This window comes from Glacieibacterium frigidum (assembly GCF_007097155.1).
Classification (GTDB): Bacteria; Pseudomonadota; Alphaproteobacteria; order Sphingomonadales; family Sphingomonadaceae; genus Glacieibacterium; species Glacieibacterium frigidum.
Window position 1 is genome coordinate 1,681,503 of record NZ_VJWA01000001.1, and the last position, 56,794, is coordinate 1,738,296.

Annotated in this window: 51 protein-coding genes, 1 tRNA gene and 1 pseudogene (2 of these 53 only partly in view); 21 read left to right on the plus strand and 32 right to left on the minus strand. The window is 67.6% G+C overall.

Annotated features, from left to right (window positions below; all coding sequences use genetic code 11):
* The 3 genes in view from FMM06_RS08070 to nudC are tightly spaced (at most 45 nt apart) and all read left to right on the plus strand, a layout consistent with a single transcriptional unit that may run on beyond the window.
* Positions 1–199, plus strand: the final stretch of a protein-coding gene (locus FMM06_RS08070) for an arginyltransferase (protein WP_144236750.1). 542 nt of this gene lie to the left of the window's left edge; the window shows 199 of its 741 coding nt (coding positions 543–741); its start codon lies off the left edge, out of view; it ends in the stop codon at positions 197–199.
* Between the two features lie 45 nt (positions 200–244).
* Positions 245–862, plus strand: coding sequence for a PEPxxWA-CTERM sorting domain-containing protein (locus FMM06_RS08075; RefSeq protein WP_235889159.1), 618 nt, complete (start codon positions 245–247; stop codon positions 860–862).
* 44 nt (positions 863–906) lie between these two features.
* On the plus strand, positions 907–1,728 hold the full coding sequence (gene nudC / locus FMM06_RS08080; RefSeq protein ID WP_144236751.1) for an NAD(+) diphosphatase: 822 nt from the start codon (positions 907–909) through the stop codon (positions 1,726–1,728).
* Positions 1,729–1,824: 96 nt separating this feature from the next.
* Here the strand turns inward: nudC and FMM06_RS08085 are convergent, their stop codons facing one another.
* The 12 genes and pseudogenes from FMM06_RS08085 to rpsB all read right to left on the minus strand — a co-directional run.
* Positions 1,825–2,466, minus strand: coding sequence for a hypothetical protein (locus FMM06_RS08085; RefSeq protein ID WP_144236752.1), 642 nt, complete (start codon positions 2,464–2,466; stop codon positions 1,825–1,827).
* Between the two features lie 207 nt (positions 2,467–2,673).
* Positions 2,674–3,120: a 3-hydroxyacyl-ACP dehydratase FabZ gene (gene fabZ, locus FMM06_RS08090; protein WP_144236753.1), complete on the minus strand. Its 447-nt coding sequence runs from the start codon at positions 3,118–3,120 to the stop codon at positions 2,674–2,676.
* Positions 3,121–3,137: 17 nt separating this feature from the next.
* Positions 3,138–3,707, minus strand: a complete 570-nt coding sequence (locus tag FMM06_RS08095) for an OmpH family outer membrane protein (protein ID WP_144236754.1) — start codon at positions 3,705–3,707, stop codon at positions 3,138–3,140.
* Positions 3,707–6,235 carry an outer membrane protein assembly factor BamA gene (gene bamA, locus FMM06_RS08100; protein ID WP_235889161.1) on the minus strand — a complete coding sequence of 843 codons (2,529 nt, stop codon included), beginning with the start codon at positions 6,233–6,235 and terminating at the stop codon, positions 3,707–3,709. The genes FMM06_RS08095 and bamA overlap by 1 nt, the downstream gene beginning before the upstream one ends.
* A gap of 107 nt (positions 6,236–6,342) precedes the next feature.
* Positions 6,343–7,479, minus strand: a complete 1,137-nt coding sequence (gene rseP, locus FMM06_RS08105) for an RIP metalloprotease RseP (RefSeq protein WP_144236755.1) — start codon at positions 7,477–7,479, stop codon at positions 6,343–6,345.
* Positions 7,479–8,636: a 1-deoxy-D-xylulose-5-phosphate reductoisomerase gene (locus FMM06_RS08110; protein ID WP_144236756.1), complete on the minus strand. Its 1,158-nt coding sequence runs from the start codon at positions 8,634–8,636 to the stop codon at positions 7,479–7,481. The genes rseP and FMM06_RS08110 overlap by 1 nt, the downstream gene beginning before the upstream one ends.
* Entirely contained in the window at positions 8,633–9,439 is an 807-nt protein-coding gene (locus tag FMM06_RS08115; RefSeq protein ID WP_235889164.1) for a phosphatidate cytidylyltransferase, read from the minus strand. Before FMM06_RS08115 ends, FMM06_RS08110 begins: the two co-directional genes overlap by 4 nt.
* Positions 9,429–10,082, minus strand: coding sequence for a polyprenyl diphosphate synthase (uppS, locus tag FMM06_RS08120; protein ID WP_235889240.1), 654 nt, complete (start codon positions 10,080–10,082; stop codon positions 9,429–9,431). The genes FMM06_RS08115 and uppS overlap by 11 nt, the downstream gene beginning before the upstream one ends.
* A 65-nt stretch (positions 10,083–10,147) precedes the next feature.
* Positions 10,148–10,717, minus strand: a complete 570-nt coding sequence (gene frr, locus FMM06_RS08125; protein WP_144236758.1) for a ribosome recycling factor — start codon at positions 10,715–10,717, stop codon at positions 10,148–10,150.
* A 2-nt stretch (positions 10,718–10,719) separates the two neighbouring features.
* Positions 10,720–11,442, minus strand: coding sequence for a UMP kinase (gene pyrH, locus FMM06_RS08130; protein WP_144236759.1), 723 nt, complete (start codon positions 11,440–11,442; stop codon positions 10,720–10,722).
* A 181-nt stretch (positions 11,443–11,623) separates the two neighbouring features.
* Positions 11,624–12,550, minus strand: coding sequence for a translation elongation factor Ts (tsf, locus tag FMM06_RS08135; RefSeq protein ID WP_144236760.1), 927 nt, complete (start codon positions 12,548–12,550; stop codon positions 11,624–11,626).
* A gap of 300 nt (positions 12,551–12,850) precedes the next feature.
* Positions 12,851–13,588 (minus strand): annotated as a pseudogene (gene rpsB, locus FMM06_RS08140) (30S ribosomal protein S2); the annotation flags it as partial.
* A 163-nt stretch (positions 13,589–13,751) separates the two neighbouring features.
* On the opposite strand from rpsB, the gene FMM06_RS08145 reads away from it, so the two are divergent.
* Both FMM06_RS08145 and FMM06_RS08150 read left to right on the plus strand, forming a co-directional pair.
* Complete coding sequence (locus tag FMM06_RS08145) at positions 13,752–14,126, plus strand: VOC family protein (protein ID WP_185965093.1); 375 nt, start codon at positions 13,752–13,754, stop codon at positions 14,124–14,126.
* 61 nt (positions 14,127–14,187) lie between these two features.
* Complete coding sequence (locus tag FMM06_RS08150) at positions 14,188–14,697, plus strand: YciE/YciF ferroxidase family protein (protein ID WP_144236763.1); 510 nt, start codon at positions 14,188–14,190, stop codon at positions 14,695–14,697.
* Positions 14,698–14,740: 43 nt separating this feature from the next.
* Here FMM06_RS08150 and FMM06_RS08155 read toward each other — a convergent pair whose 3' ends face one another.
* A complete protein-coding gene (locus FMM06_RS08155; protein WP_185965094.1) occupies positions 14,741–15,775 on the minus strand; it encodes a sulfotransferase family protein in 1,035 nt (344 codons plus the stop codon).
* 173 nt (positions 15,776–15,948) lie between these two features.
* The gene (locus FMM06_RS08160) at positions 15,949–17,133 is read right to left on the minus strand and encodes a PQQ-dependent sugar dehydrogenase (RefSeq protein ID WP_144236765.1); all 1,185 of its coding nucleotides are present in this window, start codon (positions 17,131–17,133) and stop codon (positions 15,949–15,951) included.
* 162 nt (positions 17,134–17,295) lie between these two features.
* Between FMM06_RS08160 and FMM06_RS08165 the strand changes: the two genes are divergently transcribed.
* From FMM06_RS08165 to FMM06_RS08175, 3 genes are all read left to right on the plus strand, one after another.
* The gene (locus tag FMM06_RS08165; RefSeq protein WP_144236766.1) at positions 17,296–18,246 is read left to right on the plus strand and encodes a glutaminase; all 951 of its coding nucleotides are present in this window, start codon (positions 17,296–17,298) and stop codon (positions 18,244–18,246) included.
* Between the two features lie 124 nt (positions 18,247–18,370).
* A complete protein-coding gene (locus FMM06_RS08170) occupies positions 18,371–19,564 on the plus strand; it encodes a GmrSD restriction endonuclease domain-containing protein (RefSeq protein ID WP_144236767.1) in 1,194 nt (397 codons plus the stop codon).
* A 1-nt stretch (position 19,565) separates the two neighbouring features.
* Positions 19,566–20,246, plus strand: a complete 681-nt coding sequence (locus tag FMM06_RS08175) for a hypothetical protein (RefSeq protein WP_144236768.1) — start codon at positions 19,566–19,568, stop codon at positions 20,244–20,246.
* On the opposite strand, the gene dnaE is transcribed toward FMM06_RS08175, so the two are convergent.
* Entirely contained in the window at positions 20,243–23,704 is a 3,462-nt protein-coding gene (gene dnaE, locus FMM06_RS08180) for a DNA polymerase III subunit alpha (RefSeq protein ID WP_144236769.1), read from the minus strand. The two genes, FMM06_RS08175 and dnaE, sit on opposite strands and share 4 nt — an antisense overlap.
* Before the next feature lie 319 nt (positions 23,705–24,023).
* Here dnaE and FMM06_RS08185 point away from each other — a divergent pair, with 319 nt between their 5' ends.
* The gene (locus tag FMM06_RS08185) at positions 24,024–24,788 is read left to right on the plus strand and encodes an NUDIX domain-containing protein (protein ID WP_144236770.1); all 765 of its coding nucleotides are present in this window, start codon (positions 24,024–24,026) and stop codon (positions 24,786–24,788) included.
* On the opposite strand, the gene FMM06_RS08190 is transcribed toward FMM06_RS08185, so the two are convergent.
* Genes FMM06_RS08190 through FMM06_RS08205 form a run of 4 tightly spaced genes read right to left on the minus strand, consistent with a single transcriptional unit; the run spans position 24,751 to position 28,611 of the window.
* A complete protein-coding gene (locus tag FMM06_RS08190) occupies positions 24,751–26,103 on the minus strand; it encodes a peptide MFS transporter (RefSeq protein ID WP_185965095.1) in 1,353 nt (450 codons plus the stop codon). The genes FMM06_RS08185 and FMM06_RS08190 overlap by 38 nt on opposite strands.
* Positions 26,104–26,147: 44 nt before the next feature.
* Entirely contained in the window at positions 26,148–26,486 is a 339-nt protein-coding gene (locus tag FMM06_RS08195; protein WP_144236772.1) for a DUF4175 domain-containing protein, read from the minus strand.
* The gene (locus FMM06_RS08200) at positions 26,483–27,766 is read right to left on the minus strand and encodes a metal-dependent hydrolase family protein (protein WP_144236773.1); all 1,284 of its coding nucleotides are present in this window, start codon (positions 27,764–27,766) and stop codon (positions 26,483–26,485) included. Before FMM06_RS08200 ends, FMM06_RS08195 begins: the two co-directional genes overlap by 4 nt.
* Complete coding sequence (locus FMM06_RS08205; protein ID WP_144236774.1) at positions 27,763–28,611, minus strand: class I mannose-6-phosphate isomerase; 849 nt, start codon at positions 28,609–28,611, stop codon at positions 27,763–27,765. The genes FMM06_RS08200 and FMM06_RS08205 overlap by 4 nt, the downstream gene beginning before the upstream one ends.
* A gap of 118 nt (positions 28,612–28,729) precedes the next feature.
* On the opposite strand from FMM06_RS08205, the gene FMM06_RS08210 reads away from it, so the two are divergent.
* Positions 28,730–29,368 (plus strand): extensin-like domain-containing protein, encoded by a 639-nt coding sequence (locus FMM06_RS08210; protein WP_185965096.1) that lies wholly within the window; start codon positions 28,730–28,732, stop codon positions 29,366–29,368.
* Between the two features lie 2 nt (positions 29,369–29,370).
* Here the strand turns inward: FMM06_RS08210 and FMM06_RS08215 are convergent, their stop codons facing one another.
* Complete coding sequence (locus tag FMM06_RS08215; RefSeq protein ID WP_144236776.1) at positions 29,371–29,628, minus strand: hypothetical protein; 258 nt, start codon at positions 29,626–29,628, stop codon at positions 29,371–29,373.
* A 147-nt stretch (positions 29,629–29,775) separates the two neighbouring features.
* Between FMM06_RS08215 and uvrA the strand changes: the two genes are divergently transcribed.
* Positions 29,776–32,697 carry an excinuclease ABC subunit UvrA gene (uvrA, locus tag FMM06_RS08220; protein ID WP_144236777.1) on the plus strand — a complete coding sequence of 974 codons (2,922 nt, stop codon included), beginning with the start codon at positions 29,776–29,778 and terminating at the stop codon, positions 32,695–32,697.
* 522 nt (positions 32,698–33,219) lie between these two features.
* On the opposite strand, the gene FMM06_RS17400 is transcribed toward uvrA, so the two are convergent.
* Positions 33,220–34,200: a DNA cytosine methyltransferase gene (locus FMM06_RS17400; RefSeq protein ID WP_185965097.1), complete on the minus strand. Its 981-nt coding sequence runs from the start codon at positions 34,198–34,200 to the stop codon at positions 33,220–33,222.
* Between the two features lie 71 nt (positions 34,201–34,271).
* On the opposite strand from FMM06_RS17400, the gene FMM06_RS08230 reads away from it, so the two are divergent.
* From FMM06_RS08230 to FMM06_RS08250, 5 genes are read left to right on the plus strand one after another with little or no spacing between them, the layout of a single operon-like run.
* The gene (locus FMM06_RS08230; RefSeq protein ID WP_185965098.1) at positions 34,272–35,258 is read left to right on the plus strand and encodes an HNH endonuclease; all 987 of its coding nucleotides are present in this window, start codon (positions 34,272–34,274) and stop codon (positions 35,256–35,258) included.
* Positions 35,259–35,267: 9 nt separating this feature from the next.
* The gene (locus tag FMM06_RS08235) at positions 35,268–35,990 is read left to right on the plus strand and encodes an SOS response-associated peptidase family protein (RefSeq protein WP_144236780.1); all 723 of its coding nucleotides are present in this window, start codon (positions 35,268–35,270) and stop codon (positions 35,988–35,990) included.
* Positions 35,991–36,036: 46 nt separating this feature from the next.
* Positions 36,037–37,002, plus strand: coding sequence for a S1/P1 nuclease (locus tag FMM06_RS08240; RefSeq protein ID WP_144236781.1), 966 nt, complete (start codon positions 36,037–36,039; stop codon positions 37,000–37,002).
* Positions 37,003–37,031: 29 nt separating this feature from the next.
* Entirely contained in the window at positions 37,032–37,991 is a 960-nt protein-coding gene (gene ypfJ / locus FMM06_RS08245) for a KPN_02809 family neutral zinc metallopeptidase (protein WP_144236782.1), read from the plus strand.
* Positions 37,961–38,473, plus strand: coding sequence for a GNAT family N-acetyltransferase (locus FMM06_RS08250; protein ID WP_185965099.1), 513 nt, complete (start codon positions 37,961–37,963; stop codon positions 38,471–38,473). Before ypfJ ends, FMM06_RS08250 begins: the two co-directional genes overlap by 31 nt.
* Here the strand turns inward: FMM06_RS08250 and FMM06_RS08255 are convergent.
* Entirely contained in the window at positions 38,470–38,796 is a 327-nt protein-coding gene (locus FMM06_RS08255) for a ribose-phosphate pyrophosphokinase (protein ID WP_144236783.1), read from the minus strand. The two genes, FMM06_RS08250 and FMM06_RS08255, sit on opposite strands and share 4 nt — an antisense overlap.
* On the minus strand, positions 38,796–40,712 hold the full coding sequence (locus FMM06_RS08260) for a S9 family peptidase (RefSeq protein ID WP_144236784.1): 1,917 nt from the start codon (positions 40,710–40,712) through the stop codon (positions 38,796–38,798). Before FMM06_RS08260 ends, FMM06_RS08255 begins: the two co-directional genes overlap by 1 nt.
* A gap of 64 nt (positions 40,713–40,776) precedes the next feature.
* Here FMM06_RS08260 and pabB point away from each other — a divergent pair, with 64 nt between their 5' ends.
* Both pabB and FMM06_RS08270 read left to right on the plus strand, forming a co-directional pair.
* The gene (pabB, locus tag FMM06_RS08265; protein WP_144236785.1) at positions 40,777–42,567 is read left to right on the plus strand and encodes an aminodeoxychorismate synthase component I; all 1,791 of its coding nucleotides are present in this window, start codon (positions 40,777–40,779) and stop codon (positions 42,565–42,567) included.
* A 29-nt stretch (positions 42,568–42,596) separates the two neighbouring features.
* A complete protein-coding gene (locus FMM06_RS08270; protein ID WP_144237152.1) occupies positions 42,597–43,796 on the plus strand; it encodes a pyridoxal phosphate-dependent aminotransferase in 1,200 nt (399 codons plus the stop codon).
* Between the two features lie 59 nt (positions 43,797–43,855).
* On the opposite strand, the gene FMM06_RS08275 is transcribed toward FMM06_RS08270, so the two are convergent.
* From FMM06_RS08275 to FMM06_RS08290, 4 genes are read right to left on the minus strand one after another with little or no spacing between them, the layout of a single operon-like run.
* The gene (locus FMM06_RS08275; RefSeq protein ID WP_185965100.1) at positions 43,856–44,956 is read right to left on the minus strand and encodes an alpha/beta fold hydrolase; all 1,101 of its coding nucleotides are present in this window, start codon (positions 44,954–44,956) and stop codon (positions 43,856–43,858) included.
* Positions 44,957–45,002: 46 nt separating this feature from the next.
* Positions 45,003–46,418, minus strand: coding sequence for a DUF445 domain-containing protein (locus FMM06_RS08280; RefSeq protein WP_185965101.1), 1,416 nt, complete (start codon positions 46,416–46,418; stop codon positions 45,003–45,005).
* A 13-nt stretch (positions 46,419–46,431) separates the two neighbouring features.
* The gene (locus tag FMM06_RS08285) at positions 46,432–49,512 is read right to left on the minus strand and encodes an efflux RND transporter permease subunit (protein WP_144236788.1); all 3,081 of its coding nucleotides are present in this window, start codon (positions 49,510–49,512) and stop codon (positions 46,432–46,434) included.
* Between the two features lie 16 nt (positions 49,513–49,528).
* On the minus strand, positions 49,529–50,704 hold the full coding sequence (locus FMM06_RS08290; protein ID WP_144236789.1) for an efflux RND transporter periplasmic adaptor subunit: 1,176 nt from the start codon (positions 50,702–50,704) through the stop codon (positions 49,529–49,531).
* Between the two features lie 165 nt (positions 50,705–50,869).
* On the opposite strand from FMM06_RS08290, the gene FMM06_RS08295 reads away from it, so the two are divergent.
* Together FMM06_RS08295 and FMM06_RS08300 are read left to right on the plus strand one after the other, a co-directional pair.
* On the plus strand, positions 50,870–51,127 hold the full coding sequence (locus FMM06_RS08295; RefSeq protein ID WP_144236790.1) for a GlsB/YeaQ/YmgE family stress response membrane protein: 258 nt from the start codon (positions 50,870–50,872) through the stop codon (positions 51,125–51,127).
* Positions 51,128–51,239: 112 nt separating this feature from the next.
* Complete coding sequence (locus tag FMM06_RS08300) at positions 51,240–51,938, plus strand: SIMPL domain-containing protein (RefSeq protein ID WP_235889166.1); 699 nt, start codon at positions 51,240–51,242, stop codon at positions 51,936–51,938.
* Between the two features lies 1 nt (position 51,939).
* On the opposite strand, the gene FMM06_RS08305 is transcribed toward FMM06_RS08300, so the two are convergent.
* Entirely contained in the window at positions 51,940–52,713 is a 774-nt protein-coding gene (locus FMM06_RS08305) for an SDR family NAD(P)-dependent oxidoreductase (RefSeq protein ID WP_144236792.1), read from the minus strand.
* Positions 52,714–53,012: 299 nt separating this feature from the next.
* Here FMM06_RS08305 and FMM06_RS08310 point away from each other — a divergent pair, with 299 nt between their 5' ends.
* On the plus strand, positions 53,013–53,654 hold the full coding sequence (locus FMM06_RS08310; RefSeq protein ID WP_185965102.1) for an MOSC domain-containing protein: 642 nt from the start codon (positions 53,013–53,015) through the stop codon (positions 53,652–53,654).
* On the opposite strand, the gene FMM06_RS08315 is transcribed toward FMM06_RS08310, so the two are convergent.
* The 4 genes from FMM06_RS08315 to trxB all read right to left on the minus strand — a co-directional run.
* On the minus strand, positions 53,578–54,582 hold the full coding sequence (locus FMM06_RS08315) for a lysylphosphatidylglycerol synthase domain-containing protein (protein ID WP_144236794.1): 1,005 nt from the start codon (positions 54,580–54,582) through the stop codon (positions 53,578–53,580). The two genes, FMM06_RS08310 and FMM06_RS08315, sit on opposite strands and share 77 nt — an antisense overlap.
* Before the next feature lie 21 nt (positions 54,583–54,603).
* Positions 54,604–54,675, minus strand: a tRNA-Ile gene (locus tag FMM06_RS08320).
* A gap of 238 nt (positions 54,676–54,913) precedes the next feature.
* Complete coding sequence (locus FMM06_RS08325) at positions 54,914–55,834, minus strand: LysR family transcriptional regulator (protein ID WP_235889168.1); 921 nt, start codon at positions 55,832–55,834, stop codon at positions 54,914–54,916.
* Positions 55,831–56,794, minus strand: the 3' portion of a protein-coding gene (gene trxB, locus FMM06_RS08330) for a thioredoxin-disulfide reductase (RefSeq protein ID WP_144236795.1). Its footprint extends 50 nt past the window's final position; the window shows 964 of its 1,014 coding nt (coding positions 51–1,014); the start codon falls outside the window, past its right edge; its stop codon occupies positions 55,831–55,833. Before trxB ends, FMM06_RS08325 begins: the two co-directional genes overlap by 4 nt.

Sequence of the window (56,794 nt, forward strand, 5' to 3'; positions counted from 1 at the left end):
CTTCGCCCCCGACCTGCCCGACCGGCGGGGGCTTGGCACCTTCATCATCCTCGACCACGTCGTCCGCGCAGGCCGCGCCGGGCTGCCCTACGTCTATCTCGGCTACTGGATCGATGGCTGCGACCGCATGGCGTACAAGACGCGTTTCAAGCCCGTCGAGCTGCTCGGCGCGCACGGCTGGCGGCGCGTTGCCCCATAGCCGGGCGGCGTGATAGGATCGCGCCGCAGACGGGGGGAGCGGGCCATGCGGATTATCGTTGCAAGCCTGATGCTGGCGCTGGCCGCACCGGCGGCGGCGGTCGGCGTGCCCCACGTGTCCAACGGGGCGCAGTCGATCGTCGGCTTCGACAATGTCCCGCTCGGCACGACCGGCTTCCAGACCGGCGAGATCCCGACCTATGTCAGCGGCGGTGTCGTCGTGGCGGGCACCCCGGCGAACCCGGCGAAGTCGGGCATGCAGGTGTTCGGCGGCACGTCGATCCTCGTCACCGTCGGCCCGGCGCTGAATGACCTGAACGATTATTGCTGGCCCGATTTCGGCGCGTTCGTCACGGGGACCGCCGAGATCTTCCTCGAGCTCAGCGAATACGACCCCGACCTGCAGGTCGAGGTTCTGGTCCGGACGACGTCGGTGGGCGCGGGCGAGCACATGTACCTGTCGGGCGGCTCGAACGACATGGTCTACGGCCTCTACACGAGCGGGCGCTTCTTCTCGGCGGAGTCTTTCACAATGGACGCGCTGGCGCTCGGCCTGCCGAACATCGCGCCGGGCATTCCCGAGCCCGCGACCTGGGCGCTGCTCATCACCGGCTTCGGCCTGACGGGCACGGCCTTGCGGCGGCGTCGCGGGGTCGCCGCCTGAAACCCCTGGGCTTTACCGGTTCCACGCTCGACCGTGCCGACGCCATGCGGCGCGACGCCGGCGCGATGGTCGCGGCGCGCGCCGATCCAGCCGCGCGCTGGCTGGTGTTCGACGATCTGAAGCCCGTGCTGACCGCCGACGGCGACCTGCTCTGGGCCTATCGCTCGGACATTCCGCACGACGCGGTATCGGTGTTCCTCGGCCTCGACGGCGACGCGCCACGCTTTGCCGCGGCCGCCAGCGCCGACGAGCTGGACGGGGTCGCTACCGAGGCGCGTGCGGCGGGGGCACTCCTCGCCGCCAGCGCCGACCCGGGACGGGCGGGGATCGTCGCACAGGGGCGATCGCTGCTCGATTGGCACGCGCGCCACCGCTTCTGCGCCAACTGCGCTGCGCCGACGGTCTTTGCCAAGGCCGGCTATGCACGCACCTGCCCGGCGTGCGGCGCCGAGCATTTTCCACGCACCGATCCGGTGGTCATCATGCTGGCGATCAAGGGCGACCATGCGCTGGTCGGGCGGCAGCCGCGCTTTCCGAAGCGCTTCTTCTCGGCGCTCGCGGGCTTCGTCGAGCCGGGCGAAAGCATGGAGGAGGCGGTGGCGCGCGAACTCTACGAGGAGGCGGGGATCGCGGTCAGCAACGTCCGCTACATCGCCAGCCAGCCCTGGCCCTTCCCGTCGAGCCTGATGATCGGCGCCTTCGCCGATGCGGGCGGCTACGAACTCCACCTGGATGGCGAAGAACTCGAGGAGGCGCGCTGGGTGACCAAGGCCGAGGTGCGCGCGGCGCTCGCGGGCACCGGCGACTGGCTCGCTCCGCCACCCCTGGCGATCGCGCGGACGCTGCTCGAAGAGTGGGTACGCTAGACAGCGTCATCCCCGCGCAAGCGGGGATCCATCACCTGACTTCGGAAATGGACCCCGCCTGCGCGGGGATCACAATGTTAGCTGAAAGCTGAGACCTTACTGCGGCGTGGTCGTGACCGTCGTCGTGGTCTTCTCGGTCGCGGGCGTCGTGACGCGCTTGGTCGCGTACTTGACCGGAACGCGCTTCGTCGTCGTCTTCGCGGGCGTCTTCACGACCTTGGTCTCGACGGTCGTGGTCGGCGGTGCGACCGGGGCGGGCGGCGCGACGATCACCGGCGGTGCGGCGCGCGCAGCGGCGGCATCGGCAGCAGCAGCGGAAGCAGCAGCCTCGGCAGCGGCGGCACGGGCGTTGGCGTCGGCCGCGGCATCCTGGGCGTTGGCTGCAGCAGCCTCGGCGCCCTGCGTACGCGCCTGCTCGGCGCCCTGCTTGTTCTGGTTGGCGCTCACCAGCGCGGCGTCGGCGAGGTCGGCGGCGCGGCGCGCGTCGGCCTGGGCCTCCTTCTTGTCACCCTTGGCAAGGCGGGTCTCGGCGCTGCTCAGCGCGGCGCGAGCCTGGCCCTGCAGGCCGGCAGCGTCGGTGGCGGCACCGACCTTGTCGCCAGCTTCGATCTTGGCGCGGGCTTCGGCGATCGCCGCACGAGCCTTGGCCTTGTCGTCTTCGGCATGGGCCGGGGCGGTCGACAGCGCGAGCAGCGCGCCGATGCCGACGGTCTGCAGAGCCTTGGTAAAGTAACGCATAGCAACGAACTCCTTGACTGTTGTTCCGCGCGCCCAACGTTGAGAGGGTGAACTAGTTCCACTGAAGAACAGCAGAGCAATGTTAACCCCGCGTTCAGCAAAGTATTCGCGCCGCGCAGTACGCCCAGCTAGGCGCGCTGCGATGAAACGAACATGAACTACAGGGGGGCCAGCTGCAGTTAGACTGCAGCGATGGCGACGCCGGCGTCAGGCGGGGGCGTCGGCGATCATCGCGGTAAAGCGTGCCTCGGCCACGGTCTTGCCGTTGACCACGGCACGGCCCGCGAACTTACACACCGTCGAACGGCGCTGGATGAACTCTACGTGCAGGTCCATCAGGCAGCCCGGCTCGACCGGCGAGCGGAATTTCGCATCCTCGATCGCCATGAAATAGACGAGCTTGCCGGTGCCCGCGAGGTTCATGCTGCGGATCGCCAGCACGCCGGCGGTCTGCGCCAGCGCCTCGACGATCAGCACGCCGGGCATGATCGGGCGGCCGGGGAAGTGGCCTGCGAAAAACGGCTCGTTGATCGTCACCGCCTTGACGCCGCGCGCCGACCGGTCGGGGACAATATCCTCGACCCGGTCGACGAGCAGCATCGGGAAGCGATGCGGGATCAGCGACATCACCGCCGCCACGTCTGCAGAGCTCATCGTGGCGGCGGCGTCACTCACTTGGCGGCAGGCGCAGCAGCCGGCGGAGCAGCCGAGACGCGCGGCAGCGCCTTGTCGAGGCGGGCGACGACGTCCTTGGTGACATCGAGCGCTGCCGTGTGCTGCAGCGTCGCGCCCTCGGCGAGGACGATCGACGCGCCACGCTCACGCATCACGGTCGAGATGATCGGCTGCGCGCCCTCGTTGATCTGACGCAGCACGTTCTGACGCGCCGCCTCGAAATCCTGGTTGCGCTTGGCGAGGTCCTGCTCGTCCTTGGTCTTGCGCGTCTGCATCTCGCGCGCCTTGGTCTCCCAGGCGGTGGCGGCTGCACCCGGCGCGGTCGGACGCGTCTTGAGCAGGGCCTGCTCCTCGGTGCCGTACTGCGTGCGCAGCGACTGGAGGCGGGCCTGGATGCCGTCGAAACGGGTCTTCAGCTCGTTCTGCGCCTGCTTGCCGGCGACCGAGGTCGAGATGATCTCTTCCATGTCGACGATCACGATGACCGGCGCGGGGAGCGTCTGCGCCATCAGCGGGGTGGCGAGCAGGGTCGTCGCGAGTGCGAGAGATTTGAACATGTTGGTCATCAGAATTGGGTTCCTACGTTGAATGTAAACAGCTGGTCGTCGTCGCCTTCTTCCTTCAGCAACGCCTTGGCAAGATCGAACCGGAACGGCCCGAACGGCGAGTTCCACGACACGCCGGCACCGACCGAGACACGCGGCTTGGGACTGTTGCCTTGGAAAAACTCCTGGAAGCCCGACGAGCCTGCCGTGTTGGCGACGCACGGCCCATCCGACGGGTCCGACGGCTGGAGGACCGTCGTCGGGCCGTTTTGGCAGCTGAGCCGCGGACGACGCAGCCCGAAGACCGCGCCGACGTCGGTGAAGATCGACGGCCGCAGGCCGAGTTCCGCCCCCGCCGAACCCAGCGGGATCTGGATTTCGGCGCGCCCGCGGTAGAAGGCACGACCACCCAGCGCGTCGTCGGTGAAGCTGTTCTTCTCGAACGACGGGTTGCCGTTCGCATCGAGCAGGCGGCGGATGACGCGCGGACCGACGCCGCGGATCGCGAAGCCGCGGATCTGAGGCTCGCCGAGGAAGAAGCGGTCGTTGATGCGGATCTTATCCTGGCCCGGACCCGGCTCGTCGCCATAGCCGTAGATATAGCCGCCCTCGACGCCGAGGTTGAGCACGAAGCCCGTCCCGAACAGCGCCCAGTATTTGTCGAAGGTGCCGCGCGTCCGCAGATATTGGACGCCGCCGCCGACACCAGCGAAGTCCTGGCTGAAGGTGAAGCGCTGACCGGCGCTCGGGCGCAGGCGGTTGTTCAGGTCGTCGTAGATGATGCTGTAGCCGACCGACGACGTCGTCCGCTTGCCGACCGCGTCGCACAGATAGCGTCCGGCGAGCAGCGGATCGCAGACACCGTTGGTGAAGTAGATGTCGTCGAGCCCGATGTCGTCGAGGCTGATACCGTAGCGCAGCGACGCCGCCCAATATTCGGTGATCGGGAAGCCGGCGCGCACCTGCGCGCCCGTCGTGACGTTGGTATAGGTCGTGTCGCGCTCGTTGCCGTTGCCGGTGTAGCGGAACGAGCGATAGTCGCGGCGGAAGATGTCGAAGCCCAGCGCGAGGTTGCGCCCGAACAGGTACGGCTCGGTAAAGCCCGCCTCGACCGACTTCGAATAGCTCGAGACGTTCGCCGAGGCACGCAGCGTCTGGCCGAGGCCGCGGAAGTTGCGCTGTTCGATCGACAGGCTGAGGATGAACCGCTCGAGGCTCGAGAAGCCCGCCGAAACCTGCAGCGAGCCGGTCGGCTTTTCCTGGACGTTAGCTTCGAGGATGACCTTGTCGGGGGCCGAACCGGGCTTCTGTTCGATCTCGAACTTCTCCTGGAAGAAGCCCAGGCCCTGGATACGGTCGCGCGTCCGCTTGACCTTGAAGCTGTTGAAGGCATCGCCCTCCGCAACGCGGAACTCGCGGCGGATAACCGTGTCCTTGGTCAGCGTGTTGCCGTTGATGTTGATCTTTTCGATGTAGTTACGCGCCGCCTCGTTGATCGCGAAGGTGACGTTCATCTCGCGCTTTTCCTTGTCGCGATCGAACTGCGGGCGCACCTCGGCAAAGGCGTAGCCCAGCAGTCCGGCGGTCTCGGACAGCGTCTCGACACTATTCTCGATCTTCTGCGCGTTATACCACTCGCCGGGCTCGATCCGGATCAGCGGCTTGAAATCCTTCGACTTGATGTCGCGGATCTGGCTGTCGAGTTCGACGCGGCCGAACTTGTAGCGCTCGCCCTCCTCGATCACGTAGGTGACGATGAAGTCCTTGCGGTCGGGCGTCAGCTCGGCGACCGACGAGACGACGCGGAAGTCGGCATAGCCTTCGGTAAGATAGAACTGGCGCAGCTTCTGCTGGTCGTACGCCAGGCGATCGGGGTCGTAGGTGTCGTTCGAGGTGAAGAAGCGGTACGGGCGCGCCTGGCGCGTCGCCATCGCGCCGCGCAGCTCGCCGTCCTTGAACTTGGTGTTGCCCAGGATGTTGATCTGGCGGACCTTGGACTTGGCACCCTCGTTGATCTCGAACACCAGGTCGACGCGGTTCTGGTCGAGCTGGACGATCTTGGGCTCGACCGACGCGGCGAAGCGCCCCGACCGGCGATAAAGCTCGAGGATGCGGGCGACGTCGGCACGGGCCTTGGATCGCGTGAAGATCTGGCGGGGGGCGGCGCGCACCTCCTCGCGGATCTTGTCTTCCTTCACCCGCTTCGCACCCTCGACGATGATGCGATTGATGACGGGGTTTTCCTTGACCTCGACGACGAGCGTGCCGGCATCGTCGCGGATCGTCACGTCGGCGAACAGCTCGGACGCATATAAATCCTTCAATGCCTTGTCGAGGCGCTCGCGGTCATAGCTGTCGCCGGGTTCGAGCTCGACGTAGGAGCGCACCGTCTCGGGCTCCAGGCGCTCGGTGCCGCGGATGACGATGGCGCGCACCGTCCCCGTCGGGTTGGCGACCGCAGGCACCGCAGGCAATGCGGCGGGCGCCGGCGCGGGCGCCGTCTGGGCGGAAAGCGGCGCGGCGCAGAGCGCAGTGCCGAGAAGAAGCATGGGAGTCAGCCGGCTGCTCGGCCGCTTCGTCCCTGGCATAAGATTCACGCGTAACCCGCCCTTCAACCCTGTCGACCGTTCAGTCGCTCGCCCGAGGCCATGCCCCCTCAGCCGAGCAACCCAGAAAGATGCCGCCACACGCCGATCGACCCAAGGTCGTTGAAGGTCAGGAAGACCATCAGCGAGACCAGAGCCGCAAACCCCGACATGAACGCCCATTGCTGGACACGTTCGCCCAAGGGCCGACGCCGCACTGCCTGCAGCGCGTAGAGGAACAGATGCCCGCCGTCCAGCATCGGGATGGGCAGCAGGTTAACGAAACCGAGGTTGATCGAGATCAGCGCGACGAATTCGATCAGGTTCGGCAGGCCCAGCGAGGCCTGTTGTCCGGACAACTGCGCCATCTTGATCGGGCCGCCGAGTTCCTTGACCGAGCGGCGGCCGCTGATGATCTGCCACAGGCCCTTGACCGACGCTTCGACGACGAACGCCGTGTGGCGTACCGCCTGCGGGATCGCGCCGAGCGCCGAGACGGGAACGTACTGCGGCCGTCCGCTGAGCAGGCCCAGACGGCCGCTCTGGTAGGAGTTGCCGAAGCGGTCGGTCTCGAAGATCACCTTGGGCGCGATGGTCAGGTCGCGGACCGCACCGCCTCGCGCGATGCGCACGACCATCGGCTCGCCCGAATTGACCGCGACCTTGCCCGAGATCGCCTCGAAGCTGGCGATCGGCTTGCCGTCGATCGCGACGATCTGGTCCCCCGCGACGACGCCCGCTGCCGCTGCCGCACCGCCGGGCTGCACCGCAGCGACGATCGCCGGCGTCACGGTCTTGCCGTAGGTCATGAAGAAGCCGGCGTAGATCAGGATCGCCAGCGCGAAATTGGTTAGCGGGCCGGCGGCGGTGATCGCCGCCTTCTGCCACAGCGGCGCGAAGTGGAAGAGGCCCTTGCGCTCGCTTAGCGGCGTGTCCTCGATGGTCGCATCGGGCTGGCTCGCCTCGTTGAGGTCGCCCGCGAACTTGACGTAGCCGCCGAGCGGCAGCCAGCCGAGCTTCCACCGCGTGCCGCGCTTGTCGGTCCAGCCGAAGATCTCGCGGCCGAAGCCGATCGAGAAGGTGTCGGCGCGGACGCCGCACAGCCGGGCGACGTAATAGTGACCGAACTCATGCACGAAGACGAGCGTGCCGATGACGCCGATGAACACCATCACGGTGAACGGCAGACCGGGTTGCAGCGTCGGCATCAGTGCAGTCGACTCCCCATCGCCTCGCGTGCCGCGGCACGTGCCGCCTCGTCGACGGCGACCACCTCGTCGAGCGACCGGCAGGCTTGCGCGGTCACCCGGTCGAGCGTCTCGCCGACGATTGCGGCGATATCGAGGAACGAGAGTTGACCGGCGATGAACGCCGCGACCGCGACCTCGTTGGCGGCGTTGAGGATGCACGGGCTCGACCCCCCTGCCCGCAGCGCATCCCAAGCCAGGCCGAGCGCCGGGAAACGCGCGAAATCAGGGGCCTCGAAGGTCAGGCTGCCGATCGACGCGAGGTCGAGGCGCGCGCATGGCGTCGCCATCCGCTCGGGCCAGGCCAGCGTGTAGGCGATCGGCGTGCGCATGTCGGGCGTGCCGAGCTGCGCCAGCACCGAGCCGTCGATATACTCGACCAAGCTATGCACCACCGACTGCGGATGGACGAGCACCTCCAGCTGATCGGCGCGAACAGGGAACAAATGATGCGCCTCGATCAGCTCGAGACCCTTGTTCATCAGCGTCGCCGAGTCGACCGAGATCTTGGCGCCCATCGACCAGACCGGGTGCTTGCACGCCTGCGCGACGGTCGCGACGCGCATCTCGGCGTCCGACGCGGTGCGGAACGGCCCGCCGCTCGCGGTCAGGATGACGCGGCTGACGCGCTCGGGCCGCGCGAAGTCGAAGCATTGCCAGATCGCGTTGTGCTCGCTGTCGACGGGCAGAAGCGTCGCCCCAGTGCGCGCCGCAGTCGCGGTGACGAGGTCGCCCGCGCAGACCAGCGTTTCCTTGTTGGCGATCGCGACGGTGCGCCCCTGCTCGACCGCCGCGAGCGTCGGCGCGAGGCCCGCATAGCCGACGATCGCCGCCATCACGACGTCGACATCGGCGCGTGCCGCCTCGCAGAGCGCCGCGGTGCCCGCCGCCGCCTCGATGCCCGTGCCCGCGAGCGCGTCGCGCAGCGCCGCATAGGCGCTCTCGTCGGCGACCACGGCGCGGCGTGCCCCTACGGCCTTCGCCTGCGCCGCCAAGCCGAGCGCGTCGCGGTTGGCGGTCAGCGCCTCGACGCGCCACTCGCTTGGACTCCGGGAGATCAGGTCGAGCGTCGACTGGCCGACCGAACCCGTGCTGCCGAGGACGGTGATCCCCCTCATCGCAGCACCGCGACGAAGCCGAGCGCGCTGAGCACCGCCACCGGCACCAGCCCGTCGAGCCGGTCGAGGACGCCGCCGTGGCCGGGCAGCAGGCGGCCCGAATCCTTGACGCCGGTGTTGCGCTTCATCCAGCTCTCGAACAGGTCGCCCCCCTGCGCGACGACGGCGAGAACCCCGCCCGCGATCAATGCATAATCCTTCACCGGTCCCGACATCTGGAAATAGGCCGCAACACCGTACGCTGTCAGCGCCGCGCCGACTACTCCGCCGCCCAGCCCGGCCCAGGTCTTGTTGGGGCTGATCGCCGGCGCCAGTTTCGGCCCGCCGATGGCGCGGCCGGCGAAATAGGCGAAGATGTCGGTCGCCCAGACGATGCTAAGCGTCCACACCGTCAGCATGATTCCCGACGGCTGCGCGCGAAGTACGATCAGCGCGATTGCCGGCAGGCCGCAGTACAGCACACCCCCGACCACCCAGGCGAAACGCCCGCCGAAGTTGCGCGCGAACAGCCCGAGCGCCAGCGCCGCACCGCCGAGGGTCAGCAGCGCCTGCGAGGCGGGCCCGTAGCTCGCAAGGAAGATCGTCGCCGCCAGCGCAGCGAGCCCCGCGAGGCGGATAAAGCGCGGCAGGCCGTGCATCACTGACCATTCGGCGAACATCAGCAACACCGCGAGCGCGACCAGCGCAGTGAACGCCGTCCCGCCGAAATACACCGCCGCGACCGCGAGCGTGATCAGCACCAGCCCCGTCAGGATGCGAGTGGTCAGCGGCCCGCGCGCCGCGAGCAGGGTTTTAACGTCCACCAAAGCGCCGCTCGCGGGTGGTGAATTCGGCACAGGTCTCGGCGAGTGCGGCGCCGTCGAAATCGGGCCACAGCCGTTCGGTGACGACGAATTCGGCGTACGCCGCCTGCCACAGCAGGAAGTTCGACAGGCGCTGCTCGCCCGAGGTGCGGACGACGACATCGGGCGGCGGCAGGCCGGCGGTGTCGAGCCGCGCCTCGAAAGCCGCGGCGTCGATCGCGTCGGGTGCGACCTCGCGGGCGAGTGCCTGTGCCGCACGAATGATCTCGTCCTGCCCGCCGTAGTTGAGCGCGATGACCAATGTCATGCGGGTGTTGCCCGCCGTGCGCGTCCGCGCATCTTCGAGCAACGTCACTAGGTCAGGCTTCAAGGCCTTGTAATTGCCGATGAAGAGCAGCTTGATACCGTTCCGGTGCAACTCGGCGAGTTCGCTGCGGACATAGTGGCGGAGCAGGCCCATCAGGTCGCCGACTTCGTCCGCCGGCCGCTTCCAGTTCTCGGAAGAGAAGGCGTAGAGCGTCAGAACCTCGATACCCAGGTCGGGTGCGGCCTCGACGATGCGGCGCACGGCCTCGACCCCGGCGCGGTGGCCGGCGACGCGCGGCAGGTGGCGCGCCTTCGCCCAACGGCCGTTGCCGTCCATGATGATGGCGACATGGCGCGGACCGGCGGCCACGTCCGCGGTCGTCGCGATGGCCGCCACCGGGCTCACTTGCCGAGGATTTCCTTTTCCTTGGCCGCCGCCGCCGCATCAAGCTCGGCGATCGACTTGTCGGTCAGCTTCTGGACCTCGGCCTCGAAGCGCTTCTGGTCGTCCTGGCTGATCTTGCCCTTCTTCTCGGCGGCCTTCAGGATTTCCATGCCGTCGCGCCGCACGTTGCGCGCCGCGATGCGCGCCCCTTCGGCGTACTTGTTGGCGAGCTTCGCCAGTTCCTTGCGGCGCTCCTCGGTCAGGTCGGGGATCGGCAGGCGCAGCGTCTGGCCGTCGACGATCGGGTTGAGGCCCAGCCCCGCGGCGCGGATCGCGCGGTCGGCAGCGGCGACGTTCGACTTGTCCCAGACCTGCACCGACAGCATCCGCGATTCCGGCGCGGTCACCGTGGCGATCTGGTTCAATGGCATGCGCGCGCCATAGACCTCGATCTCGACCGGATCGAGCAGCGACACCGAGGCGCGCCCGGTACGCAGGCCGCCCAGATCGCTTTTGAACGCGTCGAGGCCGCCTGCCATCCGCCGCTCGAGATCGGCCTTGAATGCCGCGCCGTCGAAGTCCGCCATGTCTAACCCTCGTTCTTCACGATCGTCGATACGCCTTCGCCCGCGAGGACGCGCGCCAGATTGCCCGTCTCGCGAATGTTGAACACGACGATCGGGATGTTGTTGTCGCGGCACATGGCGATCGCACTCGCATCCATGACGCGAAGGTCATCGGCCAATACCTTGGAAAAGCTGACCTCGGCATAGCGCGTCGCGGTCGGGACCTTCTTGGGGTCGGCGTCGTACACGCCGTCGACGCTGGTGCCCTTGAAGATCGCATCGCACTTCATCTCGGCGGCGCGGAGCGCGGCACCGGTGTCGGTGGTGAAATAGGGGTTGCCGGTGCCGGCCGCGAAAATCACGACGCGGCCCTTCTCGAGGTGCCGTTCGGCACGGCGCCGGATGTAGGGCTCGCAGACGCTCGGCATCGGGATCGCCGACTGGACTCGCGTGTCGACACCCGCCTGCTCGAGGGCGTTCTGCACCGCGAGCGCGTTCATGACCGTCGCAAGCATGCCCATGTAATCGGCGTTCGCGCGGTCGAAGCCCTGCTGCGACGCTGCCAGCCCGCGAAAGATGTTGCCGCCGCCGACGACGAGGCACAGCTCGTGACCGGCCGCCTGCGCCAGCTTGACCTCGCCGGCGATGCGCGCGGTTTCCTGCGGATCGATGCCGAACTGGCCCGACCCCATCAGCGCCTCGCCCGAGAGTTTCAGCAGGATGCGCCGGAACGCGGGAGCTGGCATGTGTACGGCTTCCTCCCCCGAGTGTGTCGCGGACTTATCCGCCTTCGTAGTGCGCTTATGCGCTTTCGTCATCCCCGCGCAGGCGGGGACCCAAAGTCACCAAGTTCCGAGCCGACACGCACCCCTGCGCCGCGCCCTGTGACCTTGGGTCCCCGCCTTCGCGGGGATGACGAACGAACGCTTATACGCCCGCAGCCTTGGCGACCTCGGCCGCGAAGTCGCTCGTCTCGCGGTCGATGCCTTCGCCCAGCTGGAAGCGGACGAACTCGGTGACCGTGATCGGCTTGCCCGCGGCCTTCGCCGCAGCCGCGACGACGTCGCCGACCTTCGACTTGCCGTCGATCACGAAGACCTGCGTCAGCAGGCTGTTCTCCTGCCGGTACTTGCGCACGCCGCCCTCGATCATCTTTTCGGCGATTTCCGGCGTCTTGCCGCTGGCGATCGCCTTCTCGCGGGCGATGTTGCGCTCACGCTCGACGGTCTCGGCGTCGAGGCCGTCCTCGTGCAGCGCCAGCGGGTTGGCCGCCGCGATGTGCATGGCGATCTGGCGGCCCAGCGCCTCGAGCGCCGACGCATCGGCCTCGGACTCGAGCCCGACGAGCACGCCGATCTTGCCGAGGCCCGGCACGGTCGCGTTGTGCGTGTAGCTGACGACGACGCCCTGCCCGACTTCGACCAGCTTGGCGCGGCGCAGCGACTGGTTCTCGCCGATTGTCGCGATGTTGTTGGTCAGCTTGTCCTGCACGCTGCCCTCGCTGCCCGGATAGGGGGCAGCCGCGAGCGCGGCCATGTCGTCGCCCGACGCCAGCGCAATGCTCGTCACGGCGCGCACGAACGACTGGAACTGCTCGTTCTTGGCGACGAAATCGGTCTCCGAATTGACTTCGACCGCGGCGCCGCGCGTGCCCGACGTCTCGACGCCGACCAGGCCCTCGGCAGCGGTGCGCCCGCGCTTCTTGTCAGCCGCAGCGAGGCCCTTGGCACGCAGCCAGTCGATCGCGGCCTCGGTCTCGCCGCCGGTTTCGTTGAGCGCCTTCTTGCAGTCCATCATGCCCGCGCCGGTAAGCTCGCGCAGGTCCTTGACCATGGAAGCGGTAATTTCGGCCATGTCGGTGTCCTTATTCGCTTTTAACGGGTCGTCATGCTGGCGGACGCCAGCACCCATGGTCGTGCAAGCAATATGCTACGGTTTATGCACCACCGTGGGTGCTGGCGTGCGCCAGCATGACGTAATTCAGGTTCAGGCCGACGCTTCGGCGCTCTCGCCGACGGTCGAGTCAGTCGCGGAGTCCGCAACCTCTGCAACCGGCATGTCGGCAGGCGTCTCGGGCACGTGCACGCCGACTTCGCCGAGGGCTTCGACCATCGAGGTCGGCAGCGGCTCGGGCGCAGCGGCCGGCGTGAAGGTCTCCATCGGCGGCTCGTCCATCGCGCCCAGGTCGAGACCCTGGTTCGCCTGGCGGCCCTGGCGCGCCTCGATAATCGTGTCCGCGATCGCGTTGCAATATAGCAGGATGGCGCGCGACGCGTCGTCGTTGCCCGGCACCGGGAAGGCGATGCCGCTGGGATCGGTGTTGGTGTCGAGGATCGCGACGACCGGGATACCCAGCACGTTCGCTTCCTTGATCGCCAGCTCCTCCTTGTTGACGTCGATCACGAAGATCACGTCGGGAAGGCCGCCCATGTCGCGGATGCCGCCGAGGCTGAGCTCGAACTTGTCGCGCTCGCGCGTCAGCTTCAGAATTTCCTTCTTGGTGAGGCCCGCGGTGTCACCGGCGAGCTGCTCCTCCATCGTCTTGAAGCGCTTGATCGAGCCGCTGATCGTCTTCCAGTTGGTCAGCATGCCGCCGAGCCAGCGATGGTTGACGTAGAACTGGCCCGAACGGTTGGCGGCCTCGGCGATCGGCTCCTGCGCCTGGCGCTTGGTGCCGACGAACAGCACCTTGCCGCCCGCCTGGACGGTCGAGCGCACGAAGTCGAGGGCGCGCGCGAACAGCGGCACCGACTGCGACAGATCGATGATGTGGACGCCGTTGCGGTCGCCGAAGATGTAGGGCTTCATCTTCGGGTTCCAGCGATGCGTCTGGTGGCCGAAGTGGGCGCCTGCTTCCAAAAGCTGCGCCATCGAGACGACGGGAGTCGCCATAAGTAACTTTCCTTCCGGTTGAGCCGCCGCAGGGAGTGGCCGCTTCAGCGGCACCGGATATGTCCCCTGCGTGGGGTTTACGTGGATGGCGCGGTTAGCCGAGCGGGTGGACGGGGTCAAGCCGCGCGTTGCCGTGACGTCTCCGGAACGCTATTGTGCAGGGATGCTGTCCAGCGCCACGCCCGTCACCTTCATCCAGACCCGCGATGCGGCGGCGTCGGCAGCGTTCTACCAGAGCGTGCTCGGCCTGCCACTCGGAAAGCAGGACGATTTCGCGACCGTCTACGATCTCGGCTGCGCGATCCTGCGCGTGACGCACATCCCGAACTGGACCGCTGGCGGGCATCCTGCGCTCGGCTGGCACGTCGAGGATATTGCCGCCGCCTGCACCGCACTGCGCGACAAGGGCGTCGTCTTCACCATCTACGAAGGCTTCGGCCATGACGCGCTCGGCATCTGGACCGCGCCCGACGGCGGCGCCAAGGTCGCGTGGTTCGCCGATCCCGACGGCAACGTGCTGAGCCTCACGCAAGGCTGACGGAACTATCGATCGTTCAGGCACTTGTCGCTGGCCCCACCCCAGCGTCAGGAGACCACCCATGTCCGAAGCCCCCGAAGACCTGCAGGAAATCTACATCGACGAGCTGAAGGACCTGTATTCGGCGAACGACCAGATGAAGCGGGTCGTAAAGAAGCTGACGACCAAGGCCAGCGACCCCAAGCTGAAGGACATGCTGACCAAGTCGCAGGACGGCATCGAGCAGCATACGACGCTGATCAAGGAACTCCTCGCTGCGCATGACGAGAAGGTGTCGAAGGAGCATTGCAAGGGCATGGAGGGTCTCGTCGCCGAGGCCACCAAGCATGCGCTCGAGGAGGGTCCCGACAAGGGCCCGCTGCTCGATGTCATCATGATCGCGCAGTACCAGCGGATGAGCCACTACGGCATCGCAGGCTTCGGCACCGCTGCCGCCTACGCTGCCGCGCTCGGCCTCAAGGACGACCAGAAGAAGCTCAAGGCGGCGACCAAGGATATCTACGGTGCCGACGAGTTCATGACCCAGCTCGCCGAAAGCTCGGTCAACATCGAGGCCGAAGCCGAGGCCTGACCCTGGACGATGCCGCCGGTCACGCCGACCGGCGGCGTCGCATTCAGCGCAGGCCCGCGATGCGCGATGCCAGGAAATGCCGGACATTGCCGATCCGCGCCCGGTTCGCGGCAAAGGCCCGGAAGACTTCAGCTGGCAGGCCGGCCAGCGCGCGCAGGTTGAAGCGCCAATCGGCACCCTCGCCGTCGCCGTCATACCCCAGCCGGGCCATCGGTCTGCGGGCCAGCCAAGCGATGTAGCGAGCCTCGTCACCGGTCAGCCGCTGCCGCCAGCTCGTGATGGCCCCGACATCGAAACCATGGGACGCAGCCGCCGCGCGATAGGAGCTGTTGGCCATCGGCACCTCCAGCATCGCGGGATCGAACGCCACGTCCAGCCAGTCCGCGAGACTTCGGCAGGTGCGTTCGGGTTCGGCGATCAAGTCTTCGAAGCGCAACAGGCAAATACGGTGGTCGCCGCGCGCTGCCAATTTCAAGGCCGTTGCCGCCGCCGACCGCCAGATCAACGTCGCAAGCGTCAGGCCGAACGACCGGCTCGTCCGCCGCTCCTCGGCGACAATCGCCGCGCGCTGATCGGCCGATAGCTCGTCGCGGTCGAACCAGTTGTTGCGCCAGTCGCGGTACGAGGCGACGACGCCACGCGGATCGCGCATGCACACCAGCACGCGGGCGTCTGAAAATGCCGACAGCATGTCGTCGACGCGGAACAGGTGCCGCGGCGTCTTCTCCCCCCAGATCCGCTTGCCGGCACGCTCGGCCTGGAGCAGCCCATGCGCGGCGAAGCCATCGTCGGCGGTCGGGCCCTTCACCTGCCACCGCGCACGCAGCGCCGCCGCCTCCTCGGGCGTCGCATCGCCGACCCGCATGCCATAGCCGTGCCGCAGCGCCAGCAGATAGGCGAGGATGCGCTCCGTCTCGGCCGCATCCGGCACCGCGCGCGGATCACGAAGGCGTGGCCGCAGATCGTCGAACCAGTGCGTCTCAACCCCGATGTGGATGTCGGGATGGCGGATGAGCACCGACCGCGCGAGCTCGGTCCCACTGCGCGACGCGCCGACGATGAAGATCGGACCGGTCACCACGACGAGCCAGCCAAAGAGAAGCGACGAACCAGACTCCCTCGGCACGGCTCGTGCCGTCGAGGCACGAGCCGCTGGTCATCCTTGCTCCCTCTACACGACCGACACATCCCCAAGTTCGTTGCGCGTTTGGATCGCGCACGCAAACAGGAAGTCGGCCACGAGCCGACGCGCTACCGCGTGCCGACGCGCAGCAGCTTGCCGTCGGTGGCGTCGGTCAGCAGGTACAGCGCGCCGTCGGGCCCCTCGCGGACCTCGCGGATGCGCTCGCCGCGCTCGCCCACCAGCCGCTCCTCGCCGACCACCTTGTCGCCGCGCAGCACCAACCGCACAACGTCCTTGGTCTTCAGCCCGCCGATGAAGACATTTCCCTGCCACTCGGGCACGCCCTTGCCGCTGTGAATCGCCATGCCCGACGGCGCGATCACCGGATCCCAGTAATAGACCGGCTGCTCGAGCCCGGGCGCAGCGGTGATGCCCTTGCCGACGGGCTTGCCCGAATATTCCTCGCCGTAGCCGATCGTCGGCCAGCCGTAATCCTTGGCCTTGACCACCAAGTTGAGCTCGTCGCCCCCCTGAGGCCCCATCTCGACTTCCCACAGCCGGCCCTTGGCATCGAGCGCCGCCGACTGGATGTTGCGGTGCCCCGACGACCAGATCTCCGGCCGCGCGCCGGCCTTCCCGACGAAGGGATTGTCCTTCGGCACCGACCCGTCGGCATTGATCCGGATGACCTTGCCGAAATGGCTGCCGAGGTCCTGCGCCTGGACGCGACCGGGCAGGATCGACCGCTCGCCGGTCGTGATGAACAGCTTCCCGTCGGGCGCGAAGCGGATCCGCCCGCCGTAATGCATCGTCGAGTCGAGCGTCGGCAGCATGCGGAACACCACCTTCACGTCCTCGACGCGGGGTGCCGCCCCCTGCACCAGCTTGCCGCGCGCAACCGCCAGCCCGGTGCCGCCCTCGCGCGGCTCGGCATAGCTCCAGAAGATCGTTCCCGACTTCGCGAAGTCGGGCGCCAGCGTGACGTCGAACATGCCGCCCTGCCCGCGCGCGTCGGTCTTGGGCGTGCCCGTCAGCGGCGGCGACTTGGCGCCGTCGCGGGCCACGATGCGGATGCTGCCCGCCGCCTTCTCGGTGACCAGCATGCGGCCGTCGGGCAGGAAGGTCAGCGCCCAAGGCTTGTTGAACCCGGCCGCGATCTCGGTGACCGCCAGCGGTGCCCTGGTCTTCACCGCCTCGGCGCGCGTCTGCCCGGCGAAGGCCGGCTTGAATTCGGGAACGTTGGCGGGGCCGGTCGGCACGGGCGCGGCGCACGCCGGCGCGGCGAGGAGGGCGAGGGTAAGCAGGCGGTACATGCGGGGCTCCTTGGGGTGTGCCTGTGTGAAACGATTCCGAAGCGACGGGTTCCCCTTACCCTGTCATTCCGGCGAGCGCCGAGACCCACGGTGCCGCAGGCGGGATATCGGCGCCGGCCGCGACGGGTTCCGGCCTTCGCCGGAATGACGCACAAGAGGCGGATGCCCGACCTCGCCGCCACCATCGCCACCATCGCCGCCGACATGGCGAGCGTCACCGACCGCGGCAAGGTCGCCGACTATATCCCCGAGCTTGCGGGCGTGCCGCTGGGCAAGTTCGGCATCGCGGTGTGCACCGCCGACGGCGCCGAGCACATCGCCGGCGACGCCGACGAGCCCTTCTCGATCCAGAGCGTCTCGAAGCTGTTCACGCTGAAACTGGCGCTCGACATCCAGGGCGACGCGCTCTGGACGCGTGTCGGGCGCGAGCCGTCGGGTAGCGCGTTCAACTCGATCGTCCAGCTCGAGGCCGAACGCGGCATTCCCCGTAACCCGTTCATCAACGCCGGCGCCCTCATCGTCGCCGACGTCATCGCCGAGGCGCACGACGATGACCGCGGCGCGATCGGCGCCATCCTGCGCTTCCTGCGCGAGCTTGCCGGCACCAGGGGCAACCCCGACGAGACTATCCAGATCGACCCGCGCGTGGCGTACTCGGAGGCCGCGACAGGCTTCCGCAACGCCGCGCTCGCCAATTACATGAAGAGCTTCGGCAACCTCCGCCGCCCTGTCGACGAGGTGCTGCAAACCTATTTCCACCAGTGCGCGATCGCCATGTCCTGCCGCCAGCTCGCCCGCGCCACCCGCTTCCTCAGCGCAGGCGGCGAGGCCGACGGCACGGCCATCGTCACCCCCGAACGCGCCCGCCGCATCGCGGCGCTCATGCTGACCTGCGGCCACTACGACGCCAGCGGCGACTTCGCCTTCCGCGTCGGGCTGCCGGCCAAGAGCGGCGTCGGCGGCGGCATCGTCGCGGTGGTGCCAGGGCGGGCGAGCGTCGCGGTCTGGTCGCCGGGGCTGGGGGCGCAGGGCAACTCGGTGCTGGCGACGCTGGCGCTGGAGCGGCTGGCGGGGGCAATGGGGTGGTCGGTGTTCACGCCGGAGGGGGGGTGATGTCGGGCCGCTCATTCACCACGTTGCTTAGCTCAAAGTGTCAGCTAAAGTAACATTACGGAAGCGCTTCACAGTCGGATCACGGGTATCGACTGACCGTCTCGTGAAAGAATTGGGTATCTTCATGGCTGAGATTGAATTGGAATTTGTCGATGAGGATGACACTGCGCTTCAGGAAAGCGAGACTGAAGCCTTCTCCGATGCGGTTCTCTATTCATCAGATTGGACGGTTGAGACTGTTATTTCTCAGCTGAAGAGCAAGAATATCGACCTCAATCCACGCTTTCAGCGCCGGGATGCGTGGACCCTCAAAGGCAAAAGCCGCTTCATTGAGTCGATAATCATCGGCCTACCGATCCCGCAGATAGTGCTCGCTGAAAAGAAGGGCCAACGTGGGCAATTTATCGTTCTTGACGGAAAGCAACGACTTTTAGCTCTTCTACAATTTACGGGTCAATCCGAAGGAGATAAAAATGGATTCGGATTAAGTGGCATGGAGGCTCGCACCGACCTCTCCCGGAAGCGTTTTTCGCAATTACAGAAAGATCCAGCACGCCGCGATGACTTAAACATATTCTTTAATAATACAATTCGGACCGTAGTCATTCGCAACTGGCCTAACACCGCATTTCTTCATCTAGTCTTTTTGAGACTAAATACCGGAAGCGTTAAGCTGTCTCCGCAAGAGCTGCGGCAGGCTATGGTTCCGGGACCATTTTCCGACTTTATTGACGATATAGCAATGGATATGAAGTCGGTCCAGAGACTTCTTTCGCGGACAAACCCGGATCCAAGAATGCGGGACGTCGAACTTTTAGTGCGGTATCTCTCATTCAGACGTTTCTTGGCTGAGTATGGTGGCCGAATGAAAGAATTCCTAGATAATTGCTGTGCTTCACTGAACGAGCACTGGAACAGAGATCAAAACTCCGTTTACAGGAACCTTGGCGATTTTGACGCTGGGCTTGACATACTATTTGAGGTATTTGGGGACAATTTGCTTGCACGCAAGATAGGATCGAAGTCCTTTAATAGAGCAATATTCGACGTCTTGATATTTTATGCAACTGATCAAATCATTCGAGAAGCTATGCTAAGTAATAGAGAAACTGTTTTAGAAACCTATAATCAATGTTTATCAAATCAGGCATTTCTAGAATCAGTTGAGAGCGACACCGCAGGTATACCGCATACCTACGATCGACTGGCGATTTGGGGAACCGCTCTACGAGCGGCGCTAGGCATCGAATTCAACGTTCCGACTGTGACGACTAACCAAGATGGGTCTGTAAGGATAAATTTCGCCGGATTTCGCTAACGTGTCGGCCCGTTTTGATGAATTGTCGGTCAGAATTGGGGAGCTAAGAAAGCTTCTCTTGCCTGCTAAGTTTGATCCAACTGGCCTCTACAAAGATGCGATGCGCGTCTCAACACGGGCAATGTCTTTCCGCGTTCTTTGCCATGCCGAGGTTGAGGCATACATGGAAGATCGTGTTTTGGAGATATCATCTACGGCTCTTAAGTCTTGGGAGAAGATGAGGTACGTTTCAACAACAGCGTTTCATATGATAGGATTTAGCGGGCGCACGCTCGACCGACCACCAGAAACGCTCCATACGGAAGATCAAAATAAGACCAAGGACTGGCTGTCAAGAGTTGAGATTCATGATCGATTTTCGCGTTGTGTCGCCGATTATCAGCGGCGCGTTAGAAAGGAAAATCACGGGATCAAAGAAAAAAATATTATGCAGATGCTAGTTCCCATTGGCTTTGATATGACAAAGTGCGACGGTATTTTTCTTCAAGCTATGAGTACTTTTGGTGAAGCGCGCGGTACGGTTGCTCACACGAGTGGCAAGTTACATGTGCAAAAGGGCATAGACCCAAAGGGTGAGTATTCAGTATTGCTCGGTATACTCAAGTCACTTGAGATAATTGACAAGGAGATGGATCGCCTCCTCCTTTCTGCCTGTGCGACCGAGTTGCCTGCAGCTAACTAAGCCGCCCCCAACGCCACCCCCGCCACACCACGCAACCGCTCCACCCGCCCCTTGAGATCGCTGTCGATCGCATAGTCGCTCCCCAACGTCAGGTTCGCCACCCGCCCGCCGGGCAGGGCGATGCGCGCACACACCTCCCCTCGTCCTCCCTTCGCCGCAGCGAGCGCCGCCGCGAGTGCAGGCGCCACGCCGGCGTCGAGGTCGATCGTCATCCGGCACCTTGTCCGCTTCGCTAGTTCGGCGAGCGGGGTCAGGCCGCGGATGGTGACGCGGGGGGTGTCTTCGCCGGCGCGCCACTGGAGTTCGGCCTGGAGTAGGACGGGGTCGCCGGCGGCGACGGCGGCTTCGATCAGGGTCTGCGCTTCCTCGTCGAAACAGCTCGCGACGTACTGCCCGCTGGCGTCGCTCATGGTGAGCAGCAGGTAGCGGTTACCCCCCTCCTTCTGCGGGGTGCGCCAGCGCGCTTCCTCGATCAGGCCGGCCATGACGACGGGGTGGCGGCCGCCCTCCTTCGGCGCCTGCATCCCCTCGCACTGCGTCCAGGTGCGCGCGCCATTGGCCTCGAGGACGTGCGCGAAGGCGTCGGCGGGGTGGCCCGAGAAGTAGAAGCCGAACGCCTCCTTTTCCTTGGCCATCGTCTCGGCGAGGCTCCAGCGCGCGGCCGGCGGCACGAGCATCGCGGTCGAGCGTTCGGGGGCGTCGCCGAACAGCGCGACCTGCGCACTCTCGCGCGCCGCCTGCGCCGCCTGCGCGGTGCCGAGGATCGCCTCCGCCAGCATGTGCACCCCGGCGCGGTTGGGGGCGTGGGTGTCGAAGGCGCCCGCGGCGATCAGGCTCTCGACCTGGCGCTTGTTGAGCAGCTTCGGATCGATGCGGTGCGCGAAATCGGCGAGGCCGGTGAAGGGTTTCGTGCCGCGCGACGCGACGACGCCCTGCATCGCCTTCTCGCCGACGCCCTTGAGCCCTGCGAGCGCATAGCGGACGCCCTGCCCCTCCACCGCGAAGTCGGCGTCGCTGGCGTTGATGCACGGCGGCAGCACGGTGACGCCCGAGCGCCGCGCATCGTCGACGAATGCCGCGAGCCGGTCGGTGTTGGTGCGATCGTACGCCATCGACGCGGCGAAGAACTCGCACGGGTGGTGCGCCTTGAGCCACGCGGTCTGGTAGCTGACCACGGCATAGGCGGCGGCGTGCGACTTGTTGAAACCGTAGTTGGCGAACTTGAGGACAAGGTCGAAGATCGCCTTTGCGGTCTCCTCCTTGATGCCGTTCGCCGCGGCTCCTTCCGCAAAGCGCGCCTTCTGCGCGTTCATCTCGGCGAGGATCTTCTTGCCCATCGCGCGGCGCAGCAGGTCGGCCTCGCCGAGGCTGTAGCCCGCCAGCGTGCGGGCGATCTGCATCACCTGCTCCTGGTAGACGATGATGCCGTAGGTCTCCTCGAGCACCGGGCCCATCAGCGGGTGGAGGAGCGCAACCGCCTCGCGCTTGTGCTTGCGCGCCGCGAAGCTGGGGATGTTGTCCATCGGCCCCGGGCGGAACAGTGCGCCGAGCGCGACGATGTCGGCGAAACAATCGGGCTTCACCTGCGTCAGCGCGCGGCGCATACCTTCGGATTCGAACTGGAACACCCCGACCGTGTCGGCACGCGCGAGCAACGCATAGACAGCGGGGTCGTCGAGCGGCAGCGCGGGCCAGTCGACGATCACGCCACGCTCGGCGAGCATCTTGGTCGCTCGATCAAGAACCGACAGTGTCTTGAGGCCGAGGAAGTCGAACTTCACCAGCCCCGCCTTCTCGACGTACTTCATGTCGAACTGGGTGATCGGCATGTCGGAACGCGGGTCGCGGTACAGCGGCACCAGCTCCGCCAGCGGCCGGTCGCCGATCACCACGCCCGCGGCGTGGGTCGAGGCGTGGCGCTGCAGCCCCTCGAGCTGGAGGGCGATATCGAACAGGCGTTCGACCTTCGCGTCGCGGCGGCGCTCGGCGATGATCTCGCCGACGCCCTCGTACTTGCGGCCGTCCTTGTCGGTGCCGATGCCGAGCGTGCGCGCCAGCGTCCACGGGTCGGTCGGCAGGTTGGGCACCTGCTTCGCTAATCTGTCGATCTGGCCGTACGGCATCTGCAGCACGCGGCCGACGTCCTTCAGCACGGCGCGCGCCTTCAGCCGCCCGAAGGTGATGATCTGCGCCACCCGGTCGCGGCCGTAGCGCGCCTGGACGTACTGGATGACCTCGTCGCGGCGGGTTTCGCAGAAGTCGATGTCGAAGTCGGGCATCGACACGCGGTCGGGGTTGAGGAAGCGCTCGAACAGCAGCCCGTGGAGGATCGGGTCGAGGTCGGTGATGGTCAACGCCCAGGCGACGACCGAGCCGGCACCCGACCCGCGCCCCGGCCCGACGGGGATGCCCTGCGCCTTCGCCCATTTGATGAAGTCGGCAACGATCAGGAAGTAGGCGCTGAACCCCATGTCGGCGATGACTTGCGTCTCGAACGCCAGCCGCGCCTCGTAGGGCGCGCGGTCGGCGATGCCCGCCGCATCGAGGCGCGCGGCGAGACCGGCCTGTGCATCGGCGGTGAGCGCGGCCTTTTCGGCCTCGGGGTCGCCCGCCGCGAGGCTCGGCAGAATGGGCTTGCGCGCCGGCGCCGCCACCGCGCAGCGGCGCGCGACGACGAGGGTGTTGGCGACTGCCTCGGGCAGGTCGGCGAAGCGCAGCGCCATCTCGGCGGCGGGCTTCAGCCAGTGATCGGGGTTCGAGCGGCGGCGGTCCTCGGCATCGACATAGGTCGAATCGGCGATGCACAGCAAAGCGTCGTGCGCGGCATGCATGTCGGGGGTCAGGTAGCGCACCGGGTTGGTCGCGACGAGCGGCAGGTCGCGCGCCGCCGCGAGCGCCAGCAGCGCGCCCTCCGACTTTGCCTCGATGGGGTCGTTCGTACGGCTGATCTCGACGTACAGCCGCCCCGGGAAGGCGGCGACGAGCGCGTCGGCATAGGCGTCCGCATCCTGCCCGTCGGCGAGCAGCCGGGCGAGCGCCCCCTCCGCACCGCCAGTCAGGCACAGCAGGCCGTCGCTGCGTTCCGCTATATCGGCCAGCGTCAGCGCGACATCGTCCCGCCCGCCGAGGTGCGCGGCACTGACCAGCGCGATCAGGTTGGCGTAGCCCGGCTCGTCCTGCGCGAGCAGCACCAGCCAGTCGACGACGGGCTTCTGCAGCACCGTCCGCGCGCCGGGCCGCTCGACCCCGACCAGCGCGCCGACGATCGGCTGAACGCCGGCCTCGGCGCAATAGTCGGAGAATTCCATCGCGCCGAACATCGCGTTGCGGTCGGCGAGCGCGACGGCCGGAAAGCCGCCCGCGCGGCACGCCTTGGCGATCGCGGCGGGCTGCGCGGCGCTCTCCAGCATCGAATAGGCCGACTGGACGCGGAGATGGACGAACGAGGCATGGGGCATGGCTACGAATATGGCGGCGGGACTCGCACGGGCACAAGGCGGGGGGCGTGGTTTGCGGGGGATAAGTCGCTTCGGTGGCCTTCCTTCTTCGCGCCTTCGCGTGAAACCCTGTGTCCTGCCTTCGCCCCGAGAGCGGGACCTAGAATCTCACACGAAGGCACGAAGGCACGAAGAAGAAGGGGAAGAAGGTAGAAACTGGTCGAGGTCGGCCGCCCTCTCTTCCTTCTTCGTGCCTTCGTGCCTTCGTGTGAGCAATTCTCTTGTCTGCGGTCGGCAGGGACGGGATGACGACGGGCAGGCGACGCGCTACCCAACCCCCATGTCCGAAGCCTCCCCCGCCGCCACCGTCGTCATCCTGCGCGAAGGCGCGGGCACCCCCGAGCTGCTGCTCACCGAGCGCCACGGCAAGCTGGGGTTCGCCGGCGGCGCGATGGTCTTTCCGGGCGGCAAGGTCGACGACGGCGACCTGGGGATCGCACGCGACCCCGAACTCGCTTGCGGCTTCGAGGCACTCGCCGACACCGACGCCGCCGCGCGCATCGCTGCCGCGCGCGAGGCGTTCGAGGAGGTCGGCATCCTGTTGTCGGCAGGCCCGGCGCTCGACGCCGCGACCGTCGCCGAGTGGCGCGCCCGCTTTGCCGACAGTAGCGACGAGGCGGGCACCTATGCCGCCTTCCTGCGCGCTTGCCGACACCGCGCCGACGCCGCGCGCCTGACCCCGTTCGCGCACTGGGTGCCGCCTGCCGGGCTGCACCGCCGCTTCGACACATTATTCTACATCGCGGTCGTGCCGGCCGGCACCGAGGCGCTGATCGACGGCACCGAGGCGGTCGCCGCGCACTGGACCACTGCTGCAGCGGCCTGTGCCGACACCGGCCACACATTGATCTTCCCGACGCGCCGCAACCTCGAACGCCTCGCGCAATACGACAGTGTCGTCGCGCTCCTCGCCACGCTCGACCGCCCGCCGACGCGCATCGAACCGCGCATCGTCGAGCGCGACGGCGCGCAATGGCTGACGATCCCAGAGGGTTGCGACTATCCGGTCACCGAGGAACGTCTGGAGCGCTCGCAGCGGGGCTGAGCAGCGGCCCGATCAGCGGACGCAGCACCGCAACGGCAACCAGCGACAGACCCGCGACACCGGCATGGACAAGCCAGAAATCGACCGTCGTCAACCGGTCGTACAGCCCGCCGAGCGCGCCAACCGCGAACTGCGACGCCGCGTCGTAAAGCGCGAACACCGCCATCATTACCGCGACGATGGCGAGCGGCGCGGCGCGCGCGAAGGTCGACTGGATCACCGTGTAACTCATTGGGGTAGCGATATCGGACAGCAAGAAGAATAGCAGCACCGGCCAGATCGAGACCTGCCCGGCGCCCGCAACCCAAGTGCCCCAGGCCAGCGCCAGCAGAGCGGCGACCTGGATCGTTCCGCCAAGTGCGATCCAGCGCCAGTCGCTCCAGTCGCGGCCCGCCCGCGCCTGCCGCGCCCAGATGCGGGTCAGCACCGCGACTGCGATAATCGTCAGCGCGCCGTCGATCGACACGAACCACGTCACCGGCATCGTCAGCCCGAAGACCGACCGGTCAACCTTGGCCTCGGCCCAGACGAGCAGGATGTTGAACGCCTGGTTGTACGCCGCCGTCATCAGGATCAGCGGCAGCAGCATCAGCACGAGCGCGCCGATCACTTGGCCATCGCGGCGCGATAGCTTGGCGCGCATCGCCCCGCCGCTCCTTCGCAGGGCATCGACGGGCAGATGCCGCCAGCCCACGACATAGACCCCGATTGCCACCAGCATCGCGATCGCCGCCGCGCCGAAGCCCCAGTCGAAGCCGATCTTCTCCCCCAGCGTGCCCGCGATCAGCGGCGCCGCCATCGCGCCGACGTTGAGGCCGATCAGATAGATGCCGAAACCGCCCTTGCGCCGCGGATCGTCGGGTCCGTACAGGCTCGCGACCTGCGCCGCCATGTTGGCGCGGACCATTCCCGACCCCGTCACAAGCAGAACCAGTGCGACAAGGAAATACGCCGGCTGGGTCATCAGCGCATGCCCCGCCGCCATGATCAGGCAGCCGGACAGCACGGCACGGCGGGCCCCGATCAGCCGGTCGCCGATCACCCCGCCGAGCAGCGGCATGATCGACACGGTGCCTGCATACAGGCCGTAGATCGCTGAGCCGAGCGCGATGATTGACGGCGTTCCGCTGCCGAACAACAGTCGCTGCAGCCCGCCAAGACCAAGCACGGTCTCGATCGTCCCGGGCCGCAGCAGTTCGGCGTTGAGGTACAACGGCAGCAGCGTGATCATGCCGTAGAAGGAGAAGCGGTCGAAGGCTTCGGTCGCGACGATGGTGCGCAGCGCGCGCGGCTGCGCGGTCGTCTCGACGGTCACTCGCAGTCCCCCATGCCCCGTTCGCAGACTAGGGGCCGTGCCACCTAGCGCAAGGGCTCGTCCTGCACCGCCGCCTTCTTCCGCAAATCCCGCACCGCGCTGTACGCACCCGCCGCGATGAACGCCGCGAGGACCGCCCATACCCACCACGGAATGCCGCGCCCGGCGATGGCGAGATAGAGATACGCCGCGACGAAGCTGATGCCGGTGCCGATGATCGGCAGCGTCGCCGGTCGCCCCGCGCGCAGGCGCCGCACCGTCCACGCGCTGAATAGCAGGAAGAATGGGATCGCCCCGACGTAGATCGCGCCGAAGATCAGCGGGTCGACGCCGTATTGCGCGCCGAGGCCGAGGAACCAGGCCTTCGCCGCCTCCCAGCTCACGGCTTGATGACCTCGCCGCCCTTCATCACGAAGGCGATGGACTTGAGGACCGTCACGTCGCGCAACGGGTCGCCCGCGACCGCGACGATGTCGGCGGCCATCCCCGGCGCGATGCGGCCGACCTGATCCTTGATGCCGAGCAGTTCGGCGGCGCCTGTCGTCGCCGCGACGATCGCGGTGGCAGGTGTCATGCCGTGCTTGACCATCAATTCGAACTCGTCGGCGTTGCGGCCGTGCTTCGACACGCCGGCGTCGGTGCCGAAAGCGATCTTCACCCCTGCCGGCACCGCCTTTTCAAGCGCTTGGCCGGTGATCGAGATGCGATACTTGACCTTCGCCAGCACCGCGGGCGGATAGGCATTGGGGTCGGCGGCAAGACGCTCCAGATAGCCGTTCACCGTCGACAGCGTCGGCACGTACCATGCCCCGCCCGCCTTGAAGAGCTTCAGGCTGTCCGGGTCCATCAGTGTGCCGTGCTCGATCGAATCTGCCCCTGCTGCCAGCGCCGCGTTGACCCCGTCGGCGCCGTGCGCGTGCACCGCCATCTTCTTGCCGTAGAGGTGCGCGGTATCGACCAGCGCCTTGACCTCGTCGTCGAAGATCTGCCGACCCAGCCCGACGCCGATGCGGCTGTTGACGCCACCGGTCGTGGCGATCTTGATGACGTCGACGCCGCGCCGGATCTGCAGGCGCACCGCCCTCCGGCACGCATCGACGCCGTCGCAGATATTCTCCTGTCCGATCGACGCGTGCAGGTCCTCAGCGACGCCCAACGTCGCGTCCATATGGCCCGAGGTGGTCGAGATCGAGCGGCCCGCGTCGAGGATGCGCGGCCCCTTCACCCAGCTTGCAGCGACGGCATCGCGCAGCGCCAGCACCGCGCCGCTGTCGTCGCCCAGGTTACGCACGGTGGTAAAGCCGGCCCGCAACGTCTTCATCCCGTTGACCTGCGCCCGGAACGCCTTGGTACCGGGCGAGTCCGACACGCCCTCGACCAGCGCCGCGACGCCGCCGGCATCGGAATCGAGATGGACGTGCGCATCGATCAGGCCCGGCAGCACGAAGCGGTCGCGCAGGTCGATGACGCTTGCCCCTGCCGGCGGTGGCGTGAAGCCGTCGGCGACCGAGACGATGCGGCCACCGCTGACCGTGATCGTCGAAGCCCCGCGCGCCGCCTTGCCGGGCTGGTCGAGCAGCTGGCCCGCGTGGATGACGATGGTCGCCGGCGTCTGCGCCGCGACCGGAGCGGCGGCCAACAGCGCCGCCACCAGAATTCTCATGCCGCCTGTCTCCTTGCCGCCGCCCATAGCCCCGGCGCGATACCCGCCCCCGGATAGGCGAGCAGCACGTCGCCGTCGCCATCGAACTCGATATCGGTACCGGTCTCGGCCAGCCAGACCTCACCCGCGCGGCACGGGGCGCCGTCGATGCGGCCCGCGCCGCCGATGATCGCCAGCCAGGTCGCGCGTCCCGCGGGCGGGTTGAGCGTCGCCCGGCCATTCGTCGCGACGCGCTCGATGACGAAGCTCGGCCCCTCGACCAGCGACCGCCGGCCCTCGCCGAGCGAGCGGGAGACGTGCTGCCAGTGCCAGGGCCCGGGCTGCGCCGCCGCAACCCCGTCGCCGACATGCAGGCTGCGGTCGCGCCCATAGTCGAACAGCCGGTAGGTCAGGTCGAGGTTCTGCTGCACCTCGACGAGGGTAAGCCCCGCGCCGATCGCGTGGATCGTCCCGGCGGGCGAGAAGAACACGTCGCCGGCCTGCACCGGCCGCCAGTCGAGCAGCGCCTCGATCGATCCGTCGCACGCCGCCGCCGCCAGCTCATCGCGGCTGACGGCAGTGCGCAGCCCCAGCGCGATCGTCGCGCCCGGTTCGGCGGCGAGAATGATCCACGCCTCGTCCTTGCCGCGCGGCAGGCCCATCGCCTGCGCCGTCGCGTCGTCGGGGTGAACCTGCACCGACAGGCGCTCGGCGGTGAACAGCGTCTTGAGCAGCAGCGGCGCCTCGGCTCCGCCGTCGTAGATCAGTTCGCCGATCGCGGTGCCGCGCAGCGCGCTCCACGGCGCCAGGTCGCGACGCCCCCAGGGCTTTGCGACTGCTTTGGGGTTCAACTTCGTCGCAGCCATCTCATATCCCGGCACCGGCACGCCCCCTGCGCCGTTACTGCCCCACAATCGCGCCTCGCGCACCCCCGGAGACCCAGATTTGCGCGCGTTGCTGTTCCTGTCGCTGCTAGCCTTAGCCGTGTGGGGGCTTGTGCGCTACCTCGAGCGGACGCGGCCGCAGGACCTGCCCTGGACGCCGCTCGATCTCGCTGCACCGCTCGGGCGCGCCACGGCGTGGAAGCTGGCGAGCCTCGAGGGCGACCCGGCGTGGTGCCGCCGCCTGCTCACCCTCGACGGCGTGAAGTTCGAGGCGGTGCCCGACCGCACCACCGCGCCGGGCTGCGGCTGGCAGGGCGCGGTGAAGCTGACCGGTTCTGAATGGTCGCCGCGCGGACCGGTACTGACCTGCCCGATGGCGGCCGCGGTCACCGTCTGGCAGCGCCATGTCGTTCGCCCGGCGGCGCGCAAGCATCTCGCGAGCAATCTGACGCGCATCGACCATTATGGCACCTATAGCTGCCGCACCGTTGCCGGCAGCGCGCGGCAGAGCCAGCACGCGACGTCGAACGCCATCGACATCGCCGCGATCCGCACCGTTCGCGGCGAGCCCATCAGCGTGCTGCGTGACTGGAACGGCACGCCCGAGCGCGCCGCCTTCCTTCGCGACATCCACGACGGTGCGTGCCGGGTCTTCGGCACCGTGCTCGGCCCCGACTACAACCGCGCGCACCGCGACCATCTCCACTTCGACCTGGCGAACTGGAATTTCTGCCGCTGAGCCTATTCGCCGTCGAGTGGCGGCGGTTCGGCATTCTCGTTGTACCCGCTCGACGGCGCCGGCTCCATGCCGCGCCCCGGCTGGGTGTTCGACGGCGGATCGCTGGTCGGGAAGGTCTCGTCGAGTTCGACGTCGAGCTTGGCGTCGGCATCGGCCGGATCGCGCTTCAGCCCGGCATGGCTCTCGGCGTCGATGGCGTCGCGATGCTCGGGCACCGGCGGCGTGGCCGGGTTGGCGAGCGGGCGGTCGGTATCGGTCATGTCATTCTCCCCTGGTCGTTGCGCCTCCTACGCGCCACCGGGGTCGCACGTTCCCGCAGTCGGTTGTCCGCAGCCCCCCGCGCCCCTATCTTACCCACTCGCCGCGCCTCCCTTGCGCGCCGAACAAATCTGGAACAAACTCCCCTCATGCTGACCCACATCAAGGTGCGCGGCGCGCGCGAGCACAATCTGAAGAACGTCGATGTCGACCTGCCGCGCGACAGCCTGGTGGTCATCACGGGGCTCAGCGGGTCGGGCAAGTCGTCCCTCGCCTTCGACACAATCTATGCCGAGGGGCAGCGCCGCTACGTCGAGTCGCTGTCGGCGTACGCGCGGCAGTTCCTCGAACTGATGTCGAAGCCCGACGTCGATCACATCGACGGCCTGAGCCCGGCGATCAGCATCGAGCAGAAGACGACGAGCAAGAACCCGCGCTCGACCGTCGCGACGGTCACCGAGATCTACGATTACATGCGGCTGCTGTGGGCGCGCGTCGGCGTGCCCTATTCGCCCGCGACCGGCCTGCCGATCACCGCGCAGCAGGTCAGCCAGATGGTCGACCGCGTCCTCGCGATCCCCGAGGGTACGCGGCTGCTGCTGCTCGCCCCCATCGTCCGCGGCCGCAAGGGCGAGTACCGCAAGGAACTCGCGCAGCTGCAGAAGGACGGCTACCAGCGCGTCAAGATCGACGGCACTTTGTACGACATCGACGACGCTCCGGCGCTCGACAAGAAGTACAAGCACGACATCGACGTGGTGGTCGACCGTATCGTCGTCCGCCCCGACGCCGGCGCGCGGCTGGCGGAAAGCTTCGAGGCGGCGCTCAAGCTTGCCGACGGCCTCGCCATTGTCGAATACGCCGACCCGCCGCTCACCCCCGACGGCGAGCATGTCGCCGACGCGACGCCTGAACGCATCACCTTCAGCGAGAAATTCGCCTGCCCCGTCTCGGGCTTCACCATCGCCGAGATCGAGCCCCGCCTGTTCAGCTTCAACGCCCCCCAGGGCGCCTGCCCGGCGTGCGACGGCCTCGGCGAGAAACTCTACTTCGACCCCGCCCTCATCGTCCCCAACGAGGCGCTGACCATCGCGCAGGGCGCCGTCATGCCCTGGGCCAAGTCGCAGCCCCCCTCCCCCTATTACATGCAGGTCCTCGCCTCGGTCGCGCGCGCCTACGACTTCACGCTCAAGACCAAGTGGAACGAGCTGACCCCCGCGCAGCAGGCCGCCGTCCTCACCGGCACCGGCAGCCGCGCGATCGCGCTGCGGTTCGAGGACGGCCGCAAGTCGTACGAGGTCACGAAGCCGTTCGAAGGCGTCATCGCCAACCTCGACAAGCGTTTCCGCGCCACCGAGAGCGCGTGGATGCGCGAGGAGCTGTCGCGCTACCAGTCGTCGGCCCCGTGCGAGGTCTGTCTCGGCGCGCGCCTCAAGCCCGAGGCGCTGAGCGTCAAGATCGCCGGCGAGTCCATCGCCGACGCCGTGCGCCGCCCGGTCAGCCAGGCCTATGCCTGGGCCACCGGCCTTGCCGAGAAACTATCGACCAAGGAGCGCCAGATCGGCGAGCGCATCCTGAAGGAGATCGTCGAGCGCCTCGGCTTCCTCAACAACGTCGGCCTCGAATACCTGTCCCTCGACCGCAAGTCGGGCACGCTGTCGGGCGGCGAGAGCCAGCGCATCCGCCTCGCGTCGCAGATCGGCAGCGGGCTTTCGGGGGTCCTCTACGTCCTCGACGAGCCCAGCATCGGGCTCCACCAGCGCGACAACGACCGCCTCCTCGTAACCCTCAAGCGCCTGCGCGACCTCGGCAACACCGTTCTGGTCGTCGAGCATGACGAGGACGCGATCCGTACCGCCGATTACATCGTCGATATGGGCCCGGGCGCTGGCGTCCACGGCGGCGCGGTCGTCGCGCGCGGCACCCTCGACGACATCCTGAACACCGAAGGCAGCATCACCGCCGACTATCTGAGCGGCCGCCGCAGCGTCCCCGTGCCCGCCAAGCGCCGCAAGGGCAGCGGCAAGAAGCTGACCGTGAAGGGCGCGCGCTCGAACAACCTGCAGAACGTCAGCGCGTCGATCCCGCTCGGCACCTTTACCTGCATCACCGGCGTCTCCGGCTCGGGCAAGTCGACTTTCACCATCGACACGCTCTACGCCTCCGCCGCGCGCACCCTCAACGGCGCGCGCATCCTGGCGGGCGCGCACGACGAGGTCACGGGGCTCCAGCATCTCGACAAGGTCATCGACATCGACCAGTCGCCGATCGGCCGCACCCCGCGCTCCAACCCCGCGACCTACACCGGCGCCTTCACCAACATCCGCGACTGGTTCGCCGGCCTGCCCGAGTCCCTCGCGCGCGGCTACAAGCCCGGCCGCTTCAGCTTCAACGTCAAGGGCGGCCGCTGCGAGGCGTGCACCGGCGACGGGCTGATCAAGATCGAGATGCACTTCCTCCCCGACGTCTATGTCGAGTGCGACGTCTGCCACGGCCACCGCTACAACCGCGAGACGCTGGAGGTGAAGTTCAAGGGCCGCAGCATCGCCGACGTCCTCGACATGACCGTCGAGGATGGCGTCGAGTTCTTCAAGGCGGTGCCGCCGATCCGCGACAAGCTCGCGATGCTGCTCGAGGTCGGCCTCGGCTACGTCAAGATCGGCCAGCAGGCGACCACCCTGTCGGGCGGCGAGGCGCAGCGCGTCAAACTGGCCAAGGAACTCAGCCGCCGCGCCACCGGCAGCACGCTCTACATCCTCGACGAACCCACCACCGGCCTGCACTTCGAGGACGTCCGCAAGCTGCTCGAGGTCCTCCACGCCCTCGTCGACCAGGGCAACACCGTCGTCGTCATCGAGCACAACCTGGAGGTCATCAAGACCGCCGACTGGGTCATCGACCTCGGCCCCGACGGCGGCGACAAGGGCGGGCAGATCGTGGCGACAGGCACCCCCGAGGACATTGCCGCGACACCCGCAAGCCACACCGGCGGCTACCTCAAGCCGCTGCTGGCAGCGGCGCCGGTTGCCGCCGCCCCGGCGAAGGCCCCCCGCAAGCGAGTGGCTGCCTAACCCCCTCCCCTGCGGAGAGGAACGCGGAGAGACGCCGCTCAGCCACCCCCTCCCCGCCGGGAAAGGGCGCGGAGAGACGGCGCGAAGCCACCCCCTCCCCGCCGGGGAGGGGCGCGGAGAGACGGCGCGCAGCGCCGGCCCCGGGGGTGGGAAGTCACCCCCAAGCGAAACCTTCAGACCTTAGCGGCCAACCCCCCCGGCATCGTATCCGCCATCGATACATCGTCCGGGATCAACCCCTGATCCGCGATCCCCGCCGCGAGCGACCCCGAATCGTCGCTCCCATCGACCCGATGCGCCAGCCCACCCCCAGGCCCCTTCGGGTTACCCGCGCGCCGAGAAGCCCACGCCCCCGCCGCAAACCCCGCCGCCGCCGCCAGCACCAGCCCCGGAACACCACTCGCCCTGCCCGTCATCGCACGCACCTCCACTGCCCGCGCCGGAGGTGGCGCAGGGTCGGGGGAGTACGGGCGAGGGGGATGGTTGGGTCCCTCTGGCAGCCGCTCTTCGAGTGAGGGCTAGCTATTCAGCTGCCTCAAGGTATTGGACAGCCTTCCCTGCAAAGAACATTCTAATTCTTTGACCAAGCCATTCGGCAACCTGCGGCGTCACGGAATTGCCAACGGCATGATAGCGCAAACTATCTGCATCTTCTCGACCAACCACAGGCGCCTCTGTCCATCCTTCAGGAAATCCCTGAACTCTCTCTACTTCCACAGGAGTGAAACGCCGAACCCTACCTTTAGGATACCAAACATAATTTCGGCTCCAATCGGTCCCAGTGTGTCGGGCCGACTCTGCATAGATGCAGTGGGCCCGGCTCTTTACGAGAGGCCCTTCGACAAAATCTCCAACGATTGTTTGAAAGAGGCTGGAAGATTTCTTCCCATTCTTGCCACTCGACGCAGTATCCCCACTGCGGCATTCGGGCTCAAAAAGTATTTGTCCGGCACCGGCCCCGTCTCGATGCACGGCAACAATATAGACTCGCTTGCGCGACTGGGGAACTCCGAAGTGTTGGCTGTTGAGCACGCGCCACGCCACACCATACCCGAGCTCATCCAGCGTCTTGAGTACGATGGCGAAGTCTCGTCCTCGGTGGCTAGTGAGAAGACCGTGGACGTTTTCGAGGACGACAATTCTTGGAGAGCGCCATCGAACGAGGTTGGCGAATTCGTGGAAGAGACCGGATTGAGAGCCTCTAAGTCCCGCTCGCGGCCCCATTCGAGCAAGGGATAGATCCTGGCATGGGAATCCTGCTGTCCAAATTTCTGAGTCGGGAATGATGTTGGGGTCGACATCTTGGACATCCTCAAAGGTAGGCACGTCAGGCCAATGTCGGTTCAGCACGCGCCGGCAAAAAGCCTTTTTTTCACATAGAAATACGGTCTCGATACCCGCCCGCTCAAACCCGAGGTCAAACCCTCCGACCCCGGAAAAAAAGGAGGAATGCAGTAGCGGCCGCATCGAGATATCCGCCCCTTGCCGGAAACCGTGTAGCATAGCTATGAACGTCCCAGTGCCAAGTGTGTCAAGCGTTGTGGCACAAGATGTGGGGGGCGCAGGGAGGCGGATTGGTCCATTTTGATATCCGTTGGCGCCCGAGTGGTGGGCGTGGTGAGTATGAGCATGTGCCTGGGGACGTGGCGCTAGCACGGCGCCTGCTCATTGACCCTATCGTGATAAGCGGTTCGCTTGTCACTACCGATGTGCGGGGTCGGATCAAGGATGGCAAGCCACGGCTCCGGCGCGAAAATCCGAATGATCGTAGTCTTTTAAATGTACACACGTTGGTAGCTGCGCTAGCGCTACTGCCAAATCCGATAAGAGAGGATAAGTATCTCCTGAGCCTGCCACTGCAGGATGGTGCTTACGTGATCAGCTCGGTGAAATTCCAAAGCGAGTTGGTCGGTATTGGTGAAATCAAATGCCGCCCGCTTTTACTTCAAGTACTTCACGACGTAAACACAATTGATGTTGAAAGCAGACTTCGGCGCATCGGCGAGTTCATCTCAAGAAATGATTTATCAGGTGAGGTTCTATCGCTTGTAGCGCGCTATAAGAAGATTATCCAATCCGGCGTTGCAGTCATAGATTTACGCTTGGTGGCTGACGAACTTATAGCCTGGCTTGCCAAAAATCCTGAAATCCGCAATTCCATTGATCAGCCTAGTTCCATAATAGAATCCAATGCGATAAAGCCGCTAGATTCTCACATTGAATTGCAGATTTTGTCGGCGGACGAAACCAATCGGAGATTGGTTTCCCATTTCAAGATCGATCGTGATCCAAATATTCGAAAGGCAAAAATCGCGGGCTTCGTAGCGGACCACGGTAAAGTGTTCTGCGAGAATTGTGAGTTTGATTTTGAGAAAAAGTATGGTGTTCGTGGCAAAGGTTATATTGAGGTTCACCACCTCGAACCTTTAGCAAAAATCCTCCCTAACACGCTCACATATTTGTCAGACCTAATGCTGCTTTGCGCGAACTGTCATCGCATTGTGCATCGAACGAAAACGCCAATCTCGAAAACTGACTTGCAACTGATCACCGTTCCTTAAGGGCGCGCCATGTGCAACGAAGCCGCCCGCAGAACCGCCCTCGGCCTGATGCGCGAGGACTTCAACCAGGTCCGCATCGAGCTCACCTTCCCCGAGGGGCTGCCCAACCTGGGGGAGAGCCCGAGCATCCGGATCACCGATACGACCGTCATCGTCCGCGCTGCCGGCGAGACGGCGGAGATGGTGCAGCGGCGGTGGAGCTGGGTCGGCCCGGGGGGCAAGCCGGTGTATAATTACCGCTCGGAGGGGCGGCGCTTCGGCAACGCCGCGACGGGGGGGCGGTGCCTGATCCCCCTCGATGGATTCTACGAATTCACCGACGCCCAACCTCCCCTCTCCCTGGACGCTGGCGCGTCCGGCCCCTCTCCTGCCAAGAGGAGAGGCAAGAAGGACAAGTGGCTGTTTTCATTAAATGAACAGCCCGAAGGCGAGATTTTGGAAACCGCTCCTGAGTGTAAAGTTCGTAAAGTAAGGACCCCGCGCGCAGCCCCCGGGCTGTTCTGCGTCGCCGGGCTGTGGCGCGCCGATGCCGACCTGGGCAAGGCGGGGCGGGGGGAGGCGTGGACGATGCTGACCTGCGAGCCCGGGCCCGACATCGCGCCCTATCACGGGCGGCAGATCGTCATCATGCCCCGCGACCGCTGGGCCGACTGGCTGGCGGGGGTTGTGCCCGCCGCCGACCTGATCGCGCCGACGCCCGCGGGCACGCTGACCGTCGCTCGCGCCGCCTGACGCCTGCACGGTCGCCAAGCCCCGCGCGGGATGCGATAGGGCGGGCATGAGATTCGCACCCCACGCCGCCCTCGCCACCGCCCTCCTCGCCGCCCTGCCCGCGCCCGCGCTGGCGTGGGGAGAATATGCCCATCGCCTGACCGGCGCGGTCGCCTTTGCCGAGGCGAAGCCCGCGACGAAGCGTGCCATCCGCGCCCTGCTGCGCCAGTCGGCGGCGGTCGACACGCCGTCGTGCCCGCTGCGCACGCTGGAGGATGCGGCGTACTGGCCCGACTGCGTGCGCTCGCTGGGCGACCGCTATGCCTATGCCGCGTCGTGGCATTACCAGAACGTCAGCGTCTGCCGCGACTTCGACTTCGCCGCCGCCTGCCCCGACGGCAACTGCGTGACCGCGCAGATTCCGCGCCAGTTGGCGGTGCTCAAGGATCGCCGCGCGCCGTTAGCGAAGCGCATCGAGGCGCTGGCCTTCGTCACCCACTTCGTCGGCGACATGCACCAGCCGGTCCACATCGGCGACAAGGGCGACCGCGGCGCCAACGACGTGCGCGCCGACTATGGCGACAAGGCGCTGCCGCGCATGAACCTGCACCGCATCTGGGACACCGAGATGGCCGAGCGCGCGCTGACCGAGCCGCCCATGGTGACCGCGCGCGTCACACGGGCCGAGCGCGCGGCGTACCGCGGCGGCACGGTCGAGGCCTGGGCGCGCGAGAGCTGGCAGGCGTCGAAGGACACCGCATACGGCAAGCTGCAGAACTATCCGGATCGCTGCCTGCTGCCGCCCGCGCCGACGCCGCCCGCAACCCCGGCTCCGGACGCTGCCGTGCCCGGCGTGACCCCGGGCGCGACCCCGATCTCCGACGCCTTCGCCGCGGCGATGGCTGGCCCGCGCGCGCATATCGACGAGCCGTACATCGCCGCCGCGACCCCGGTGGTGCGCGCGCAGGCGGTGAAGGCCGGCGTGCGGCTGGCGGAGCTGCTCGATGCGGCGTTTGCGGCACCTGCGCGTTGAGCGCCCGTAACATCTGAGGGGACGGGTACATGCGGTTCGACGACCAGCGCGAGAGCGGCAATATCGAGGACCAGCGCGGGTCGGGCGGCGGTGGCTTCGGCTTCGGCGGCGGGGGTGGCGGCGGTTTGCTGCCGGGCCTGCTCGGCATGCTGCTCGGCGGGCGCAGCCTGGGGTGCGGCGGCATATTGATCGTCGGCGCGATCCTGGCGTTCAGCGCCTTCGGCGGCGGACTGGGCAGCATCCTCGGCGGCGGCGGGGCACCGAGTGCGCCGGGCGCACAGGTCGACCAGCCGCAGATCGGCTTTCCGGGTGCGGAGACGCAAGGGGCCGCGGACGTGGCGCGCCCCGCGACGGCGGACGCGACCGACCGCTTCGTGCGCCAGGTGCTCGGGTCGACCGAGGATGTCTGGGACAAGCTGTTCCCGGCACAGCTGGGCCGCCAGTATCCGCAGCCGACACTGGTGCTGTTCTCGGGCCGCGGCACGTCGGGCTGCGGCACCGCCGACGCCGCGATGGGGCCGTTCTACTGCCCCGCCGACCGCAAGCTGTACCTCGACCAGGGCTTCTTCGACGAGCTGGCGAACCGCTTCAACGCCGGTGGCGACGCGGCCGCAGCGTACGTCATCGCGCACGAGGTCGGGCATCACATCCAGACTGTGCTGGGCATCTCGGACCAAGTTAAGGCGGCGCAGTCGCGTGCCTCGGAGCGCCAGCGCAACGCGCTGCAGGTCCGCATGGAGCTGCAGGCCGACTGCCTCGCGGGCGTCTGGGCCAAGACCAGCGGCCGGCTCGAGGCGGGCGATGTCGAGGAGGCGGTGCGCGCCGCGCAGGCGATCGGCGACGACACGCTGCAGCGCCAGTCGCGCGGCACGGTGGTGCCCGACAGCTTCACCCATGGCTCGTCGGCGCAGCGCGTCGAGTGGCTGCGCAAAGGCCTGAACGGCGGGTCGGTCGAGCAGTGCGACACGTTCGCGGACGGCGCGGTCTGATCCGGCGGGCGACTGCGGCGGATGCCGCACTGCTGCCCGCGATCGAGCAGGCGGCGGGCGCCTCGTTCGCTGCCGTGCCTGGGCTCGAGTGGATCGCGGACGACCGGGTGCTGGATGCCGAGGAGCACGCAGCAGCCATCGCGGCCGGGACCGCGTGGGTTGCCGACGATGGGGGGCTGGTCGGCTTCCTGACCGCGACCGTCGCCAGCGACGCGCTTCACATCGACGAGATCGCGGTACTGCCGGATCGTCAGGGTGCGGGGATCGGACGGCAGTTGATCGCGACCGCGGTCGAAGAGGCGCGCGCCCGCGGGCTGAGCGCGGTGACACTGACGACCTTCCGCGACGTCGCCTGGAATGCGCCCTTCTACGCGCGCCTCGGCTTCGTCGAAGCGAGCGATGCGCGGCTGGTTGCGCTGCTGGCCGAGGAGGCCGAGCGTAGACTACCCGGACGCTGCGCGATGCTGCTGACCTTGCGCTAGGCCCAGGCGGCGAACGCCTCCGCCTGCCTTGCCCGCACCCACGCCGCCGCGTCGGGGCCGGTGAACAGACCCGCATAGCCGCGCTGCCCCAGCCACCAGCCCTGCCCCGGCAGCCGGTCCGACTGGCGGACCACCAGAACCGCGAGCGGCGGGCGCCCGGCGCCGCGCTCGGCGATGTCGATGTCGTCGAGCAGCACGCACAGCGCCCGCATCTTCGGCCGCGTGAAGCGATGGCCGAGCGCCGCCAGCGCCTCGCTGTACGTCACGCTCTCCCGCGCCCGCGCCGACGCCTGCAACAGCGCACGCAGCACGTCGGCGTCCATCACTTCAGCAGATAGGTCTGCCAGAAGGTCAGCGTGGCCCAGAAGTTGTAGTCGGTGTTGACCTTCTTGCGGAAGCCGTGGCCCTCGTCGGCCGCCAGCATGTGCCAGACCGTGCCGCCGTTGCCGCGCACTGCCTTGACGACCTGCTCGGCCTCGCTGGCGGGCACGCGCGGGTCGTTGCCGCCGGTGACGATGAACAGCGGCACCTTGATCTCGCCGATGCGGGTCAGCGGCGAGATCTCGAGCAGCTTGGCGCGCTGCTCGGGGATGCGCTCGTCGCCGTATTCGACGCGGCGCAGGTCGCGGCGGTACGACTGGGTGTTCTCCAGGAAGGTGACGAAGTTGGAGATCGCGACGACGCACAGCGCCGCCTTGAAGCGCTGCGGATAGCGGATGGCGTTGGCGTAGCACATGTAGCCGCCGTAGCTGCCGCCGGTCTGGGCGAAGCGCGACTTGTCGAGGGCGGGGTCCTTCTCCAGCACGTCGAGGAAGGCGCCGATGTCCTTGACCGAGTCCTCGCGCTTGAACGGCCCGTTGTCGAGGCCGACGAAGCGCTTGCCGTAGCCGGTCGAGCCGCGGACGTTGGGGTAGAAGACCGCGATGCCGAGTTCGTCGAGCAGGTAGTTGGTCGCGCCCTTGAAGGTCGGGCGCGTCTGCCCCTCGGGCCCGCCGTGGATGTTGAAGATCAGCGGGCGCTTGCCGGGGAACTTGGCGGGGTCGGGGCGGTACAGCAGGCCCGACACGCTCTCGCCGTCGAAGCTCTTGACCGTCACCAGCTCGGGCTCGCGGTTCTTGGTTGCGTCGAGGCCGCCGGTCTCGCTGAACGTCCAGCGCGTCGCGGCAAGAGTCTTCGGGTCGACCACCCAGGCGTCGGCGGGCGAGCGCGCGCTGTCGAGGCTGAAGGCGATGTCGCCCCACGGCGCGATCTCGATGCCGCCGATGACGCCGGCGGGCAGCTTGGGCTCGCGGATACGCCCCGACTTGACGTCGAGCAGGCGCAGCTTCGACGCGCCGTTCTCGTTGACGACATAGGCGATGAAGCTGCCGTCGTCGGCGATGTCGAAGCCCTCGACATCCCATTTGCCCGGCGGGGTCAGCGCGGTGAACTTGCCGTCGCGGCCCAGCTTGCCGAGGCGCTGCACGTCGCTGTCGAGGTCGGTGGTGACATAGATCGTGCCGTCGGTGCCGTATTGCGCCGACCCCCACGCGACCTTCGCGCCCTCGGGCGTCAGGCGCGTCAGCTTGCCCGATGCGAGGTCGAGCTCGAACAGCTCCGACTGTTCGATCGACACGCCGCGCGACACCAGCGCCTTCGCATTGCCGGGCGCGATATCCTCGACGTTCCAGCCGTTCTCCTTGACCTGCAGGACCATGCGGTCGGTCTTCGCGTCGCGGGGGTCGATGACGTAGATGTCGCTCGCGGTGCCGTCGCGACGCGTGCTGGTATAGGCGACGAGCTTGCCGTCGGGGCTCCACGTGCCGCCGTCGTTGCGGCTCTTGCCGTCGGTCAGCATCGTCAGACGGCCGTTCGCAAGCGTGAACAGCTGGAAGAACTCGCCGCCGCCGATGTCCTTCGACACCAGCAAAGTGTCACCGCTGCGCGGCGCGTAGGCCGCGCGCACCACGGGCTCGGCCTCGAAGCTGATCTGCGTGCGCGCGCCGCCGGGCCGCGCGACCTCGTGCAGCTGCGCGGCGTTGCCGAAGCGCGTCGCGATCAGCAGGCCGCGCGTCTTCGGGTTCCAGCCGAGCACGCCGGCAGTGCGCGATTCGAGATAGGGCTGCGTCGCGGCGCGCAGGCTCTCGGGCAGCGCGGGGATGCCGTCGGCGGTGATCGCGGCGGGCTTGGGGATCGTCGGCACCTGCGCCTGCGCGGCCCCTGCCAACATCGTCGCCGCCAGCAAGATCATCCGCCGCATCGTCACATCCTCCCCAATTTTCTCGCGGGTCTTGGCTAGCCGTGGCAGAGGCCCCGGGCAAGCCATGGCCTTCGATCCCACCCTACCCTTCGTGCTGCTCGACGACGCGCGGGCGGGCCGCGCCACGCTGTTCCACGGGCTGGCGGCGACGGTGCGCGCCGACGCGCTGGCCGAGGTCGTGCCCGCGCTGTCGGCGCTGCGGGCGCTGGGCGGCGATCGCGCGGGGTATCTGGCGTACGAGGCGGGCTATGCGCTTGACGCGTCGCTGCCGGCGCCGCGCGGCGTTCCGTCGCCACTGCTGTGGTTCGGGCAGTTCGAGCGGGTCGAGACCCTTGGTGCCGCGCAGATCGACGCGCTGCTCGACGTTGGTCCGGCGCACGTCGGGCCGGTCGCCCCGGCGATCGACCGAGCCGCCTATGACGCGATGCTGACGCGCATCGCCGACTATATCGCGGCGGGCGACATTTATCAGGCGAACGCGACTTTCGCCGCGCATGTCGCGACACGCGGGCATCCGCTGGCGCTGTTCCGGCGGCTGCGCGCGGCGCAGCAGGCGCCGTACGGCGCGCTGGTCCACACCGGCAGCGCCTGGCTGGTCAGCCTGTCGCCCGAGCTGTTCTTCGATCTTTCGGACCGCACGCTGACGACGCGGCCGATGAAGGGCACCGCGCCGCGCGGGCCGACCGCAGAACTCGACGAGGCGGGCGCGGCGGCGCTTGCGGCGGACCCCAAGAACCGCGCCGAGAATCTGATGATCGTCGACCTGCTGCGCAACGACCTGTCGCGCGTCGCCGAACCCGGCAGCGTGCGCGTGCCCGCGCTGTTCGAGGTCGAGCGCTATCCGACCGTGCTGCAGATGACCTCGACCGTCACCGCGACGGCGCGCGGGGACGTCGACGCCGTCGACGTGCTGACCGCGCTGTTCCCGTGCGGGTCGATCACCGGCGCGCCCAAGCTGCGCGCCATGGCGATCATCGCCGAGGTCGAGGCCGAGGCGCGCGAGGCGTACACCGGCAGCATCGGCGCACTGCGGGCAGATGGCGACGCGCACTTCAATGTCGCGATCCGCACGCTGACGATGCAGGCGGACGGCGCGCGGCTGGGGTTGGGCGGCGGCATCGTCGCCGACAGCCGCGCCGACGCCGAATGGGCCGAAGCGCTGGCCAAGGCGGCGTTCCTGTCGCGCACGCCGCGCGCGGTCGACCTGATCGAAACGATGAGGTGCGAGGGGGGCGTGATCGCGCGGCGCGAACTGCATCTGGCGCGGCTGGCGACGAGTGCGGCGTTTCTGGAGGTGCGTTACGATACAGCAGCCGTGGAGACGGCGCTTGAAGCTGCTCTTTATCGTCATCCCGGCGTAAGCCGGGACCCATCTCTTGACCTGCAGGAGATGAGTCCCCGCTTTCGCCGGGATGACGATGTCAGGGTTAGGCTCCTCGTCTCCACCACCGGCGCGGTCGCGGTCCAGATCTCCCCCCTCCCCCCGCCCCCGACCGAGCCGGTGCGCGTCGTCCTCACCCCCCTCCCCGTGCCCGCAGACGACTGGCGCCTGCGCCACAAAACCGGCGACCGCGACTTCTACGACGCGGCCCGCCGCGCATCGGGCGCGTTCGAAGTCCTGTTCGTCCGCCCCGACGGCTACCTAACCGAGGGCAGCTTCACCTCGCTGTTCGTGCGCCGCGACGGCGTGATGTTGACCCCGCCGCTCACCGACGGCCTTCTCCCCGGCATCATGCGCGCCGAACTCATCGCCAGCGGCGAGGCCGTCGAAGCGCGCCTCACCCCCGCCGATCTCGCGAACGGCTTCCAGATCGGCAATTCATTGCGCGGATTGATGGCTGCACGACTGGATTGATGCGCAAGACCCGCGTAACGAGCGGCCCCATGCAGATCAGCCAGACCCTCCGTCGCATCAAGCCCTCGCCGACCATCGCGGTGACCAACAAGGCGGCTGCCCTGAAAGCCGCGGGCCGCGACATCATCGGCCTCGGCGCGGGCGAACCCGATTTCGACACGCCCGACTTCGTCAAGGAGGCCGCGATCAAGGCGATCCGCGACGGCCAGACCAAATATACCCAGATCGACGGCACGCCCGCGCTGAAGGCCGCGGTGCAGGCCAAGTTCGCGCGCGACAACGGCCTCGACTACGGCCTCGACCAGATCAGCTGCAACGTCGGCGGCAAGCACACGATCTTCAACGCGATGATGGCGACGCTCGATCCGGGCGACGAGGTCGTCATCCCGGCGCCCTATTGGGTCAGCTATCCCGACATGGTGCTGGTCGCGGGCGGCACGCCGGTGATCGTGCCGTGCGGCATCGACCAGGGTTTCAAGCTGACGCCCGCGCAGCTCGACGCCGCGATCACGCCGGCGACCAAGTGGCTGATCTTCAACTCGCCGTCGAACCCGACGGGCGCTGCGTACAGTCGCGCCGAGCTGCGCGCGCTCGCCGACGTGCTCGTCCGCCACCCGCACGTCCACATCCTCGCCGACGATATGTACGAGCATATCGTCTATGACGGGTTCGAGTTCGCGACGATGGCGCAGGTCGAACCCGCGCTGTACGACCGCACGCTGACGGTCAACGGTGCGTCGAAGGCGTACGCGATGACCGGCTGGCGGATTGGGTTCGCAGGCGGGCCGAAGTGGCTGATCAAGGCGATGGCGACGATCCAGTCGCAGTCGACCTCCAATCCCTGCTCGATCGCTCAGGCCGCCGTCGTCGCCGCGCTCAACGGCGACCAGTCGTTCCTGATCGAGCGCAACGCCGCCTTCGCCAGGCGCCGCGACCTGGTCGTCTCGATGCTCAACCAGACCGCCGGACTGCGCTGCCCGACACCCGAAGGCGCCTTCTACGTCTACCCCGACTGCGCCGGCCTGATCGGCAGGACGACCCCCGACGGCACGATGCTCGCCGACGACGAGGCGGTCGCGACGTACTTGCTCGACACGGAGGGCGTCGCCGTGGTCCACGGCGCCGCGTTCGGCGGCTCGCCGGCGTTCCGGATCAGCTATGCGACGTCTGAGGCGATCCTCGAGGAGGCGTGCACGCGGATCCAGCGGGCGGTGGGGCGGCTGGGCTGAGGCGTTCGAAGGACAGTTGAAAAAAGAAACTTCGCCTTCCGGTCGCTGAAGCTCGGACGTCAGAGCCTCGCGCAGTCGCTCGGCAGGAGTTTCCCCGCGAACCGGTCGCCGATCCAGGCCACGGCGTCAGGTGCGGCGGCCTTGCCCGCGCTGACGTGGTCGCCCGCCGGTGAGGTGACGGAGCGAACCGCAGTCGTGCGGCACAGGCGGCGGACGAAGGCGCGGGTGACGGCGGGGGCGACGATCTCGTCCTTGCCGCCTTGGTAGACGAACACCGGCACGTTCAGACGCGCAGCGGGGACTGAGTTGCGCGCCATGATGCGGCCCCAGCCCGGGTTGGCGGCGAGGTCGACGTTCCGGAGCTGCCCCGCCAGCCGCACCATGCCGATCTTGGTGCGCAGCTTGAAGCCGTCGAGGCTGACGCAGTTCTTCGCGAGGTTGCGGATCAGCGTCGCAGTGCGGGGCTTGACCGCGCTGGTCAGCGGCAGGTCGTACACCTGCTCCCAGCTGCTCGCGGTATAGGCGGTCAGGAAGGCGCGGACGAGCGCGTTGCTGCCGCCGCCAAGGTTGGACTTGAGGTCGGTCGGCGGAGCCGCTGCCGCCACGCCGACCAGCGTCAGTTCGGGCGCCCGCGCCGCCTCCGCTGCGGTCCACAACGCCGAAAAGCCGCCGAGCGATTCACCGAACACCGCATAGCGCGCCGACGCCCGCGCCTGCGGCATGGCGCGCGCCGCACGCGCCGCATCGATGACCGACCGCGCCCCCGCGGTGCCGACGAGGAACGGATGCGGCCCCGGGTTGCCGAGCCCCTGGTAGTCGGGCGCGACGACGACATGGCCCGCCGCGAGCAGCGCGTCGAGCCCGGCGATCTGCGCGAACAGGCCGGGCTTGTCCGACAGGCCGCAGCTTTCCGCGACCCCCGACGCGCCGTGCGCCCAGACGACGATGTCGCGCTCTCGCGCCGGTCGTCCGCGCGGGACGACGATCGCGCCGCTGACGGTGATCGCGCGCCCGGCCTCGTCCTGCGAGCGGTAGCGGATGCGCCATGCTTGCGCGCCCGCGGGTGCCCCGGCGATCGGGACCTTGTCGACGAGGTCGCCGGGCGCCGCGCTCACGCCACCCGCAACCAGGGCGCTGGCGATAATGGCAATCCGGATCATCATAGCCGCCAGACTGGCACGCCCCGCGCGCCGCGCCTAGGCCGGTTCAGAACGCCGCCGCCGCGGCATGGATCGCAACGCCGACCAGTCCGCCGATCACCGTGCCGTTGATGCGGATATACTGCAGGTCGCGCCCGACCGCGGTCTCCAGCTTCTCGGTCACGGTGGCCGCGTCCCACCCGCGGATCGTGTCGCTGACCAGCCGGACGATGGCGTCACCGTAGCTGCCGACGACGCTGACCGCCGCGCGCCGTGCCAGCGTGTTGATCGCGTCCGCGAGCGCCGTGTTGTCGAGGATGACCTGCCCCGCCGCGCTCGCGACGCGGCCCTGGCCGGTGTCGCCGGGGTTGGCGACCGCGTCGCTCAGCATCGACTTGACCGAGACCCAAAGCGACGCGAACAGCGCCGCGACGGCAGGCGAGTCGATCAGCTCGAGCTTCACCGCCTCGACCTGGCGCGCGGCGTTGCTCGTGGGGTCCGACAGGTCGTCGGCGATGGCGCGCAGCCGGTCGGTGAGCGCGCGCCGGTCAGGGTGGTCACGACCCAATGCGAGCAAGGCCGTCGGAGGCGGCGGCAGTGCGCCCTGCCCCTCCAGCGCCGCCAGCCGCTCGCGGAACCCTTGCGCGATCGCGGTGGCGTCGCGGCGCTGCCGGTCGGCGGCATCGTCGGTCATCGCGTAGAGATGGTCCTGCACCGCGTCGATGAACGCCTTGGCATAGCCGCGGTCGACGAAGCCCGGCATGTACTTGGGCGCGCGCGCGGCGACGGCGGCGTGGATCTCCTCCTGCCGCGCATCGACCGACTCCATCGCGATGATCAGCAACGCCTCGACGAAGGGCTCGTGCCGCCCGGCGTCGATCAGCGGGCGGAGCAGCCGGCCCAGCATCGGCGCCACCGCGCGGTCGCGCAGCCGGTCGGTGATCGTCACGCCGATCAGCTGCGCCATGACCTCGCCGTCGAGCGCATCGGCGAACTGCAGCAACAGCTTGGACAAGGCCCGCCGCAGCCGCCCGGCCTTGATGTCGGCGCGCGTCGGCGGCGCGGTCAGCCAGCGGCCGAGCGCGCCCGCGAGGTCGAACCCCTCCAGCCGCCGCGCGACGACGCCGGGGGTCAGGAAATTCTCCTTGAGGAAGACCGCGAGGCTGTCGCCGATGCGGTCCTTGTTCGATGGGATGATCGCGGTGTGCGGGATCGGCAGGCCGAGCGGATGGCGAAACAGTGCGGTGACCGCGAACCAGTCGGCCAGCCCACCGATCATCGCCGCTTCGAAAAAGGCGCGCGCATAGGCGAGCTGAACGACCCATTCGGGGTAGCGCGGCACGAGCAGCAGTACCGTCACCCAGCCCGCCGCCATGACGACGAGCAGGAGCGTCGCGATCAGCCGCATGCGGTGGAACGGCGTCGTCGCGCCGACCAGGGCGAACGGGCTCTCGATCAGCGAATGCTTGGCGGGGGCGTCCATTACCCCTGTCAACTCACTCCGCCGGGAACGGTGCCGGGCGCGGCGCCGGCCGCTCGACATCGCCGCCATTGGTGAACCAGCGGCGCAGGCGCGGCGCGAGCCATTCCTCGACACCGATCGCCAGGCTGAAGCTGGCGGGCACGATAAGCAGCGTCAGTGCGGTCGAGACGATCAGCCCGCCGATCACGACGATGCCCATCGGCGAATTCCAGCTGCCGTCGCCCGACAGCGACAGCGCGATCGGCAGCATGCCCGCGACCATCGCGACGGTCGTCATGACGATCGGCTGCACGCGCTTGTGCCCCGCCTCCATGATCGCCTCGAAGCGACCGGTGCCCTTGTCCATCTCCTCGATCGCGAAATCGACTAGCAGGATCGAGTTCTTGGCGACGATGCCGAGCAGCATCAGCAGCCCGATGAACACCGGGAGCGAGATGACGTTGCCCGTCAGGTGAAGCGCGATGGCGCCGCCGAGCGGGGCGAGCAGCAGCGACCCCATGTTGACGAAAGGCGGCAGCACCCGCTTGTACAGCAGCACCAGCACCGCGAACACCAGCAGCACGCCGGCGACGACCGCAAGGATGAAGTTGAGGAACAGCTCGGCTTGCCACTTCTGCTCGCCGAAGCGGACCTTCTCGACACCCTGCGGAAGCTTCGAGAGCGCCGGCAATGCGTCGATCTTCGGCTGCGCGTCACCGCTGACCAGACCGGGCGCCAGGTCGGCACCGATGACGACACGGCGCTGCTGATTGAAGCGGCGCAGTTCGGTCGCACCGGCGCCGAAGCTGATGTCCGCCACGACCTTGAGCGGCACCGACCCGCCGGATGCCGTCGGCACCGGCAGGTTCTCGATCGTGTCGAGCGTACGCCGCGATTCCTCGCCGAGCGCGACGCGGATCGGGATCTGGCGGTCCGACAGCGAGAACTTGGCGACGTTCTGGTCGATGTCCCCCAGCGTCGCGATGCGGATCGTCTGGCTGAGGGCGGCCGTCGTCACGCCGAGCTGCGCGGCGATGTCGAAGTTCGGCTTGATGGTGATCTCGGGGCGGCGGACGTCGCCCTCGATGCGCACCTGGCGCAACTCGGGCAGCGCACGCATCTCGCGCACCGCACGGTTCGCCGTCTCCGCGAGGACCTCGGGATCGTCACCCGCAAGCACGATCGACATGTCACGGCCGAACCCGCCGCCGCTCTGCGACTGGAAGGACACGCGCGCGTCGGGGATCGACTGCAGCTTCGGCGCGAATGCCCGCTCGAACTCGACGCTCGACGTCGGCCGGTTCTTGGCAAGCGTCAGAAACAGGTTGCTCTCGCTGCCGACGTTGATGTCGGCGAATGCCGCCTCGACGACCGGCGACCCCTTGACCATTGCGGCGACGCGATCGGCGACCGCCTCGGTCTGCGCCAGGGTCGTGCCCGGCGGCATCTCGATCTTGATCTGGCTATAGTCGGTGTCGATATTGGGCTGGAAGGTGACCGGCAGGGTCGCATAGCTGACCACGGTCGCGACCAATGCAAGCGCGCCGATGCCCATCGTCTTCCAGCGGTGGCGCAGGGTCCAGCGCAGCAGCTTCATGTACTGATGGACCCACGCGCCCTCGCCATGTTCGGCCTGGCCGTGTGCCTTCAGGAAGAAGGCGGCGATCATCGGTGTGATCAGGCGCGCGACGGCGAGGCTGAGCAGCACCGAGACGACGACGGTGAAACCGAAGTTCTTGAAGAACTGGCCGGAGATGCCGGGCATCAGCCCAACCGGCAGGAACACCGCGACGATCGCCATGGTCGTCGCGAACACCGCGAGACCGATCTCGTCGGCGGCATCCATCGACGCTTGATAGGCCGATTTGCCCATCCGCATATGCCGCACGATATTCTCGATCTCGACGATCGCATCGTCGACGAGCACGCCCGCGACGAGGCTCAGCGCCAGCAGGCTGAGCGTGTTCAGGGTAAACCCCATCAGGTCCATCAGCCAGAACGCCGGGATCGCCGACAGCGGGATCGCCAGCGCGGAGATCAGCGTCGCGCGCCAGTCGCGCAGGAACAGGAACACGACGATGACCGCGAGCACCGCGCCCTCGACCATCGCCTCGATCGCGGCCTTGTACTGACCCTTGGTGTAATCGACCGTGGTGAACAGCTGCGTGAACTTGACCTTGGGGTTCTCCTTGGCAAGCTCGGCCATCTCCTTCATCGCGGCGTCATAGACCTCGACGTCCGACGCGCCCTTCGCCTTCTCGACGGCGAAGCTCAGCACCTGGCGGCCGTTCATCTTGGCGATGCTGCGCTGCTCGGCGTAGCTGTCGCGCACCGTGGCGATGTCCGAGAGGCGGATCGTGCGGCCGCCGCCGGTCGAGATCTGGGTCTCGCCGAGGCCGTAGGCATTGCTGGCATTGCCCAGCACGCGCACCGCCTGCTCGGAGCCCGCGATCTCGGTCCGGCCGCCGGCGGCGTTCAAATTGACTTGGCGGAGCTGGGCGTTGACCTGGCTCGCCGTCAGTCCGTACGACTGGAGGCGCACGGGGTCGAGGACGACGCGGATCTCCCGGCTGACACCGCCCGAACGGCGCACGCCGGCCATGCCGGGCAGCGACAACAGGCGCTTGGCGACGGTGTTGTCGACGTACCAGCTGAGCTCTTCGAGCGTCATGTCGACCGCTTCGACCGACATATAGGCGATCGGCCCGCCCGAAAAATCGACGCGAACGACTTGGGGCTCAAGGATGCCGTCGGGCAGCTGGCTGCGGATGTTGGCGACCGCATCGCGCACGTCGGTGACGCCGCGGTCGACCGGCGTGCCGATCGCGAACTGGACGTTGGTCCGCGACTGGCCCTCGCTGACGTAGCTGCTGATCTCGTCGACGCCGTTGATGCCGCGCACCGCGGCCTCGATACGCTGGGTGACCTGGGTCTCGAGCTCGCTTGGCGCGGCGCCGGGCTGCGCGACGATCACGGTGGCGGCGGGAAAGTCGATCTCCGGCTGGCCGTTGACGTCCATCGTCATGAAGCTGACGATGCCCGCCAGCGTCAGCATGACGAACAGAACGATCGGTACGATCGGGTTCTTGATCGCCCAGCTGGAGATGTTGCGCATGGTCTAAGCTCCAGCCTTAGCGGGCACGGGCGGCTGCGACGGGAACCACCTTCTCGCCGGGCTTCAGGAAGGCACCGGCGCTGACCACGACCTTCTCGTTTCCGCTCAACCCGCGCGTGATGCCGACGCCGGTGTCGCTGACCCGACCCTGGACGATCGGGCGGCGCGCAACGGTGTTGTCGGCATTGACGACATAGACATAGCTGCCCTCGCCGTCGACCTGGATCGCGGACTGCGGCAATAGCGGCTGCGTCGTCTCACCCGCCGCGATCGAGGCGTTGGCGAAGGCGCCGACGCGCAGGCCCGGCGAATAGGCGAGCGCGATGCGCGCGATGCCCTGGCGGCTGGCGACGTCGATGACCGGGTCGAGCAGCCAGATGCGGCCGCGATAGTCGGTCGTCGACCCGACCGGGCGCACCGACGCGGGCAACCCGGTCTTCAGCCGCGCCATGTCCTGTTCGGCGACCTGGGCACGCATTTCGAGAACCCCACCCTCGGCGATGCGGAACAGCGGGGCACCGCCGGCGCCGACGACCTGGCCGGCCTCGACGCTGCGCGCCAGCACCAGCCCCGCCGCCGGAGCGCGGACATCGAGGCGCGCGACCCGTGCCTGCATCTCGCCCAGCTGCGCCTGCGCGACGCTGACGCGCGCCAGATTGGCGTCGCGCGTCGCCGTCTTGCGGTCGATGTCGGCCTTGGAGATGAAACCCTTCGAAACCAGCTTGGCGGCGCGGTCGAGCTCGGCCTGCGCCAGCGCGGCGTCGGCCCGGGCGGTGCGGATACCCGCCGCCATCGCGGCGACCTGCTGGACCTGCACGCTGCGATCGATGCTGGCGAGGACCTGCCCCCGGCGCACGAACTGCCCGGCATCGACGAGCACGCGCGTCACCAGCCCGCCCTCGCCCTGTACGCCGACCGGCATGTCGCGGCGTGCCGCGATCGACCCCGTAACGCGGACTTCGTCGGCGACGGCACTGGCGCCCGGCACGACGACGGTGACCTGCGGCAGCTTGGGCGCCTCCGCGACCGGCGGCTTGGCGCGGCCGAACAAAGCCCAGGTCGCGACCAGCGCAGCGATGATCACCAGGGCCACGATCAGCCACAGCCGCGACCGCCGCGGCGACGCCCCGTCACGCGCGCCCAGCTCGTAGGGCGTCGCATGCTCGGGTGAAATCGGCGTCTGCATGTTCATTACGTCGCCCGCTCAGATTGAATGCGGCTGTATTACACACGTAATGCACTGCTCGCAAGCGCGGTATAGCGTGAATATGGCGATTTGCGAAGCCGCGCGAACGTCTCCGGAACGTTTGATGACGATAGCGGTTAAGCCGCCACACCGACCAACAAGGGTTCTCACATGCTAAGTCTTCTCTGGGCTGCAATCATCGGCCTCATCGCCGGAGCCATCGCCAAGTTCATCATGCCAGGCCGCGATCCGGGCGGCATTTTCGTCACGATGCTGATCGGCGTCGCGGGTGCACTGCTGATGTCGTTCATCGGTCGCCAGCTCGGCTGGTACGCCGACGGCGAAGGTGCCGGCTTCATCATGGCGATCGTCGGCGCGATCATCCTGCTGGCGCTGTACCGCCTGATCAACAAGAACCGCACCGTCTAATCACGCGCGGCTCTTTCGAAGAACGGATGACGGCGGGAGGGCAACCTCCCGCCGTTGTTCATTCTGCGTGCACGCTGTGCTGTGCAACCAGGGGCGTAACGAGGAGATGCCCATGTTCCGACTGCCTGTTCTGTTTGCCGCCCCGCTGATCGCTCTGCCCGCCGCCGCGCAGGTCGTGCTGACCGCTCCGGTCCCGACGCTGACCCTGTCCGCCGAGGGCCGCTCGCTGCGTACCCCCGACCTCGCCGAGATGAGCGGCGGCGTCGTGACCACCGCCCCGACAGCGCAGGGTGCGATGACCGAAAATGCGACCAAGATGACCGCGGTCGTCGCCGCGATCCGCCGCGCCGGGATCGCCGAGCGCGACATCCAGACCGCAGGCATCAGCCTGCAGCCCCAGTATCGCTACGACCAGAACCAGCCGCCCGTGCTGACCGGTTACCAGGCGAGCAACACCGTGACGCTGCGGCTGCGCAAGCTGGCCGATGTCGGTCGCCTGCTCGACACCCTCGTGTCGGTCGGCGCGAACCAGCTCAACGGCCCCAACTTCCGCGTCGACAATGATGCCGCCGCGCTCGACGAGGCACGGCTGCAGGCGGTCGCGACGGTTAAGGCGCGCGCCGACCTCTACGCCAAGGCGACCGGCGTGAAGATCAAGCGCGTCCTGAGCATCACCGAGCAGCAGGGCTACGAAGGCCGCCCCCAGCCGATGATGGCGATGCGCGCCAAGATGGAGGCCGACACCCCCGTCGCCCCCGGCGAGGTCACGCTGTCGGTAACGGTGACGATGAGCTTCGAGGTGGAGCCGTAACTCAAACCACCGTCGCGCCGCCGTCGATGACGAAGCACTGCCCCGTCGCGAAGCCGCCCGCCTTGCTGGCGAGCAGCACCGCCATGCCGGCGATCTCGTCGGGAATGCCGACGCGGCGGAGCGGCGTGCCGCCGAGGGCAGCGTCGATGATCGCGGGCGTCTCGATCAGCACCTTGGCGAAATCGGTGCGGATGAGGCCCGGCGCGATGCAGTTCACGCGTACGTTGTCGGGCCCATATTCGGCCGCGAGGTTGCGCGCGAGCTGCATGTCCGCGGCCTTCGAGATGCCGTATGCGCCGATCACCGTCGACGCCTTCAGTCCAGCGACCGACGAGATGATCGTCACGCTGCCGCCCTTGCGCGCCCGCATCGCCGGCACGACCATCGAGATCAGCCAGTGATTGCTGATGATGTTGTTCTGCAGGACCTTGCCGAACTGTTCGTCGCTGATCCCGGCCGACGGTCCGAAATAGGGGTTCGACGCGGCGTTGCAGACCAGCGCGTCGATCTGGCCGAAGCGCTCGACCGTGCCGTCGACGAGGCGCTGCAGCCCCTCGCGGTCGGCGATGTTGGCGGGGATCGCGACCGCCGCCTCGCGGCCGACCGCGGCGTTGATCTCGGCGACTGCGGCGTCGCAGACATCGGCCTTGCGGCTGCTGACCACGACATTGGCACCGTGCTCGGCCATGCGGTGGGCGATTGCCTTGCCGATGCCGCGCGACGAGCCGGTGATCAGCGCGGTCTGGCCAGTAAGGTCGAAAAGTTCAGGGATCATCGCAGCTTCCTCAAAATGGACGCGGCAACCCTAATCGTGACGGTCCGGCTGCGGCAAGCCCGCCACATGCGGCGCATAATCGAAGGGCCGCCGCGGCTTCCACCACGACGGCCCTTCCATTGCCGGTCAGGAACCGGAAGTGAGGCGTTACAGCGCGACCACCTCGTACCCGCGCGTCGCAAAACCAGTTCCCGACTTGGAGCAATGAGACACTGGACCACCTCCTTCCGTTTAGTTGAACACCGACGCCAATGTCGGATCACTGACTCGTGAATGCAAGCCCGGTTTTCGTCACCGCAGTGCATGTCGGGAAAATTGCGCCGCTGGGGCCACAGGGCACGCCTTCGGGCTTTCGAAAGACCGCGGTCGACCATCCGGTCATAGCGCGTACGCTGGGCCTGACCGGCGATGCGCAGGCCGACCTCAACGTCCACGGCGGACCCGACAAGGCGGTTTATGGCTATCCGCTGTCGCGCTATCCGGCGTGGGCAGCCGAGTTTCCGCACCTCGCCGACCGGCTGGTCGCGGGATCGATGGGCGAGAATCTGGCGGTCGAGGGCATCGACGAGGACGCCGTCCATATCGGCGACCGGATCCGCGTCGGCGGCGCGCTATTGCAGGTCACCCAGCCGCGCCTGCCGTGCTTCAAGCTGGGGCTGGCGTTCGACGAGCCGCGACTGATCCGCGCCATGACGCGCAACGGCTTCTGCGGCTGGTACTACCGCGTCGTCGAGAGCGGCGCGATCGGCGCCGGCGACGCGCATTCGCTCGTCGAGCGGCCCAACCCCGACTGGTCGGTGGCGCGCTTTGCCGGGATCATCGCGGCGCGCGCGATGGGAGCCGAGGTGCTGCGCGAGATCGTCGCTATGGAAGGACTGGCGGAGAACTGGCAGGCACGCGCCTTGCGTCAACTGGCGGCACTCCGGCACGACGCGCCCTGAGCGCCACCCACTCGGTCCAGCCGATGACGAGCAGCCCGAGCAGGAACGGAATGTAGGTGTAGATCACCCGGAACAGCACCAGCGCGGCGAGCACGCCCGCCTTGTCGACCAGCGGCAGCAGCGCGACGATGACCAGTTCGAACACCCCCAGCCCGCCCGGCGCATGGCTGAGCGCGCCGACGACCATCGCGACCGCATAGATGGTCAACACGGTGAGCAGCCCCGGCGTACCGATCTCGGGCAGCAGCAGGTAGAGCGCACCACCCGCGAAGGCGAGATCGACCGCACCGACGGCGATCTGCGCCAGCGTCGCGCGGCCGCTCGGCAGATAAAAGGTGTACTTCCAGATCTTGAGTGGCTTCCGCCACACGAACGCCAGAACGGTATAGGCGACGGTCGCCGCGACCAGGATGACACCCGCCCAGCGCTCGGCCTGCGGCGCGATGCCCTTGAACGCCGCCGCCAGATCAGGTGCCAGCAGCAGGCCCACGCCGGCCACCGCGATGATGCCCAGCCAGAAGGTCCAGCCGCACAGCGCGATGATCATCGCGACGTCGAGCGGCCGCACCCCGACGCGGGTGTACATGCGGTAGCGCACCGTGCCGCCGGTCAGCACGGTCAGGCCCAGCGTGTGCGACATGGTGAAGCTGCCGAACGATGCCGCCGCCATCGTCCCCCACGACGGCCGGTAGCCGAGGTGGGTCAGCGCCAGCCAGTCGTAGAAGACCAGCACGACATAGGAGGCTGCCGCCGACAGCGCCGCGAGGATCAGCAGGTGCGTCGGCGTCGCGGCGATGTCGGCCTTGATCTCCTCGATCGTCACCTGGCCAGCGATCAGGGTGATGCCCCAGATCGCAAGTCCCAGTACGACGAGCCCGAGCACGGCCCAAATCCACTGACCGACATTACTCTTCAGCTTGGATTCCACACCCGCTCCTCAATGCCGCGGTGGGCCGGGCAGGATTCGAACCCGCAACCGAGCCGTTATGAGCAGCCTGCTCTACCATTGAGCTACCAGCCCCATCCGGGCGATGCGAGGCCTAGCTTGCGACAGCCACAAAGAAAAGGGCCGGCAACCCGAAGATCGCCGGCCCAGTAAACCTCAGGTTCCCGGCCAAGGGGGGGAGGGAGGGCCGGGAACCTCGCCCGGGGACCGCGGGGGAGTGCGGTGGCCGGGGGGTCCGCCGCTGAGACAGCGGCAACACGGTCCTTATGCGCGCCTTACGAGGTGCCGAGCAGACGTTTATGCTGCAGTGCAGCTATGCAGCCGGGGCATATCCCGGCAGGTCGAGTGCATCGAGGGTCATGCGCTCGACGAGGAAATCGCGCAGCGCCCCGACGCGCACCGATTTCCTGAGTTCGCTCGGATAGACGAAGAATGTCCGGAAGGTCGCGCCTTCGAGCTCGGGCAGCACGACCTGCACCTGCCCCGAGAAGCGGATGAGATAGCTGGGCAAGGCGGCGATCCCGGCCCCCGCCTCGACCGCCTGGAGCACGCCGAAACTGTTGTTGAGCGTCAGCGCGGGCACCCGCGCGCGGTCGGCGTGGCCGAGTTCGAGCGCCCAGTTGATGCCCTTCAAGGCCTCGGGCGCGGCACTGCCATAGGCAAGCAGCCGGTGCGCATCGAGGTCGGCGATCTTCAGCGGCGTGCCATGCCGCGCCAGATAGGCAGGCGACGCGCACAGCCGGTGGCGGATCGGCACCAGCGGTTTCTGGATCAGCTCGCCCTGATACGGCGGGTGGAAGCGGATCGCGCAATCGGCCTCGCGCTTCGCCAGGTCGACGTCATTGTCGGTCAGGATCATCGTGACCGTGATGTCGGGGTAGAGATCGAGAAACGCGCCCATTTGCCGAGCCAGCCAGGTCGAGCCGAAGCTGACAGTGGTGGTCAGGCGGATCTCCCCCGACGGCCGGTTGCGCGACGAATCGATGCTGGCGCGGGTGCGCTCGAGCGTTTCCGACATCGTGTGTGTCGCGGCGTGGAGCTTCTCGCCCTCGTGCGTCATCGCGAGACCGCGCGCGTGGCGGTGGAACAGCTTGGCGCCGACCGCTTCCTCCAGCGCCATGATCTGACGGCTCAGCGCGGGCTGCGACATGCGCAGGCGCCGCGCCGCCTCGGTAAAGCTGCCCGCGTCGGCGACGCAGTCGAACAGGCGCAGCTTTTCCCAGTCGAGGTTCACGATGACTGCACCCCCTCCCCGCGGGGAGGGGCGAGAGACGGCGCAGCCGGCCCGGGGGTGGGCTCCGCTTCGTGCGTGTGCGCGAGGAAGCGCTCGGCCTCGAGCGCCGCCATGCAGCCCATCGCCGCCGCGGTCACCGCCTGGCGATAGACCTTGTCCTTGACGTCGCCGGCCGCGAACACGCCCGGCACCGAGGTCGCGGTCGAGTCGGGCGCGGTAACCAGATAGCCCTCGTCGTCCATGTCGAGCTGGCCCGCGAACAGCTCGGTCGCCGGCACGTGGCCGATCGCGACGAACAGCCCGTCGACCGCGAGTTCGCGCGGTTGTCCCGTGGACATGTCGAGCAGGGTGACACCGGTTACTCCGGGCGGTGACGCGCTGCCCGTCACCTCGGCGACCTCGGCATTCCAGATCACGCTGATCTTCGGGTTGGCGAACAGCCGCGCCTGGTTGGTCTTGTCGGCGCGCAATTCGCCGCGGCGGTGGATCAGCGTGACGTGGCTGGCGAAATTGGTCAGGAACAGCGCTTCCTCGACCGCGGTGTTGCCGCCGCCGACGACGGCGACCGCCTTGCCGCGGTAGAAGAAGCCGTCGCACGTCGCGCACGCCGACACGCCGAAACCGCGGTAGCGTGTCTCCGACGGCAGGCCGAGCCAGCGCGCCTGCGCGCCGGTCGCGACGACCAGCGTGTCGGCGGTCCAGCGCGCGCCCGAATCGCAGATCACGACGAAGGGTCGTACGCCGGTCTCGACCGACACGACGATGTCGTCGACGAGGCGCGTGCCGACGTGCGCCGCCTGTTCCTCCATGCGGACCATCAGGTCGGGGCCGAGCACGCTGACGTCGCCGGGCCAGTTCTCGACATCGGTAGTAATCGTCAGCTGGCCGCCGGGCTGGATGCCCCGGATCAGCACGGGGGTGAGTGCGGCGCGGGCGGCGTAGATCGCGGCGGTATAGCCT

Coding starts and splice junctions, on each gene's coding strand:
- FMM06_RS08075 (WP_235889159.1), top strand. CDS start 245: ATGCGGATTATCGTTGCAAGCCTGATGCTGGCGCTGGCCGCACCGGCG.
- nudC (WP_144236751.1), top strand. CDS start 907: ATGCGGCGCGACGCCGGCGCGATGGTCGCGGCGCGCGCCGATCCAGCC.
- FMM06_RS08085 (WP_144236752.1), bottom strand. CDS start 2,466: ATGCGTTACTTTACCAAGGCTCTGCAGACCGTCGGCATCGGCGCGCTG.
- fabZ (WP_144236753.1), bottom strand. CDS start 3,120: ATGAGCTCTGCAGACGTGGCGGCGGTGATGTCGCTGATCCCGCATCGC.
- FMM06_RS08095 (WP_144236754.1), bottom strand. CDS start 3,707: ATGACCAACATGTTCAAATCTCTCGCACTCGCGACGACCCTGCTCGCC.
- bamA (WP_235889161.1), bottom strand. CDS start 6,235: ATGCTTCTTCTCGGCACTGCGCTCTGCGCCGCGCCGCTTTCCGCCCAG.
- rseP (WP_144236755.1), bottom strand. CDS start 7,479: ATGCCGACGCTGCAACCCGGTCTGCCGTTCACCGTGATGGTGTTCATC.
- FMM06_RS08110 (WP_144236756.1), bottom strand. CDS start 8,636: ATGAGGGGGATCACCGTCCTCGGCAGCACGGGTTCGGTCGGCCAGTCG.
- uppS (WP_235889240.1), bottom strand. CDS start 10,082: ATGGACGGCAACGGCCGTTGGGCGAAGGCGCGCCACCTGCCGCGCGTC.
- frr (WP_144236758.1), bottom strand. CDS start 10,717: ATGGCGGACTTCGACGGCGCGGCATTCAAGGCCGATCTCGAGCGGCGG.
- pyrH (WP_144236759.1), bottom strand. CDS start 11,442: ATGCCAGCTCCCGCGTTCCGGCGCATCCTGCTGAAACTCTCGGGCGAG.
- tsf (WP_144236760.1), bottom strand. CDS start 12,550: ATGGCCGAAATTACCGCTTCCATGGTCAAGGACCTGCGCGAGCTTACC.
- FMM06_RS08145 (WP_185965093.1), top strand. CDS start 13,752: ATGCTGTCCAGCGCCACGCCCGTCACCTTCATCCAGACCCGCGATGCG.
- FMM06_RS08150 (WP_144236763.1), top strand. CDS start 14,188: ATGTCCGAAGCCCCCGAAGACCTGCAGGAAATCTACATCGACGAGCTG.
- FMM06_RS08160 (WP_144236765.1), bottom strand. CDS start 17,133: ATGTACCGCCTGCTTACCCTCGCCCTCCTCGCCGCGCCGGCGTGCGCC.
- FMM06_RS08165 (WP_144236766.1), top strand. CDS start 17,296: ATGCCCGACCTCGCCGCCACCATCGCCACCATCGCCGCCGACATGGCG.
- FMM06_RS08170 (WP_144236767.1), top strand. CDS start 18,371: ATGGCTGAGATTGAATTGGAATTTGTCGATGAGGATGACACTGCGCTT.
- dnaE (WP_144236769.1), bottom strand. CDS start 23,704: ATGCCCCATGCCTCGTTCGTCCATCTCCGCGTCCAGTCGGCCTATTCG.
- FMM06_RS08185 (WP_144236770.1), top strand. CDS start 24,024: ATGTCCGAAGCCTCCCCCGCCGCCACCGTCGTCATCCTGCGCGAAGGC.
- FMM06_RS08200 (WP_144236773.1), bottom strand. CDS start 27,766: ATGAGAATTCTGGTGGCGGCGCTGTTGGCCGCCGCTCCGGTCGCGGCG.
- FMM06_RS08205 (WP_144236774.1), bottom strand. CDS start 28,611: ATGGCTGCGACGAAGTTGAACCCCAAAGCAGTCGCAAAGCCCTGGGGG.
- FMM06_RS08215 (WP_144236776.1), bottom strand. CDS start 29,628: ATGACCGATACCGACCGCCCGCTCGCCAACCCGGCCACGCCGCCGGTG.
- uvrA (WP_144236777.1), top strand. CDS start 29,776: ATGCTGACCCACATCAAGGTGCGCGGCGCGCGCGAGCACAATCTGAAG.
- FMM06_RS17400 (WP_185965097.1), bottom strand. CDS start 34,200: ATGCTACACGGTTTCCGGCAAGGGGCGGATATCTCGATGCGGCCGCTA.
- FMM06_RS08235 (WP_144236780.1), top strand. CDS start 35,268: ATGTGCAACGAAGCCGCCCGCAGAACCGCCCTCGGCCTGATGCGCGAG.
- FMM06_RS08240 (WP_144236781.1), top strand. CDS start 36,037: ATGAGATTCGCACCCCACGCCGCCCTCGCCACCGCCCTCCTCGCCGCC.
- ypfJ (WP_144236782.1), top strand. CDS start 37,032: ATGCGGTTCGACGACCAGCGCGAGAGCGGCAATATCGAGGACCAGCGC.
- FMM06_RS08255 (WP_144236783.1), bottom strand. CDS start 38,796: ATGGACGCCGACGTGCTGCGTGCGCTGTTGCAGGCGTCGGCGCGGGCG.
- FMM06_RS08260 (WP_144236784.1), bottom strand. CDS start 40,712: ATGCGGCGGATGATCTTGCTGGCGGCGACGATGTTGGCAGGGGCCGCG.
- pabB (WP_144236785.1), top strand. CDS start 40,777: ATGGCCTTCGATCCCACCCTACCCTTCGTGCTGCTCGACGACGCGCGG.
- FMM06_RS08270 (WP_144237152.1), top strand. CDS start 42,597: ATGCAGATCAGCCAGACCCTCCGTCGCATCAAGCCCTCGCCGACCATC.
- FMM06_RS08275 (WP_185965100.1), bottom strand. CDS start 44,956: ATGATCCGGATTGCCATTATCGCCAGCGCCCTGGTTGCGGGTGGCGTG.
- FMM06_RS08280 (WP_185965101.1), bottom strand. CDS start 46,418: ATGGACGCCCCCGCCAAGCATTCGCTGATCGAGAGCCCGTTCGCCCTG.
- FMM06_RS08285 (WP_144236788.1), bottom strand. CDS start 49,512: ATGCGCAACATCTCCAGCTGGGCGATCAAGAACCCGATCGTACCGATC.
- FMM06_RS08290 (WP_144236789.1), bottom strand. CDS start 50,704: ATGAACATGCAGACGCCGATTTCACCCGAGCATGCGACGCCCTACGAG.
- FMM06_RS08295 (WP_144236790.1), top strand. CDS start 50,870: ATGCTAAGTCTTCTCTGGGCTGCAATCATCGGCCTCATCGCCGGAGCC.
- FMM06_RS08300 (WP_235889166.1), top strand. CDS start 51,240: ATGTTCCGACTGCCTGTTCTGTTTGCCGCCCCGCTGATCGCTCTGCCC.
- FMM06_RS08305 (WP_144236792.1), bottom strand. CDS start 52,713: ATGATCCCTGAACTTTTCGACCTTACTGGCCAGACCGCGCTGATCACC.